56 protein-coding genes (2 of these 56 only partly in view) are annotated in these 54,974 nt (G+C 63.9%); 28 read left to right on the forward strand and 28 right to left on the reverse strand.

What is annotated here, in order from left to right; all coding sequences use genetic code 11:
- The 7 genes in view from flgA to B6V72_RS09775 are tightly spaced (at most 18 nt apart) and all read right to left on the reverse strand, a layout consistent with a single transcriptional unit that may run on beyond the window.
- Nucleotides 1-199 carry the 5' end (the start) of a flagellar basal body P-ring formation chaperone FlgA gene (gene flgA, locus B6V72_RS09745; protein WP_088735447.1) on the reverse strand. It extends 227 nt beyond the left edge of the window, so 199 of the gene's 426 nt are visible here — the first part of the coding sequence; its start codon is at nt 197-199; its stop codon lies beyond the left edge, outside the window.
- Complete coding sequence (gene flgG / locus B6V72_RS09750) at nt 199-984, reverse strand: flagellar basal-body rod protein FlgG (RefSeq protein WP_088735448.1); 786 nt, start codon at nt 982-984, stop codon at nt 199-201. The genes flgA and flgG overlap by 1 nt, the downstream gene beginning before the upstream one ends.
- A 14-nt stretch (nt 985-998) precedes the next feature.
- Complete coding sequence (locus B6V72_RS09755) at nt 999-1,715, reverse strand: flagellar hook-basal body complex protein (protein WP_088735449.1); 717 nt, start codon at nt 1,713-1,715, stop codon at nt 999-1,001.
- 1 nt (nt 1,716) lies between these two features.
- Nucleotides 1,717-1,983 carry a flagellar biosynthetic protein FliQ gene (locus tag B6V72_RS09760; protein WP_088719873.1) on the reverse strand — a complete coding sequence of 89 codons (267 nt, stop codon included), beginning with the start codon at nt 1,981-1,983 and terminating at the stop codon, nt 1,717-1,719.
- The gene (gene fliE, locus B6V72_RS09765) at nt 1,983-2,273 is read right to left on the reverse strand and encodes a flagellar hook-basal body complex protein FliE (protein WP_088735450.1); all 291 of its coding nucleotides are present in this window, start codon (nt 2,271-2,273) and stop codon (nt 1,983-1,985) included. The genes B6V72_RS09760 and fliE overlap by 1 nt, the downstream gene beginning before the upstream one ends.
- A gap of 18 nt (nt 2,274-2,291) precedes the next feature.
- Nucleotides 2,292-2,684 (reverse strand): flagellar basal body rod protein FlgC, encoded by a 393-nt coding sequence (gene flgC, locus B6V72_RS09770; protein WP_088727600.1) that lies wholly within the window; start codon nt 2,682-2,684, stop codon nt 2,292-2,294.
- Between the two features lie 2 nt (nt 2,685-2,686).
- Complete coding sequence (locus tag B6V72_RS09775) at nt 2,687-3,073, reverse strand: FlgB family protein (protein ID WP_088735451.1); 387 nt, start codon at nt 3,071-3,073, stop codon at nt 2,687-2,689.
- Nucleotides 3,074-3,153: 80 nt separating this feature from the next.
- Here B6V72_RS09775 and B6V72_RS09780 point away from each other — a divergent pair, with 80 nt between their 5' ends.
- Nucleotides 3,154-4,479, forward strand: coding sequence for a FliI/YscN family ATPase (locus tag B6V72_RS09780; protein WP_088735452.1), 1,326 nt, complete (start codon nt 3,154-3,156; stop codon nt 4,477-4,479).
- A 3-nt stretch (nt 4,480-4,482) separates the two neighbouring features.
- Here B6V72_RS09780 and B6V72_RS09785 read toward each other — a convergent pair whose 3' ends face one another.
- The gene (locus tag B6V72_RS09785) at nt 4,483-5,241 is read right to left on the reverse strand and encodes a TSUP family transporter (protein ID WP_075775250.1); all 759 of its coding nucleotides are present in this window, start codon (nt 5,239-5,241) and stop codon (nt 4,483-4,485) included.
- A gap of 168 nt (nt 5,242-5,409) precedes the next feature.
- Between B6V72_RS09785 and B6V72_RS09790 the strand changes: the two genes are divergently transcribed.
- The 4 genes from B6V72_RS09790 to B6V72_RS09805 all read left to right on the forward strand — a co-directional run bounded on the left by B6V72_RS09790 (nt 5,410) and on the right by B6V72_RS09805 (nt 9,791).
- Nucleotides 5,410-6,303 (forward strand): type II CAAX endopeptidase family protein, encoded by an 894-nt coding sequence (locus tag B6V72_RS09790; RefSeq protein ID WP_088735453.1) that lies wholly within the window; start codon nt 5,410-5,412, stop codon nt 6,301-6,303.
- A 66-nt stretch (nt 6,304-6,369) separates the two neighbouring features.
- Nucleotides 6,370-7,314 (forward strand): acetyl-CoA carboxylase, carboxyltransferase subunit beta, encoded by a 945-nt coding sequence (gene accD / locus B6V72_RS09795; protein ID WP_075775248.1) that lies wholly within the window; start codon nt 6,370-6,372, stop codon nt 7,312-7,314.
- Nucleotides 7,315-7,404: 90 nt separating this feature from the next.
- The gene (locus tag B6V72_RS09800; protein ID WP_088735454.1) at nt 7,405-8,676 is read left to right on the forward strand and encodes a folylpolyglutamate synthase/dihydrofolate synthase family protein; all 1,272 of its coding nucleotides are present in this window, start codon (nt 7,405-7,407) and stop codon (nt 8,674-8,676) included.
- 92 nt (nt 8,677-8,768) lie between these two features.
- Nucleotides 8,769-9,791 carry an LLM class flavin-dependent oxidoreductase gene (locus B6V72_RS09805; protein WP_088735455.1) on the forward strand — a complete coding sequence of 341 codons (1,023 nt, stop codon included), beginning with the start codon at nt 8,769-8,771 and terminating at the stop codon, nt 9,789-9,791.
- On the opposite strand, the gene zapE is transcribed toward B6V72_RS09805, so the two are convergent.
- Complete coding sequence (gene zapE, locus B6V72_RS09810; protein WP_075775459.1) at nt 9,788-10,879, reverse strand: cell division protein ZapE; 1,092 nt, start codon at nt 10,877-10,879, stop codon at nt 9,788-9,790. The two genes, B6V72_RS09805 and zapE, sit on opposite strands and share 4 nt — an antisense overlap.
- A 77-nt stretch (nt 10,880-10,956) precedes the next feature.
- Between zapE and B6V72_RS09815 the strand changes: the two genes are divergently transcribed.
- From B6V72_RS09815 to lpxK, 4 genes are all read left to right on the forward strand, one after another.
- Nucleotides 10,957-11,778, forward strand: a complete 822-nt coding sequence (locus B6V72_RS09815; RefSeq protein WP_088735456.1) for a sugar phosphate isomerase/epimerase family protein — start codon at nt 10,957-10,959, stop codon at nt 11,776-11,778.
- Between the two features lie 87 nt (nt 11,779-11,865).
- Complete coding sequence (locus B6V72_RS09820; protein WP_075775244.1) at nt 11,866-12,123, forward strand: DUF4170 domain-containing protein; 258 nt, start codon at nt 11,866-11,868, stop codon at nt 12,121-12,123.
- A 7-nt stretch (nt 12,124-12,130) separates the two neighbouring features.
- Nucleotides 12,131-13,369, forward strand: a complete 1,239-nt coding sequence (locus B6V72_RS09825) for a glycosyltransferase N-terminal domain-containing protein (protein WP_075775243.1) — start codon at nt 12,131-12,133, stop codon at nt 13,367-13,369.
- Nucleotides 13,369-14,358 carry a tetraacyldisaccharide 4'-kinase gene (gene lpxK / locus B6V72_RS09830; protein WP_088735457.1) on the forward strand — a complete coding sequence of 330 codons (990 nt, stop codon included), beginning with the start codon at nt 13,369-13,371 and terminating at the stop codon, nt 14,356-14,358. The genes B6V72_RS09825 and lpxK overlap by 1 nt, the downstream gene beginning before the upstream one ends.
- Before the next feature lie 48 nt (nt 14,359-14,406).
- Here lpxK and B6V72_RS09835 read toward each other — a convergent pair whose 3' ends face one another.
- Both B6V72_RS09835 and B6V72_RS09840 read right to left on the reverse strand, forming a co-directional pair.
- Nucleotides 14,407-15,084: a DsbA family protein gene (locus B6V72_RS09835; RefSeq protein ID WP_075775241.1), complete on the reverse strand. Its 678-nt coding sequence runs from the start codon at nt 15,082-15,084 to the stop codon at nt 14,407-14,409.
- Nucleotides 15,085-15,633 carry a DUF721 domain-containing protein gene (locus B6V72_RS09840; RefSeq protein WP_088735458.1) on the reverse strand — a complete coding sequence of 183 codons (549 nt, stop codon included), beginning with the start codon at nt 15,631-15,633 and terminating at the stop codon, nt 15,085-15,087. It lies immediately after the preceding gene.
- Nucleotides 15,634-15,716: 83 nt separating this feature from the next.
- Here B6V72_RS09840 and mutY point away from each other — a divergent pair, with 83 nt between their 5' ends.
- Together mutY and B6V72_RS09850 are read left to right on the forward strand one after the other, a co-directional pair.
- Complete coding sequence (gene mutY, locus B6V72_RS09845; RefSeq protein ID WP_088735459.1) at nt 15,717-16,769, forward strand: A/G-specific adenine glycosylase; 1,053 nt, start codon at nt 15,717-15,719, stop codon at nt 16,767-16,769.
- A 58-nt stretch (nt 16,770-16,827) separates the two neighbouring features.
- Nucleotides 16,828-17,970: an alkane 1-monooxygenase gene (locus B6V72_RS09850; protein WP_088735460.1), complete on the forward strand. Its 1,143-nt coding sequence runs from the start codon at nt 16,828-16,830 to the stop codon at nt 17,968-17,970.
- 66 nt (nt 17,971-18,036) lie between these two features.
- Here the strand turns inward: B6V72_RS09850 and B6V72_RS09855 are convergent, their stop codons facing one another.
- Nucleotides 18,037-18,672, reverse strand: a complete 636-nt coding sequence (locus B6V72_RS09855) for an alpha-ketoglutarate-dependent dioxygenase AlkB (RefSeq protein ID WP_075775237.1) — start codon at nt 18,670-18,672, stop codon at nt 18,037-18,039.
- A gap of 182 nt (nt 18,673-18,854) precedes the next feature.
- On the opposite strand from B6V72_RS09855, the gene dnaK reads away from it, so the two are divergent.
- The 3 genes from dnaK (at nt 18,855) to radC (ending at nt 22,866) form a co-directional block, all read left to right on the forward strand.
- Complete coding sequence (gene dnaK, locus B6V72_RS09860; RefSeq protein WP_088719886.1) at nt 18,855-20,771, forward strand: molecular chaperone DnaK; 1,917 nt, start codon at nt 18,855-18,857, stop codon at nt 20,769-20,771.
- Nucleotides 20,772-20,845: 74 nt separating this feature from the next.
- Nucleotides 20,846-22,009, forward strand: coding sequence for a molecular chaperone DnaJ (gene dnaJ, locus B6V72_RS09865; RefSeq protein ID WP_075775235.1), 1,164 nt, complete (start codon nt 20,846-20,848; stop codon nt 22,007-22,009).
- Nucleotides 22,010-22,104: 95 nt separating this feature from the next.
- Complete coding sequence (gene radC / locus B6V72_RS09870) at nt 22,105-22,866, forward strand: DNA repair protein RadC (RefSeq protein WP_088735580.1); 762 nt, start codon at nt 22,105-22,107, stop codon at nt 22,864-22,866.
- Here radC and B6V72_RS09875 read toward each other — a convergent pair.
- Entirely contained in the window at nt 22,857-23,846 is a 990-nt protein-coding gene (locus B6V72_RS09875; RefSeq protein ID WP_088735461.1) for a hypothetical protein, read from the reverse strand. The two genes, radC and B6V72_RS09875, sit on opposite strands and share 10 nt — an antisense overlap.
- A 205-nt stretch (nt 23,847-24,051) precedes the next feature.
- Nucleotides 24,052-26,754 (reverse strand): preprotein translocase subunit SecA, encoded by a 2,703-nt coding sequence (secA, locus tag B6V72_RS09880; RefSeq protein ID WP_088725240.1) that lies wholly within the window; start codon nt 26,752-26,754, stop codon nt 24,052-24,054.
- 181 nt (nt 26,755-26,935) lie between these two features.
- Between secA and B6V72_RS09885 the strand changes: the two genes are divergently transcribed.
- The 3 genes from B6V72_RS09885 to mutT are packed head-to-tail and all read left to right on the forward strand — an operon-like array spanning nt 26,936 to nt 29,645.
- On the forward strand, nt 26,936-27,850 hold the full coding sequence (locus B6V72_RS09885; RefSeq protein ID WP_075775232.1) for a peptidylprolyl isomerase: 915 nt from the start codon (nt 26,936-26,938) through the stop codon (nt 27,848-27,850).
- Nucleotides 27,851-27,870: 20 nt separating this feature from the next.
- Nucleotides 27,871-29,250, forward strand: a complete 1,380-nt coding sequence (gene argJ / locus B6V72_RS09890) for a bifunctional glutamate N-acetyltransferase/amino-acid acetyltransferase ArgJ (protein WP_088735462.1) — start codon at nt 27,871-27,873, stop codon at nt 29,248-29,250.
- On the forward strand, nt 29,247-29,645 hold the full coding sequence (mutT, locus tag B6V72_RS09895; protein ID WP_075775231.1) for an 8-oxo-dGTP diphosphatase MutT: 399 nt from the start codon (nt 29,247-29,249) through the stop codon (nt 29,643-29,645). Before argJ ends, mutT begins: the two co-directional genes overlap by 4 nt.
- Nucleotides 29,646-29,864: 219 nt before the next feature.
- Here the strand turns inward: mutT and infB are convergent, their stop codons facing one another.
- The 6 genes from infB to pip all read right to left on the reverse strand — a co-directional run bounded on the left by infB (nt 29,865) and on the right by pip (nt 36,859).
- Nucleotides 29,865-32,393: a translation initiation factor IF-2 gene (infB, locus tag B6V72_RS09900; RefSeq protein WP_075775230.1), complete on the reverse strand. Its 2,529-nt coding sequence runs from the start codon at nt 32,391-32,393 to the stop codon at nt 29,865-29,867.
- Entirely contained in the window at nt 32,390-33,019 is a 630-nt protein-coding gene (locus B6V72_RS09905) for an RNA-binding protein (RefSeq protein ID WP_088735463.1), read from the reverse strand. The genes infB and B6V72_RS09905 overlap by 4 nt, the downstream gene beginning before the upstream one ends.
- Nucleotides 33,020-33,048: 29 nt before the next feature.
- A complete protein-coding gene (gene nusA / locus B6V72_RS09910; RefSeq protein ID WP_075775228.1) occupies nt 33,049-34,668 on the reverse strand; it encodes a transcription termination factor NusA in 1,620 nt (539 codons plus the stop codon).
- A gap of 1 nt (nt 34,669) precedes the next feature.
- On the reverse strand, nt 34,670-35,251 hold the full coding sequence (gene rimP, locus B6V72_RS09915; protein ID WP_075775227.1) for a ribosome maturation factor RimP: 582 nt from the start codon (nt 35,249-35,251) through the stop codon (nt 34,670-34,672).
- Between the two features lie 139 nt (nt 35,252-35,390).
- A complete protein-coding gene (locus tag B6V72_RS09920) occupies nt 35,391-35,858 on the reverse strand; it encodes a TspO/MBR family protein (protein ID WP_088719891.1) in 468 nt (155 codons plus the stop codon).
- Between the two features lie 29 nt (nt 35,859-35,887).
- The gene (gene pip, locus B6V72_RS09925) at nt 35,888-36,859 is read right to left on the reverse strand and encodes a prolyl aminopeptidase (RefSeq protein WP_088735464.1); all 972 of its coding nucleotides are present in this window, start codon (nt 36,857-36,859) and stop codon (nt 35,888-35,890) included.
- Between the two features lie 67 nt (nt 36,860-36,926).
- Here pip and ubiG point away from each other — a divergent pair, with 67 nt between their 5' ends.
- Nucleotides 36,927-37,670, forward strand: a complete 744-nt coding sequence (gene ubiG / locus B6V72_RS09930) for a bifunctional 2-polyprenyl-6-hydroxyphenol methylase/3-demethylubiquinol 3-O-methyltransferase UbiG (RefSeq protein ID WP_075775224.1) — start codon at nt 36,927-36,929, stop codon at nt 37,668-37,670.
- A gap of 127 nt (nt 37,671-37,797) precedes the next feature.
- Here ubiG and mog read toward each other — a convergent pair whose 3' ends face one another.
- From mog to B6V72_RS09945, 3 genes are all read right to left on the reverse strand, one after another.
- Nucleotides 37,798-38,334 carry a molybdopterin adenylyltransferase gene (mog, locus tag B6V72_RS09935; protein WP_075775223.1) on the reverse strand — a complete coding sequence of 179 codons (537 nt, stop codon included), beginning with the start codon at nt 38,332-38,334 and terminating at the stop codon, nt 37,798-37,800.
- Nucleotides 38,331-39,560, reverse strand: a complete 1,230-nt coding sequence (locus B6V72_RS09940) for an argininosuccinate synthase (protein WP_088735465.1) — start codon at nt 39,558-39,560, stop codon at nt 38,331-38,333. Before B6V72_RS09940 ends, mog begins: the two co-directional genes overlap by 4 nt.
- Nucleotides 39,561-39,665: 105 nt before the next feature.
- Nucleotides 39,666-40,751 (reverse strand): hypothetical protein, encoded by a 1,086-nt coding sequence (locus tag B6V72_RS09945; protein ID WP_088735466.1) that lies wholly within the window; start codon nt 40,749-40,751, stop codon nt 39,666-39,668.
- 185 nt (nt 40,752-40,936) lie between these two features.
- Between B6V72_RS09945 and ilvA the strand changes: the two genes are divergently transcribed.
- Nucleotides 40,937-42,184, forward strand: coding sequence for a threonine ammonia-lyase IlvA (gene ilvA / locus B6V72_RS09950; RefSeq protein WP_075775456.1), 1,248 nt, complete (start codon nt 40,937-40,939; stop codon nt 42,182-42,184).
- A 205-nt stretch (nt 42,185-42,389) separates the two neighbouring features.
- Here the strand turns inward: ilvA and B6V72_RS09955 are convergent, their stop codons facing one another.
- A complete protein-coding gene (locus B6V72_RS09955) occupies nt 42,390-42,719 on the reverse strand; it encodes a histidine kinase (protein WP_075775220.1) in 330 nt (109 codons plus the stop codon).
- Between the two features lie 150 nt (nt 42,720-42,869).
- On the opposite strand from B6V72_RS09955, the gene B6V72_RS09960 reads away from it, so the two are divergent.
- Nucleotides 42,870-44,192 carry a fused response regulator/phosphatase gene (locus B6V72_RS09960; RefSeq protein ID WP_088735581.1) on the forward strand — a complete coding sequence of 441 codons (1,323 nt, stop codon included), beginning with the start codon at nt 42,870-42,872 and terminating at the stop codon, nt 44,190-44,192.
- A 44-nt stretch (nt 44,193-44,236) separates the two neighbouring features.
- Here B6V72_RS09960 and B6V72_RS09965 read toward each other — a convergent pair whose 3' ends face one another.
- Nucleotides 44,237-44,677 carry an NUDIX hydrolase gene (locus tag B6V72_RS09965; RefSeq protein ID WP_088735467.1) on the reverse strand — a complete coding sequence of 147 codons (441 nt, stop codon included), beginning with the start codon at nt 44,675-44,677 and terminating at the stop codon, nt 44,237-44,239.
- A gap of 97 nt (nt 44,678-44,774) precedes the next feature.
- Between B6V72_RS09965 and B6V72_RS09970 the strand changes: the two genes are divergently transcribed.
- From B6V72_RS09970 to B6V72_RS09995, 6 genes are all read left to right on the forward strand, one after another.
- Nucleotides 44,775-45,803 carry an Hsp33 family molecular chaperone HslO gene (locus tag B6V72_RS09970; protein ID WP_075775217.1) on the forward strand — a complete coding sequence of 343 codons (1,029 nt, stop codon included), beginning with the start codon at nt 44,775-44,777 and terminating at the stop codon, nt 45,801-45,803.
- Complete coding sequence (locus B6V72_RS09975; RefSeq protein ID WP_088723181.1) at nt 45,796-46,389, forward strand: CoA pyrophosphatase; 594 nt, start codon at nt 45,796-45,798, stop codon at nt 46,387-46,389. Before B6V72_RS09970 ends, B6V72_RS09975 begins: the two co-directional genes overlap by 8 nt.
- Complete coding sequence (locus B6V72_RS09980) at nt 46,386-47,525, forward strand: CCA tRNA nucleotidyltransferase (RefSeq protein WP_088735468.1); 1,140 nt, start codon at nt 46,386-46,388, stop codon at nt 47,523-47,525. Before B6V72_RS09975 ends, B6V72_RS09980 begins: the two co-directional genes overlap by 4 nt.
- 43 nt (nt 47,526-47,568) lie before the next feature.
- Nucleotides 47,569-49,395: an ABC transporter ATP-binding protein gene (locus B6V72_RS09985; protein WP_075775214.1), complete on the forward strand. Its 1,827-nt coding sequence runs from the start codon at nt 47,569-47,571 to the stop codon at nt 49,393-49,395.
- A 39-nt stretch (nt 49,396-49,434) separates the two neighbouring features.
- Entirely contained in the window at nt 49,435-50,655 is a 1,221-nt protein-coding gene (locus B6V72_RS09990) for a class I SAM-dependent RNA methyltransferase (RefSeq protein WP_088735469.1), read from the forward strand.
- Between the two features lie 62 nt (nt 50,656-50,717).
- Nucleotides 50,718-51,218, forward strand: a complete 501-nt coding sequence (locus B6V72_RS09995) for a L,D-transpeptidase family protein (protein WP_075775212.1) — start codon at nt 50,718-50,720, stop codon at nt 51,216-51,218.
- Between the two features lie 65 nt (nt 51,219-51,283).
- Here the strand turns inward: B6V72_RS09995 and B6V72_RS10000 are convergent, their stop codons facing one another.
- Nucleotides 51,284-51,799, reverse strand: a complete 516-nt coding sequence (locus B6V72_RS10000; protein WP_075775211.1) for a CAP domain-containing protein — start codon at nt 51,797-51,799, stop codon at nt 51,284-51,286.
- A gap of 168 nt (nt 51,800-51,967) precedes the next feature.
- Between B6V72_RS10000 and B6V72_RS10005 the strand changes: the two genes are divergently transcribed.
- Nucleotides 51,968-52,573, forward strand: coding sequence for a L,D-transpeptidase (locus tag B6V72_RS10005; RefSeq protein ID WP_088735470.1), 606 nt, complete (start codon nt 51,968-51,970; stop codon nt 52,571-52,573).
- Between the two features lie 73 nt (nt 52,574-52,646).
- Here B6V72_RS10005 and B6V72_RS10010 read toward each other — a convergent pair whose 3' ends face one another.
- The gene (locus B6V72_RS10010; RefSeq protein ID WP_088735471.1) at nt 52,647-52,940 is read right to left on the reverse strand and encodes a hypothetical protein; all 294 of its coding nucleotides are present in this window, start codon (nt 52,938-52,940) and stop codon (nt 52,647-52,649) included.
- Between the two features lie 148 nt (nt 52,941-53,088).
- Nucleotides 53,089-54,144, reverse strand: coding sequence for a ferrochelatase (hemH, locus tag B6V72_RS10015; RefSeq protein WP_075775208.1), 1,056 nt, complete (start codon nt 54,142-54,144; stop codon nt 53,089-53,091).
- A 113-nt stretch (nt 54,145-54,257) separates the two neighbouring features.
- Here hemH and otsB point away from each other — a divergent pair, with 113 nt between their 5' ends.
- Nucleotides 54,258-54,974 carry the 5' portion of a trehalose-phosphatase gene (gene otsB / locus B6V72_RS10020; protein WP_088735472.1) on the forward strand. It continues 33 nt past the right edge of the window, so only the first 717 of its 750 coding nucleotides appear in the window; it begins with the start codon at nt 54,258-54,260; its stop codon lies off the right edge, out of view.

Raw genomic sequence — 54,974 nt, forward strand, 5'->3', positions numbered from 1 at the left:
AGATCACCGTGCGCGTCTCGAGGCCGACGGCCTCCTCCGACCCGCTCAACGCCCCGACCACTTCGCCCGGCCGCAGCCCGACATCAGCCCGCGTGACGATCGTGCGCGCGCGCAAAGTGTGGAGCGCGACGAGCGTGTCCGCCGAAGCTTGGCCTGTCAAAAGGCTGGCTAGCGCAATCAGGATCGCCCGAAACAGCATCAGCGCACCTGCGTCGTTGCGCCGAGCATCTGGTCCGCGGCCGAAATCACCTTCGCGTTCAGCTCGTAGCCGCGCTGCGCCTTGATCAACTCCGTGATCTCGCGCACCGGATCGACCGAGCTTTCCTCCAGATAGCCCTGCCGCAGCGTGCCCAATTCGTCCGCGCCGGGCGTGTTCACGTTGGGTGGCCCCGAGGCCCCGGTTTCGAGAAACAGGTTCGAGCCCATCGCCTCGAGCCCTTTCTGGTTCGAGAAATTCGCGAGGGTGAACTGCCCCAATAGTTGCGGCGACACCTGATTGCTGAAATAGGCATAGACCTCGCCCTGAGCGTTGATGGCGATCGCCCGAGCATCGTTCGGGATCGTCATCTCGGGCACGACCGGGTAGCCGTCGGAGGTCACGATCTGGCCTGTGCCGTTGCGTTTCAGCCCACCATCGCGCGTATAGGCGGAGATGCCCGATGGCAGCATCACCTCCAGATATCCATTACCATCGATCGCGACGTCCAGATCGCCGCCCGTGGCGCTGAGCGAGCCCTGCGCGACATTGACCGTCACCGCGGTCGGGCGCACCCCGAGGCCGAGCTGAACGCCGGCGGGAATGGTCGTCCCGTCGGTCGCGTTGATCGTGCCAGGGCGGGTCGCCTGCTGATAGAAGAGATCGGCGAATTCGGCGCGGCGCGCATTGTAGCCGGTGGTCGACATGTTCGCGAGGTTGTTGGAAATCACCTCGACGCGCATCTGTTGCGCGCTCATGCCGGTGGCCGCGATCTGAAGCGCTCTCATGTCATGGTCTCCTGTTAGCGGGCGAGCGTCTGGATGACGCTGCGAATTCGTTCGTCTTCGCGTTCGAGAAAGGCCTGTCCCATCTCGTAGGCGCGCTGGACCTCGATCATGCGTGCGATCTCGGTGACCGGATCGACGTTGCTGTCTTCGAGAAAACCTTGCATCAGCACCGCGCCCTCGACGGGGTCGGCGCCCGCCTCGGCGGTGAACCGCGTGCCGCCGACGTGGCGCAATCCGTTGGGATCTGTGGGAAGATAGACGCCGACCTGCGCGATCGGCTGGCCATTGTTGGACAGCGTGCCATCGGCCGCGAGCGCGACCGAGCTCGCCCCGGACGGGATCGCCACCGGGGTGCCGCCGGAATCGAGGAGGCGATAGCCGTCGGGCGTCAACAACTCGCCCGCGGCGGAAGGAATGAAGCTTCCCGCCCGCGTCAGCTGATTGCCCTGCGGGGTCTCGATCATGAAGAACCCCTCGCCCTCGATCGCGAAGTCAAAGGCCCCCCCCGTCTGGGTCAGCCCCCCCTGGCTCCGGTCGATCATGCGGCCATGCGCGCGCGCCATCGACAGCGAAGGCTCGTTGCCCTCGAGCCCCGAAAGGTATTCGGAGAAGATCACCCCTTCGCGCCGGAAGCCCGTCGTCGAGACATTCGCGATGTTGTTGGCGACGGTGCGCATTTCGCGCATCAGGCCGGATTGCCGCGTCAGCGTGGCATAGATCGCGTTATCCATCTTAGCCCCCGGCGATGATCGGCAGGAGGGTGCGGGTGAAGAACTCCACCAGCTTTTCCGACATGAAACTCATCGACACCCAGAACACGACGAGCATCGCGCCCACTTTCGGCACGAATGTCAGCGTCATTTCCTGCACCGAGGTCAACGCTTGAAAGAGGCCGATCGTCACCCCGGCGACGAGGGCGACCGACAGCAGCGGCGCCGCGATCAGCACGGCGATCCATAGGCCCTGCCGAAGCGTGTCGAAGAAGATCGCGTCCTGCATCAGACCGGCATCCTGAGAATTTCCTGATAGGCCTCGACGACCTTGTTGCGGACGGTCACCGCGGTCTCGATCGCGAGTTCACTCTGCGCGAGGGCCTGCACCAGCGCGTGCGGATCGGCCTTGCCCGTCATTGCAGATTTGGCGGCGTCTTCGCCTGCCTTTGCCGCATCGACGAAAGAACTCGCCGCCTGTTCGAAAAAGGGGCCCGGCCCGGAACCACCCGTTTTCGGCGGGACAGCGGCCCGGGCCTGGGCGTAGCTTTGCGTTGCAAGGGAGGTGTTCAAATCCATTCTAGATCTCCTCGGTCCTTAGCGGCGAAGCAGTTCGAGCAGGGAGGCCGACATTTGCCGGGCCTGATCGAACATGCGCAAATTCGCCTCGTAGCTGCGCTGCGCTTCGCGCGCGTCAGCGATTTCGACCACCAGATCGACATTCGAGCCGTCGTAGTAGCCGTTCTCGTCGGCCATCGGATGGCCAGGATCGTAAATACGTGTGAGTTCCGTACGGTCGAGCCGGACCGGGCCGAGCGCAACCTCGCCGGTTCGTCCGCCCGCCTCGACGACCTCCTCGAAGGCCGCCATCTTGCGGCGATAGCCGGGGGTGTCGGCATTCGCGATATTTTCGGAACTGTGCCGAAGCCGCATCGCCTGCGCTTTCATGCCCGAGGCGGAGAGCGCCATGGATTGGGTGAAATCGGTCATCCTCATCCCCTCCCAAGCGAACTGCGCAAGATGTTGAGTGAGGAGCGGTAGATCGCGAGCGACAGGTCATGCTCGCGCTTCACCTCGACCGAGCGGACCATCTCCTCTTCCAGCGAAACGGCATTGCCATCGGGCGAGGTCACCCCGGGGGAGGCGAGCGGTTCCGGTCCGGTCGTGATCGTCGACGCGGCGCCGATATGGCCGGGCCGCGTCGCGCGCAGGTCGCCGCCGACCTCGCTACGATAGAGGTCTTCGAAAGGCGGCAGATCCCGCGCCGCGTAGCCGGGCGTGTCCGCATTGGCGATATTTTCCGCAACCGCGCTCTGACGGGCTGCTGCGTGTCGGGCCATCGCACTGGCCATTTTCATGATCTCAATCTTCTCGAACATCGGGGCTTCTCCTCCGAGCTATCAACCAAGCTTTAAGGGCGAATCGTTTAGAAAACCTTTCGAGAACATCGGAGACCAGAATGGCATTTGCGGGATTCGACCTGTTGCACGCCGAAATGCGCGCTATCGCCAGCGCCCACGCCGTCGGGCGCGTGCGCGAGGTGCGGCGCGGGATGATCGAGGTCAGCGGTCTCGACCGTTCGGCGGCCCTTGGCGACCGCGCGACGATTCGCTGCCAAAGCGGGCGCGAGATCGGCGCGGAAGTTCTGTCGCTGACGCGCGGGGCGGTCACCGTGCTGCCAGACGGAGCCGCCGATGGCGTGGCGATCGACGACGAGGTGGAGCTGCTCGGTCAGGGCGGGATCGCTCCGCATGACAGCTGGGTCGGGCGCATCATCGACCCGTTCGGAAAGCCGCTCGACGGGCAACCGCTGATCCACGGCGCGCGCGAGCGCGAATTGCGCGCAAGCCCTCCGCCTGCCGCCCAGCGCAAGCGGTTGGGCGGCCGGTTGGAGACGTCACTCGCCGCTTTCGACACGATGCTGCCATTGGTCCAAGGCCAAAGGGTCGGCCTTTTCGCGGGATCGGGCGTCGGAAAATCCTCGCTATTGGCGAGTTTCGCGCGCGGGGTGTCTGCCGATATCGTCGTCATCGCGCTGATCGGCGAACGCGGCCGGGAATTGCGGGAATTCGTCGAAAAGACCCTTGGCCCGGAGGGGATGGCCCGCGCGGTGATCGTCGCCGCAACCTCGGATCAATCGCCGCTGGTGCGCCGTCGCTGCGCCTGGGCCGCGATGGCCGTGGCCGAGCATTTCCGCGATGCGGGCCAGCACGTGCTTTTCCTCGCCGACTCGATCACGCGCTTTGCCGAAGCCCATCGTGAGGTCGCTTTGGCCGGGGGCGAGCCCGCATCGCTGCGCGGCTATCCGCCCTCGACCTCCTATCAGATCATGGCCTTGGGCGAGCGCGCGGGCCCCGGCGCCGAAAGTCAGGGCGACATCACCGGTATCTTCTCGGTCCTCGTGGCCGGTTCCGATATGGACGAGCCGATCGCCGATATCCTGCGCGGCGTGCTCGACGGGCATGTCGTGCTGGAGCGCGAGATTGCGGAGCGTGGGCGCTTCCCGGCGATCAATTTGCTGCGTTCGGTCTCGCGCTCGCTGCCCGACGCGGCGGGTCCCGAGGAAAACCGGCTGATCGGCAAGGCGCGCAGCCTGCTCGGCGCCTATGACCGGGCCGAGATGATGATTCAGGCGGGGCTATATGCGGAAGGCTCGGACAAACGCATCGACGCGGCGATCAAGGTCTGGCCCGAACTGGACGCCTTCATTGCCGAACCCGCCCCCGACGGCATCGCGGGCAGTTTCGCGCGGCTGCGCACGATCCTGTCGCAGGTGCCGGGATAGGGTCTACATCAGGTCCCAAAGCAGCTTCGCGGCCAGCAGCGTCGAGGTCGTCACCAGCAGCGGCTTGATCAGCCGCGCGCCCACCCGCATCGCAAGCCGCGAGCCCAGCCGCGCCCCGGCGATCTGCGCCAGCCCCATCGCGATGCCTAGCACCCAGAGCGGCGAGCCGACCAGCAGGAACCCCGTCAGCCCCCCGATATTTGACGAGAAGTTCAGCAGTTTCGTATGTGCCGTCGCCTTGAGCACGCCGTAACCCGCCAGCGTCACGAAACCGATCATGAAGAACGAGCCCGTCCCCGGCCCGATCAGCCCGTCGTAAAAGCCGATCACCGGCACGAAAGCGGCGGTGAACAGGCCGGGCCGAATACGCTGCACCCGGTCCGTGTCGTCCAAACCCGGCCGCAACGCGAAAAACGCGGCGATTGCGACGAGGATGAACGGCAGGGCGATCTCGATCTTGTCGGTCGGGATGCGCGACACGAGAAGCGCCCCCGCGAGCCCTCCGAGGAACCCGATCACGGCGGCCAACAGCTGTTTTCGCAGCACCACATGGCCCGAAGCCGCGTAGGAGATCGCCGCCGTCGCCGCGCCGAACGTGCCCTGAATCTTGTTCGTCGCGAGCGACTGCACCGGCGGCACGCCCGCCAGCAAAAGCGCCGGCACCGTGATCAGCCCGCCCCCGCCCGCGATGGAATCGACCACCCCCGCCGCGAAAGCCGCGCCGATCAGCATCACCACCAGATCGAGAGGAAGTTCAAACATTTGCACCCCGGTCAGAAGACAGCCGCCTCTTGTCCTGCCCGCGCCGCAAAAAGTAAAGCCGTTGCCTCAACGGGGCCGCAGCCGCTATCACCGACCCATAGCCTTGCGGAAGACCCAGATGACCCACTCGCGCTCCGAAACCGTCCCCCTCTCCGCGAAGGCCGCGTCGTGATCGCGCGGACCCACCGATATGCGCCGCTCGATGCTTTCGCGGCCCCTGCGAAACCCTATTCCCAGATCTGGCGCGGGATGCTCGGACTGGGCGTGATCGTCGCCTTCTACCTGCTCAGCGGCTGGGCGATGATCCTGTTCTTCTCCTCGATGCTCGACGATTTTTCGATGCTCAGGCTGTTTCAGGAAATCGCCCATGGTTCGACCCCGCGCGGCCTCGCCATCCTGCTTGCAACCTTCGCGCCGCTTCTGATCGCGACCTTCCTCGTCAGCCGCCACTTGCACCACCGCGCGGCGGCGACGTTGTTCGGAAAGCAGAGCCTCTCGACATTTGCGAGGGTGCTGCCGACGCTGTTGCTCTTTGCTTTTTTCTCCTTCGCGCTCACCCAGCTCAGCGAATCCACGGCCCGCTCCAATTCGCTGATGAACGTGCTGGGCTGGGCGCCGATCGCACTGCCGCTTCTGTTCGTCCAGATCGCCACCGAAGAGGTCCTGTTTCGCGGCTACCTGCTGCAGCAGCTCGCAGCGCGCTGGCGCAGCCCCCTGGTCTGGATGGTCCTGCCCTCGGCGCTCTTCGGGGCGCTGCACTATTCGCCCGGCACTTATGGCAGTAACGCGTTCTGGCCCGCGCTCTGGGCCTTCGGCTTCGGCTGCCTCGCGAGCGACCTGACCGCGCGCACCGGCAATCTCGGCGCCGCTCTCGCGCTGCATTTCGCCAATAACATCGGCTCGCTTTTCCTCGTGGGCTTCTACGGCCAGCTCGACGGGCTGGCGCTCTACACGATCGTGATCAATACGCGCGACTTTTGGGACCTCTTGCCGTGGCTCGTTCTCGACATGCTGCACCTGTTGATAGCGTGGCTGTTGATCCGCCTCACCCTGCGCGTCTGATTGCAATTCACGCAGGGGCGGCGTATTTCAAGCCAAACCGACCCGCCCCAGCGAGAGGCTCTTACGATGAACTGGATCACCAATTACGTCCGTCCTCGGATTAACTCGCTGTTTTCGCGCCGCGAAGTGCCCGAGAACCTTTGGACGAAATGTCCCGAATGCGGGACGATGCTGTTCCACCGGGAGCTGTCGGACAATCTGAACGTCTGCACCAATTGCGACCATCACCTCGCGATCACGCCCCGCGTGCGCTTCGAGGCGCTGTTCGACGGTGGCATCTTCTCCGAAGTGAAAGTGCCCGAACCGATCGCCGATCCGCTGCATTTCAAGGATCAGAAACGCTATCCGGACCGGATGAAGGCGGCACAGAAATCGACCGGCGAGAAAGAGGCGATGCTGGTGGCCGAGGGCGAGATCGGGCGCACGCCGATCGTCGCGGCCGCGCAAGACTTCACCTTCATGGGCGGCTCGATGGGCATGTATGTCGGCAACGCGATCATCGCGGCGGCCGAGCGTGCGGTGAAGCTCAAGCGTCCGCTGGTGCTGTTCTCGGCGGCTGGCGGCGCGCGGATGCAGGAAGGTATCCTGTCGCTGATGCAGATGCCGCGCACCACTGTCGCCGTGCAGATGCTCAAGGAAGCGGGCCTTCCCTATATCGTCGTGCTGACCCATCCGACGACCGGCGGCGTGACCGCCTCCTACGCGATGCTGGGCGACGTGCATATCGCCGAACCCAATGCGCTGATCTGCTTCGCGGGCCCCCGCGTGATCGAACAGACGATCCGCGAGAAGCTGCCCGAAGGCTTCCAGCGCGCCGAATATCTGCTCGATCACGGGATGCTCGACCGCGTGACGCATCGCATGAAGATGCGCGACGAGCTGATCACCATCCTGCGCATGCTGATGAACCTGCCGCCTGCGGTGAAGGGCGATCTGCCCGCGCCGGAGAAGGCCCCCGAGGTAGCGGTCGCCGAGGCGGCTCCCGAGGCCGAGGCGAAGCCCAAGACCTGATCTTCGTATTGGCTGAAATATCCCGGGGGGCGGCATCAGCCGCGGGGGCAGCGCCCCTCCCCGGTCCGCCATCTGAGGCCGGAGGGGCCAATGACGCAAAGCTCCGATGATATTCTCGACCGCCTGATGGCGCTGCATCCCAAGGTCATCGACCTGTCTCTCGACCGGATGGAGCGGCTGCTTGAGGATCTCGACCATCCCGAGCGCGACCTGCCGCCGGTAATCCATATCGCGGGCACCAATGGCAAGGGCTCGACCCAGGCGATGATCCGGGCCGGGCTGGAGGCTGCGGGCAAGCGCGTCCACGCCTATACCTCGCCGCATCTGGCACGCTTCCACGAACGCATCCGGATCGCCGGAGCGCTGATCTCAGAGGACGAACTGGCCGCGCTTCTCGATGAGGTCGAGGCGGCGAATGGCGGCAAGCCGATCACCTTCTTCGAGGTGACGACGGCGGCGGCTCTGTTGGCCTTTGCCCGGACGCCTGCGGACTACACGCTACTGGAAGTGGGTCTCGGCGGGCGGCTCGACGCGACCAATGTGATCGAGAAACCCGCGCTGAGCATCATCACGCCGGTCTCGATCGACCATCAGCAATTCCTTGGCGAGACGCTGGCCGAGATCGCGGGCGAGAAGGCCGGGATCCTCAAGCGCGGCGTGGCCTGCGTGGTCGGTCCCCAGCAGGAGGGGGCGCTCGACGTGATCGAGGCGCGGGCGGAAAAGCTCGGCGCGCCGCTTCTGGTGCATGGCCAGCATTGGCAGGTCTGGGAAGAGCGCGACCGGTTGATCTTCCAGGACGAGAACGGCTTGCTCGATCTGCCGCTGCCGAACCTGCCCGGCCCGCATCAGATCGCGAATGCCGGGGCAGCGCTCGCGGCGCTGCGGCACCTGGGCTTTGACGAAGCCGCCTGCGAGGCAGCCGTGACGAAGGCCGAATGGCCCGCGCGGATGCAACGGCTGCGCCACGGACCGTTGGTCGACGGCGCGCCCGAGGCCGAGGTCTGGCTCGATGGCGGCCATAACCCGGCGGCGGGCGACATGATCGCGAAGACGCTGGGCACGCTGCCGCAGCGCCCGACCCACCTGATCTGCGGCATGCTGAATACCAAGGACGTGACCGGGTATCTGCGTCCCCTGGCCCCTCACGCAGCGAGCCTTCTAGCCGTGTCCATCCCTGGCGAGGCGAACACCCTCTCGGCGGAAGACACCGCCGAAGCGGCGCGCGCGGTCGGCATCGAGGCACGCCCGGCGGCCTCGGTCGGCTCGGCCATCGCGGGGATCGTCGCGATCCATCCGCATGCCCGCATCCTGATCTGCGGCTCGCTCTATCTCGCGGGCCGGGTGCTGCGCGAGAACGGCTGAAGCTGCGGCCTTGCACGAGCTCTGTGCGAGTATGCCGGTGGCTGACCTGCGCCCGCGCCCCTATCTTCGCGTGAACAGGAAAGGAGACTACCATGCAGCTTGAGCTTGGGATCGACACGTTCGGCGATGTGACGCGCGGCGAGGACGGCCTGCTGCGCAGCCATGCCGAAGTGATCCGCGACACGCTGGCCGAAGGCGAGCTCGCCGATCAGGTCGGGCTCGATTACATTGGTCTGGGCGAACATCACCGCCCCGATTTCGCAATCTCCTCGACCGAGCCGATCCTCTCGGCGATCCTCGCGCGCACCGAAAAGATCAAGGCGGGCACCTCCGTGACGGTTCTGTCCTCGGACGATCCGATCCGCGTGTTCCAGCGCTTCGCCACTCTGAACGCGCTGGCGCCGGGGCGGGCCGAGATCACCATCGGGCGCGGCTCCTTTACCGAGAGCTTCCCGCTCTTCGGGCTCGACCTGAACGATTACGAGGCGCTGTTCACCGAGAAGTCGCAGATCCTGCACCTGCTCGCGACGCAGGAGAAGGTCAGCTTCGATGCGCAGATGCGCCCGCCGCTGAAGAACGTTACCGTCTATCCCCGTCCCGAGACGCCGCTGCGCATCTGGCGCGGGGTCGGGGGATCGCCGCAATCGGTGGTCGAGACCGCCGCGATGCAGATGGATCTGATGCTGGCGATCATCGGCGGGGATTCGACCCGGTTCAAACCGCATGTCGACCTCTATCGCCGCGCGCATGAGCAGCTGGGCACCAAGCCCGGCAAGATCGGTGTCCACTCTCCCGGCCATATCGCCGAGACCGACGAGAACGCGCAGGAAGAGTTCTACGAAGGCTACGCGCGGATGCATGACATGATCGGGCGCTCGCGCGGTTGGCCGCCATTCCGGCGCGAGGCCTACCTGTCGGAGATCGAGCATGGCTCGCTCTACGTCGGCAGCCCGGAAACCGTGGCGCGCAAGATCGCGCGGACGGTGAAAGCCTTGGGTCTGTCGCGATTCACGCTGAAATACAGCGGCGGGCCGCAGAACCCCGCGCATCTGCGCAAGACGATCGAGCTTTACGGCACCAAGGTGCGCCCGCTTCTGGCGGAGATGCTGGCTTAAGCCTCCGCCGCCCAGCCGTCTGCCTGCATCTCGCGCAGGCGGCTGGCGGTGCGCTCGAATTCGAACGTGCCTTCGCCTTCTACGTAAAGCCGCTCGGGCTCGTCCGCGGCCGAGCAGATCAGCCGGACCTTGGCCTCGTAGAGCGCGTCGATCAGCGTGACGAAGCGCTTCGCCTCGTTGAAGTTGGAGGCCGAGAGCAGCGGGATATCATCGAGCAACAGCACCTTCACCGCATCCGCGATGGCGAGGTAATCCGCAGGACCCAGCGGCTGCGCGCAGAGATCCCAGAAGCTCGCACGACCGACCCCGTTGTGGAAATGCGGGATTTCGACCGTGCGTCCTTTCACCGGGATATCGAGCTTGCCGTGATGATCGCCCCCGGTCAGCTCATCCCAAAGCGCATCCATCTTCGTGCGCGCCTCGCGGCCCGCAGGCGTGAAATAGACCTGTTGGCCTGCCAGACGGTTCTGTCGGTAATCGTTTTCGGAGGCCAACTCGTAGACGTCGAGCTTCTCGCGGATCAGCCCGATAAAGGGCAGGAATAGCTGCCGGTTGAGTCCGTTCTTGTAGAGGTCCTCGGGCACGCGGTTCGAGGTGGTGACGATAGTCACGCCACGCTCGAACAGAGCCTCGAAGAGACGCCCCACGATCATCGCATCGGCAATGTCCGTGATCTGCATCTCGTCGAAGCACAAGAGCCGCAGCGAGCCCGCCACCTCTTCGGCCACGGGGCGCATCGCATCCACGGTATTGGCGCGGCGCGCATCGTCGAGCTTGCCTTGGACTTCCTGCATGAAGGCGTGGAAATGCACCCGGCGTTTCGGCACGTCGGTCTGGCCGAAGAACAGGTCCATCAGCATGGATTTCCCGCGCCCGACACCGCCCCAGATATAGAGGCCGCGCACGCCTTCGACCGGCTTGATCTTGCGCTTGAAGAAGCCGCGTTTCACCGGCTCGGCGGCGGGGGCATTTTCCAGCGCGCGGCGCACGCGCTCCAGTTCGGGCAAAATGGAGCGTTGGGCGGGATCGGGGTTGAGGTCCCCGTTCTCCACCATGGACTCGTAAAACTCGGGCAGGCTGCGTTTCATGACGTTCCGATATAGCGCGCTCACGGGATTGAAAAGCCCCGCGGCTTGCGCGAGCATCCGATCCGGAGGAGGACCCCATGGCCAAGGAATTACCGCTGCTCGGCGCTGCGCTGAGCCTCGATATGCTCGCGCATCATCGCGACTGGATCGTCGCCGATCAGCGCGATCTGGAATTGCAGAGCTTCTGCTGGCCGAACGCGACGGATGCGGACCTGCGCAAGATGGTGGCACGCGCGAAAGACCTGCTCGACGGCTATACCGGACGGCTGGGGCTGCATGGGCCGTTCACCTCCTTCAACATCGACTGCGCCGACCCGGAGATCGTCGAGATCATTCGCGACCGGATGCTGCGTGTGCTGGAGATCACGGCGGAACTGGGCGGCGATCAGATGGTGATCCACTCGCCCTACACCCTCTGGAAGGAGGCCGATCTGGAGCAGAACCCCGCGAACGCGTTCATTCAGGTCGAACGCGTGCGCTATGTCCTCACCCCGGTGATCGAAAGGGCAGAGGAACTGGGCGTGACGCTGGTCATCGAGAATTGCGAGGACATCACGCCGAACCCGCGCGTCGAACTGGCCGCGAAGATGAAGAGCGAAGCGGTGAAGGTTTCGCTCGATACGGGCCATGCGCAGTTCATGCATCGCCGCTGCGGCGCGCCGCCGGTGGATGTGTTCGTCCATGCGGCGGGCGCGGCGCTGGAGCATGTCCACCTGCAGGATATCGACGGCTATGGCGACCGCCACTGGCACCCGGGCGAGGGCACGATCGCGTGGCATTCGGTGTTCAAGGCGCTTGGCAAGCTGCCCAAGATGCCTCGCCTGATCCTCGAAGTGAATGACGAGATTGGGGTGAGAAAAGGCGCGGAATATCTGGAGTCTCTGGGACTGGCGCGGTAACGGCTACGTGCGGCCCCGGCCCTCTCCTTGTGAAGGGTGAGGGCAAAGCGTAATCTCTGCGCCGCAGAAAAGCCGACAGGAGTTCACATGGCCAAAAAGACCCCGCAACGTCTTCACCTCGTCTTCGGCGGCGAGCTGGTGACCCCGAGCCGCACCGAATTCAAGAATGTCGACGATATCCATATCGTCGGGATGTATCCGAACTACGCTTCCGCCTATGCCGCGTGGAAGGCCGAGGCGCAGCGTACCGTCGACGACGCCCACACCCGCTACTTCATCGCGCACCTGCATCGCCTGCGCGACGAAGAGCTCGAGGTTTCGACCACCGAAGAGCTCGGCAGCTAAGGCTGGCATGGCGGGCTCTCTTCCTCTCTGGCTCAGACTGCGGCTCTCGGCCCTGCGTCCTGCGGGACCCAAGGCGAAAGCCGCGGTCGAGGCCGGTCAGGGGGAAGATCGCGCCGACGCCCCGCTACTGTGGATCTGGGCTGCGGGGACATGCGCGGAGGCCGCCGGGCTGGTCGCGCGCAGGGTCGCGGCGCGGATGCCCGATATCCGCATCGCGATGACGGTGCGCGGCTCGGAGAGCGCGCCGGATGGGCTGCCCGATCAGGTTTTCCTGCGCGCCGCCCCCGAGGATCGCCCGGCCTCCGTCCGTCTCGTGCTGGATGCGTGGCGCCCCGATCTCGTGCTCATCATGGACGAAACGCTGCCCGCCGCCCTGATCGCGGAGACGCAAACCCGCGGTATCGCCAGCGTGCTGGCCGACGCGAAATTCGGCGGGCAGGACGGGCTGCGGCTCGACGACGTCTCGCTGGCGCTGCTGGGCCGAATCGACCGCATTTACCTGCGAGACGAGGCGAGCCTAGAACGGGTGGACGACCGATTGAGCGGCCCGGTAATCGTGGTCAATGATGGCGCGCTCGGCGAGCCACCGCAGCCGCTTCACGGGTCCGAGGCCGAGCGCGCCTCGATGGCCGAGTCGATGGGCGCGCGTCCGGTCTGGCTGGCCGCAGCCGTGCCCGAGGCCGAAGTCGGCCCGGTGACGGCGGCGCATCGCTACGCTCAGCGCCACGCGCATCGGCTGCTGCTTCTGCTCGTGCCGGATGATGAATCCCAAGGCGAAACCCTTGCCGCGCAACTGACCGCCGAGGGCTGGTCGGTCGCGCGCCGCTCTCTCGAGGGCGAGCCGGAACTGACGACCGAGATTTTCATCGCGGACGACGCGCAGGAATACGGGCTGTGGTATAGGCTCGCCGCGCTCAGCTACATGGGCGGCACTTTGTCGGGGACCGCACAGTCGCCGCGCTCACCGGTCGAGGCGGCGGCACTTGGCTCGGCGATCCTGCATGGCCCGAAACTTGCGCCTTTCCGCGAGGATTACCTGCGGCTCGAGGCCGCGAAAGCCTGTCGCGGCGTCGTGGTGCCGGAGGATCTGCCCGAAGTGGTGGCCGACCTGATCGCGCCCGAACGCTCCGCCCAACTCGCCCATAACGCCTGGGCCGTGACGTCTGGCGGGGCCGGTGCGGTGGAGACCATCGCCCGCGATCTTGCCGAGATCCTGTCGGGCACTCAGCCCGCAAGGGTGGCGTGATGGGCGCGCCCGGTTTCTGGTTCAACGCCCCCGATGCGCCAGGCCTGCGGGCGCGGCTGCTGTCTCCGCTTGGGGCAATCTACGCAGCGATGACGAAGCGGCGCGTGGCGCAGTCGGGTCTGAGGCTCGACGTGCCGGTGATCTCGGTCGGCAATATCAACGCGGGCGGGACGGGCAAGACGCCGACGGTGATCTGGCTGGTGCAGCGGCTGGCGGCACGCGGAGTGACGGCGCATGTAGTCACACGCGGCTATGGCGGATCGCTCGAAGGGCCGGTGCGGGTCGACGAGCGCAGCCACCGCGCCGAAGAGACCGGAGACGAGCCGTTGCTGCTTTCCGCCTTCGCACCGGTCTGGGTCGCGCGAGACCGCGCTGCCGGGGCGAGCGCCGCGGTCGCCGCCGGGGCACAGGTGATCGTTCTGGACGACGCCCATCAGAACCCCACGCTGGAGAAAGACCTCTCCATCGTGGTGGTCGACGCCCATAAGGGTTTCGGCAACGGGCGGTGTCTGCCCGCCGGACCGCTGCGCGAGCCGATCGAGGCTGGGATGGCCCGCGCGGACTTCCTTCTGTCTATCGGACCGGAGACCGCACAGGCAGATTTCACGAATTTCTGGGGTTCCAGAATTTCGAAACCGCACTTGACGGGCCAACTCGCGCCGCTGCAGACCGGCATGGATTGGGAAGGGCTTCCCGTCCTCGCCTTCGCGGGCATCGGCCATCCCGAGAAATTCTTCGCCACGCTGCGCGGTCTCGGGGTTAACCTGCTGCGCGGCGAGGCGCTGGAAGATCACCAGCCTTTCACGACGCGCCTCTTGCAACGGATCGAGACGGAGGCCGACATGCTCGGAGCGCAGATGGTCACGACCGAGAAGGATGCGGTGCGCCTGCCCGACAGCTTCCGTCCGAAGGTTCTCGCGCTGCCCGTGCGGCTTGCGATCGACGACTCCGCAGAGCTCGACGCCGCGCTCGACCAACTCGGGATATGAGAAAGGCCGGCCCCGCGGGACCGGCCTTCGCTTGATCTGTACAAAAGCTCAGTTGGCTTGCTTCGCCAGCTCGTCGTCGAGAATCTTCTTGAAGTCGTCCCAAGCCATGTTGGAATGCTTCTCGCCATCGATGATGAAGGTCGGCGTCGCGTCGATCTTGTCGTCGCCCGCGTTCTTCTGGAAGGTCGCGACCATCTTCTCAGCGCGCTTCTCGTCGTTCATGCAGGCGGTGACCTGATCGTTGCTCAGCCCGGCCTGCAGGCCGATCTTGCGCAGATTGTCCGCGATGGTCTGCGGCTTGCCGTCGCCGATCCACTCCTTCTGCTTGTTATAGATCATGTCCGAGATCGCGTAATATTTCGGGTCGCCGCCGCACTGCGCGATCAGACCCGCCCAGACGCCGAACTTGTCGAAATAGACTTCGCGCTGGATGAACTTCACCTTGCCGGTATCGATGTAGTTCTTCTTCAGTTGCGGATACTCGACCTTGTGCCATTCCGCACAGTGCGGGCAGGTGAAGGAGGCGTATTCGATCACCGTGACCGGCGCATCTTCCTGACCGAGAACCACGTCGGGCAGAGTCTCGACATCTTTGCTCGCCGTGGCTTCCTGCGCTTGCGCCGCAGTGATCAGGCTCGCTTCGCTATGCTGGCTGGCGTACCAGCCGCCCGTAGCGAGGAGGCCCATAACGGCCGCGCCGCCGAGGATCGAAAGAGTTTTGCTCATTTATCTGCCTTTCTTCTGTCCAGCCCGCTCTGCGGACTTCGATAGAACGTTTCTTGCCAGTTCTTCCAGCGCCGATTTCAGACCGGCATCGCTACATTCCGCAACGCGCGCCTTCGCTTCTTCGATGATACGGAGATCGGGCGCCTTGGGTTCAGGTTTCGGTTTCGGTGCGAATTGCGCCTGACCATCGGCAAAGCCGGTCGGCGCCGTCTGCGTCAGCGAGATACGCGAGATCGCGTTATAGCCGTAGCAGGCATTCACCTTGTCACGGATTTGCGGCAGCTGCATCTGCAGCATCGGCGCCGCCGCCCCGGTGGTCAGCAAGGTAAGGGTCGCCCCGAAGCCGCCTTTCGTGTAGCCGATCTTCACCGGGCGGCATTGCGCGGCCGTCTCAGGACCCACGACTTCGGCCCAATGGGTCAGCAGACGCGACACCGCGAAACCCCGCGCTTCGCCCGCGGCTCGGATCCGGTTGCGCAGCAGCCCGCCCGCGGCTTCAAAGCCACGCATCCGCCGATCCGGCGTCTTTTGCGGGTCGCTTTTACTCATTCGGGGCGGTTCCTCTTGATCCATCCCATTCTAGGCAGCACATCGGGCCGGGCCAACCGGTCGGCAAGAGGGGAGCATAAACATTGCGTGACGGTAAAGGGGCAATCGGCGAAACCCTGCTCAACTGGTACGACACCCATGCCCGCGTCATGCCGTGGCGCGTATCGCCTGCGGATCGGGCAGAGGGCGAGCGACCCGACCCCTACCGCGTCTGGCTCTCCGAGGTGATGCTGCAGCAGACCACGGTCGCCGCCGTGCGCGACTATTTCCGCCGCTTCACCGAGCGCTGGCCCGATGTAGGTGAATTGGCGGCGGCCGAAGACGGCGACGTGATGGCAGAATGGGCGGGGCTCGGCTATTACGCCCGCGCCCGCAACCTGCTGAAATGCGCGCGTGTCGTGGCGGATGAGATGGACGGTCGCTTCCCCGAGAGCGCGGCGGAACTGCAAAAGCTGCCCGGCATCGGCCCCTATACCTCCGCAGCCGTCGCCGCAATCGCCTATGACGAGCCCGTCGCCGTGGTCGACGGCAATGTGGAGCGCGTGGTTTCGCGCCTCTTCTCCGTCGACACGCCCCTTCCCGGCGCGAAAGCGGAACTGACCGACCTGACCGCGCAGATCACGCCCGAGGACCGACCCGGAGATTTCGCTCAGGCGATGATGGATCTGGGCGCGACGATCTGCACGCCGCGCAACCCGGCCTGTGGCATCTGCCCGCTGATCGACAGTTGCACCGCGCGTGCCGCCGGTATTGCCGAGACGCTGCCGCGCAAAGCCCCAAAGAAAGAAAAGCCGACCCGTCGCGGCTTTGCCTATGTGGTGATGAACGCTGAAGGCGACGTGCTGCTGGAACGTCGCCCGGACAAGGGACTTCTGGGCGGCACGCTGGGCTTTCCCGGCTCGGACTGGTCCGACGCGCCGACACCCGCCCCGCCGGTGCAGGCCGACTGGATTCTCTCCCCCGTCGAGGTGCGCCACACCTTCACCCATTTCCATCTGATCCTTCAGGTCCATGTCGCCCGCAAGGAGACCGAGTCCATGACCTCGCGGACAGATTTCCGCCCGGGCGATCTACCCACCCTGATGCGCAAGGTCTGGGATGCCGCGCAGAGCGCCGATGGGTCGCAAGCTGAATGATTGTATCGGGTTAGCGTTCGGCTAGTATGACCGCGCCCGCATCGCTCACGAGGCCCCGATGTCCAGCCGCGACGAAATCCGCCGCCCCTCGCACGCCCTGCCCTTCTGGCTATCGCTCGGCACCGTGCCGCTGGCGGGGATCGAGGCGTGGGTCGGCGGCTGGACCCTGATCCTGCTGCCCGCCTATGCGTGGTGGCTGACGACGGTGCTCGACCAGCTGCTGGGGCATAACGAGGACCAGCCCGACACGGAAACGCCCGAGGACGACCTGTTCTGGTACCGCGCAATCACGTTGATCTGGTTCCCGATTCAGGCGGCAGTGATCTTCGGCACGATCTGGTGGGTGGCGCATACCGATCACCTGAACGGCTTCGAGATCGTCGCCCTGATGTTCGGCGTGGGCGTGATCTCGGGCACGATCGGCATAGTCTATGCGCATGAGCTGCTCCACCAGAAGTCCAGGCTGGAACGCTGGCTGGGCGACCTGCTGCTGGCCACAGTCCTTTATTCCCATTTCCGGACCGAGCATCTGCTGGTCCATCACCTCTGGGTCGGCACGCCGCGCGATGCGGTCTCGGCACGCTACAACGAAGGGTTTCACCGCTTCTTCTGGCGGGTGATCTTTGAATGCCCCCGCTCCGCCTGGAGAGCCGAGAAGCTGAAACTGAGCCGCGCGGGCCGCCCGGTCTGGCACTGCTCCAACCCGTTCTGGCGCTACGGCGCATTGCAGGTGCTGGCGCTGGTCGTGGCGGCGCTGCTCGGCGGATGGATGGGGCTCGGCCTGTTCCTGCTGCAGGCCTTTTTCGCGGTCTGGCAGCTGGAGTTGACCAACTATGTCGAGCATTACGGCCTGACCCGGCAATACAAGGGCGAGGGGCGTTACGAACATGTCCTCCCGCGCCATAGCTGGAACGCCGATCACACGGCCTCGAACTGGCTGCTGATCAACCTGCAGCGCCACTCAGATCACCATTACAAACCCGATCGCCGCTTCCCGCTGCTGCAGACCTACGATGCCGAGGAAGCCCCGCAGCTGCCCTTCGGCTATCCCGGTATGACGGCGCTCGCGATGATCCCGCCGCTCTGGCGCCGCCGGATGAACCCGCGCGTGCGGGCGTGGCGGCGGAAATACTACCCGGATGTCGAGGACTGGACGCCCTATAACACGGGCATGACGCCGTTGCCGCGCGGCTCTTTCTGACGCGCCCCTTCCTCTTGATGAAAATATCCCCGCCGGAGGCTCCCGCCGGCGCAGCCCGCACAGGCCTCAGGTCACGACGCGCATCGTCAGGTTGATCCGCCCGCCCTTCGGCATCAGCGGCGAGGTGCCGGGCTTCACGCGGTCGATTCCATGATAAAGGAGCCGCGCCTCGCCCCCCATCACCATCACGTCACCCGAACGCAGCCAGATGCTTTCGGTCTTTCCGCCGCGGGTACGGTTGCCGATGCGGAACAGCCCGTCATCGCCCAGCGAGACCGAGACGACGGGCTGGTCGAAATCCTGCTCGTCGCGATCTTGATGCATCCCCATCTTCGCACCTTCGCCGTAGAAGTTGATGAGGCAGCATTCGGGGGCGCGACTCGTGCCCGAGACCGCCTCCCAGATATCGAGGATCGGTTGCGGAATCGCGGGCCACGGCTGCCCGTCGGGATGAGTCTCGGAATATCGGTAGCCGCGTCGGTCGGAGATCCAGCCGAAGCGCCCGGCCGAGGTCATGCGCACCGACATCGGCTTGCCGTAAGGGGTCATCGGCGAGAAAAGCGGTGCCTGCGTCACGACGCTACGCAGCGTCTCGATCAGCGCCTTTTGCTCCTCGAGACCGAGCCAGCCGGGGTAATGCCGGAAGCCACGGATCTCCTGCGGGTCGGGGCGAGATATTGCGTGTTTCGGATTTTCTGTCATTTTCTCGCAATCTTCCTCGGGGGAGCCTTCTTGCAGGCCGATTTTCCCCTCCTTATATACGCTTCGAAGCCGATGGCGGACCACACCGCCAGATAGCAGAACATGAAACCGAAACCCAAGGGATAGGGGCCGGGGGCCTGAATGGACCCGTTCCCCGTCATATCGCCAAGAGAGGTAACATCATGGGTAAAGTCATTGGTATCGACCTCGGGACCACGAACTCCTGCGTCGCCATCATGGATGGCGCACAGCCCCGAGTGATCGAAAACTCCGAAGGGGCACGCACCACCCCCTCGATCGTCGCCTATACTGACGACGAACGTCTGGTCGGCCAGCCGGCGAAACGCCAGGCGGTCACCAACCCCTCGAACACCGTCTTCGCCGTGAAGCGCCTGATCGGTCGCCGCACCACGGACGCGGAAGTCGAGAAGGACAAGAAACTCGTTCCCTATTCCATCGTCGACGGCGGCAATGGCGACGCATGGGTCGAAGTGAAGGGCGAGAAATATTCCCCCGCACAGGTTTCGGCCGTGATCCTTCAGAAGATGAAGGAAACCGCCGAGAGCTATCTGGGCGAAGAAGTCACGCAGGCCGTCATTACCGTGCCCGCCTACTTCAACGACGCTCAGCGTCAGGCCACCAAAGATGCTGGCAAGATCGCCGGTCTCGAAGTGCTGCGCATCATCAACGAGCCGACCGCGGCTGCGCTGGCCTACGGCCTCGACAAGAAAGAATCGAAAACCATCGCGGTCTATGACCTTGGCGGGGGTACCTTCGACATCACCATCCTCGAGATCGACGACGGTCTCTTCGAAGTGAAATCGACCAACGGCGATACGTTCCTCGGCGGTGAAGACTTCGACATGCGCATCGTCAACTACCTCGCTGACGAGTTCAAAAAAGAGCATGGCGTTGACCTCACCAAGGACAAGATGGCGCTGCAGCGTCTGAAGGAAGCTGCCGAGAAAGCGAAGATCGAACTGTCGAGCTCGAGCCAGACCGAGATCAACCAGCCCTTCATCTCGATGGGCAAGGACGGCACTCCGCTGCACATGGTCATGAAACTGACCCGTGCGAAGCTGGAGAGCCTCGTGAGCGATCTCATCAAGGCCTCGCTGAAACCCTGCGCCGCCGCGCTGAAGGATGCCGGCGTCTCCAAGGACGAGATCGACGAAGTCGTGCTCGTCGGCGGTATGACCCGTATGCCGAAAGTCGTGCAGGAAGTGACCGGCTTCTTCGGCAAGGAGCCCCATAAGGGCGTGAACCCGGACGAGGTTGTGGCGCTCGGTGCGGCCATTCAGGCCGGCGTTCTGCAAGGTGACGTGAAAGACGTCGTCCTGCTCGACGTGACGCCGCTGTCGCTCGGCATCGAGACGCTGGGTGGCGTGTTCACCCGCCTGATCGATCGCAACACGACGATCCCGACGAAGAAGAGCCAGGTGTTCTCCACCGCGGAAGACAACCAGAACGCGGTGACGATCCGGGTCTTCCAGGGTGAGCGCGAGATGGCTGCCGACAACAAGATGCTCGGCATGTTCAACCTCGAGGACATCCCGCCGGCCCCGCGCGGTATGCCGCAGATCGAAGTGACCTTCGACATCGACGCGAACGGTATTGTCTCCGTTTCGGCGAAGGACAAGGGCACCGGCAAGGAGCAGAAGATCACGATCCAGGCGTCCGGCGGCCTGTCTGACGAAGAGATCGAAAAAATGGTTCAGGACGCCGAGGCGAACGCCGACGCGGACAAGTCCCGCAAGGAACTGGTCGAAACCAAGAACCAGGGCGAATCGCTGCTGCACTCGACCCGCAAGTCGCTTGAAGAGCATGGCGACAAGGTCGATGCCTCGACCGTCGAAGCGATCGAACTCGCGGCCAACGCGCTTGAGGAAGCCCTCAAGACCGATGAAGCCGGCAAGATCAAAGGCGCGATCCAGAACCTGACGGATGCGGCGATGAAACTCGGCGAGGCCATCTACAAGGCCGAGCAGGAGAAAGCCGGTCAGGGCGAGAGCTCCAACGACGAAGACAGCCCGCGCGATGTCGATGACGATATCGTCGACGCTGACTTCGAAGATCTGGGCGAGGACGAGCGCAAGTAATTGCGCATGGAATGTCGGGCGGGCCTGCCTTTTCCAAGGGCGGGCCCGCCTGCGTTCCGCCAAGGGGGTAACCAATGGCAAAACGCGACTATTACGACGTTCTGGGAACTGCCAAAGGCGCCTCGGCCGAAGAGATCAAGAAAGCCTATCGCAAGAAGGCGAAAGAGCTTCATCCCGATCGCAATTCCGACAATCCCGATGCCGAGGCCCAGTTCAAGGAAGTGAACGAGGCTTATGACGTCCTCAAGGACGCCGAGAAGAAGGCGGCTTACGACCGGTTCGGTCATGCGGCGTTCGAAGGCGGCATGGGCGGCGGGCGTCCGGGCGGCGGTTATGGCGGCGCGGGCGGTCAGGGCGACTTCGCCTCGGCCTTCTCCGACGTCTTCGAAGACCTGTTCGGCGACTTCATGGGCGGCGGCAGAGGCGGTCCCGGCGGTGGGCGTTCGCGCGCACAGCGAGGCTCCGACCTGCGCTACAACATGCGCGTCACGCTCGAAGAGGCGTATCGCGGCACCCACAAGACGATCAACGTGCCGAGCTCGGCCGCCTGTACGGCGTGTAACGGCTCCGGCGCGGAGGGCGGCTCCGAGCCTCAGACCTGTCCGACCTGTTCCGGTCTGGGCAAGGTGCGCGCGCAGAACGGCTTCTTCACGGTAGAGCGGACCTGCCCGACCTGCGGTGGTCAGGGTCAGGTGGTGAAGAACCCCTGCAAGGTCTGCCATGGCGCAGGCCGCGTGGAGGTCGATCGCCAGCTTCAGGTCAACATCCCTCCGGGGGTCGAGACCGGCACCCGCATCCGTCACGCCGGCGAAGGCGAGGCGGGGCTGCGTGGTGGTCCGTCAGGCGATCTCTACATCTTCATCGAGGTCCAGCCGCACGCGATCTTCGAACGCGAAGGCACCGATCTGCATTGCCGCGTGCCGGTCAGCATGGCGACCGCAGCCCTTGGGGGCGAGGTCGAGGTGCCGACGATAGACGGTGGCCGCAGCCGCGTTAAAATCCCGGCAGGCAGCCAATCGGGCCGCCAGATGCGCCTTCGCGGCAAGGGTATGCCCGCGCTGCGCGGCGGCGGATCCGGCGACATGTTCATCGAACTGGCCGTCGAAACCCCGGTGAACCTGACCGCACGGCAGAAGGAAATCCTCAAGGAGTTCCAGGGGATCGAAGCCGAGAACAACCCGGAAGGTGCGAGTTTCTTTAAGAAAGTCAAAAGCTTCTGGGATGGCATGACCCAGTGACAAACATAGGAAAGGCGCCTTCGGGCGCCTTTTTTCTTGGTCTGACCGAGGGCGATTAAGGCTTTCTTCAATCCGAATCGTTCATGGTCTGTTTCATGGACCAGACGCCCCATCATATGGAGGAGCCTCCGCTGCCGCTGTTTGCCAGCGGGACTGCGGTCCGTCCGCCGCCGCGTGCGTCCAAACCTTCCTATCTGCGCGACCACCGGAACCGGCTGCGCACGCGGTTCATGGAAGGCGGCGCGCAGGCCTTGCCCGATTACGAACTGCTCGAACTGGTGCTGTTTCGCGCCATTCCCCGGCAGGATGTGAAGCCCCTCGCCCGCCGCCTGATCCAGACCTTTGGCGATTTCGGGCGGGTGATCTCCGCCCCGCCGAACCGACTGCGACAGGTGACCGGCGTCGGGGAGGCTGTGGTGATCGAGTTGAAGCTGGTCGAGGCGTCAGCACAAAGGCTCGCGCGGTCGAAGGTAATGCATCGCCCCGTGCTCAGTTCGTGGCAGGCGCTTGTCGATTACTGCCACATGGCGATGTCCCATGCCGAGACGGAGCAATTCCGCCTGCTGCTGCTGGATCGGAAAAACGCGCTGATCGCGGATGAGGAACAGGGCCGCGGCACGGTCGATCACGTCCCGGTCTATCCGCGCGAGGTGATGAAGCGTGCGCTGGAGGCAAATGCCTCGGCGCTGATCCTCGTCCATAATCATCCCTCTGGCGATCCGACTCCGTCAGAGGCGGACATCGTCCTGACCCGACAGATCGACGAGGCAGCGAAGCTCTTCGGCATCGTGCTTCATGATCACCTGATCCTCGGAAAGGGTTGCGAGATCAGCCTACGCTCGGAGGGTTACTTTTGAGCGGTCAGGCCCTGAGATTCGAACCCGTCAAGCGGCAGAACCACCGTGCCGCCCTCGGAGGGGCAAGCGGGCAGATCGAGCGTGATCGGCATCGCGGCAGTCCCCGTGCCATGCATCCGCATCAGACGCCCGCCGACGGATTTACCGCAATCCTCGGGCAAAAAACTCGCCTCCAATTGCAGCCGGAGATCTGTAAGGGTCTTGGGCGCAGTATAGATTTCGATGCGCTTGCCATCGGCGGCGGTGAAGCTTTGCATATACCCGCCCAGCGACGTGTCCGGCGAACGCGGCTTCGTCGCGTCGAGGTGGCCAGCGTCGTCGAACTGCGCGCCGTTCTCATAGGCGTTGAGATGCAAAGGGCTCTCGGCCTTCGTCACCCAGATCGCCCGGTTGATCTTATCAAGGCCGGAGGCTCCGGCTTCCAGCTGCGCGATCATCGCACCGCCAGCAGTGACTTGCAGCGATGTCGTGGGCGCGAGAAGCGGCAGCACCGCCTCGAAAACCCCCGACGCATCCGTTTGTCCCGCGATCGAGAGCGATTCGTCACGGATCGCCAGATTCGTATCGGGATGGCACGGCGCGTTCAGTTCCAGCTTGGTCAAGCCGTCTCCGACTGGGCTCACCGACAGCACCGGGTTGTCGCAATCGGCGGCACCGGTTTTCAGCGGCATCGGTTGCGGCAGAGGCGCGTTGAACTGGTCGCCAGAGGTGCGCACAGTCGCCGGAACGATCCCGACGCCGGGATCGGCCGCAAAATGATAGACCGGAGGATTGCGCAGCACGGTTTTCGAAATCAGCCGGACCTTCGGCTCTTCGCGGGGCGGCGCGGCACGCTTTTCCCAGGACTCGCTTCCGACCGAGCTGGCGACCAAAGACGCACCGAGTTGCGGACGCGGGCCCACGCTTTGCATCACATGACCAGTCGCGGCGGCGAGCAGGAATGTCGCTCCGATCATGGAAATCTTGCGAATGGTGCGCATCGCCGCCTCGAACTCGGTCTTAGAAAACTGCTTAATTTTTTCCTAATGGCCGAAAGCGGCGAAGCTGGGGCGCGATTGGGGAAATCGTGCACCCATAGCTGGCTTTGGGTGGGGTCACCCTGCCAAGAGAGTCAACGACTCCAACAAGATATGGAAAAGGCGGCCGAAGCCGCCTCAACTTTGCCATATTCTCGTCAGAGTTGTGTCAAACGAGCTGCCCGTGGCAATGCTTGAACTTTTTGCCCGAGCCGCAGGGGCAGGGATCGTTCCGCGACGGCTCGCCCCAGGTTGCCGGATTGGTCTCGTCGAAGCCCGGCAGCGGCTCTCCCACCACCTCGACCTCGGGCGCAGCCTCGGCCGCCGGCGCCTCGGCGGGCGCGAGCTGCTGCTGTTGCGCTTGCATCATCTGCGCCTGCTCTTCTTCGGTTAGCGGGCGAATGCGGGCCAGCTGCTGGGTCACGTCCGAGCGCAAGCTGTCGAGCATGATCTCGAACAGCTGGAAGCCCTCGGTCTTGAATTCCGAAAGCGGATCGCGCTGCGCATAACCGCGGAAACCGATGGTCTGGCGCAGCTGATCGAGCGTAACCAGATGTTCGCGCCATTTCGCGTCGATGATCTGCAGCAGGACCTGCTTTTCGATCATCTGCATCGTGTCGGCACCGAAGGCTTCGGCTTTCTCGGCCATCAGCGTATCGGTCGCCTCTTCGAGACGCTCGGTGACGACCTCCTGATCGACGCCCTCTTCCTCGGCCCATTCCGCGATCGGAACGTCGAGGTTGAGCTGCTCGATCACCGCCTGATGCATCCCTTCGACATCCCATTGATCGGCATAGGATTTCGGCGGCATGTAGCGGTCCACGAGATCTTCGATCACTTGCACGCGCATGTCGCGGGTGATCTCGCCGACCTCTTCGGTTTCCATGATTTCGCGACGCTGCGAGAAGACCGCTTTCCGCTGGTCGTTCATCACGTCATCGAATTTCAGAAGCTGCTTGCGGATGTCGAAGTTGCGGCCTTCGACCTTCGCCTGCGCACGCTCGAGCGACTTGTTCACCCACGGGTGGACGATCGCTTCGCCCTCTTTCATGCCCAGCTTCGAGAGGACCGAATCGAGCTTGTCGGAGCCGAAGATCCGCATCAGGTCGTCTTCCAGCGACAGGAAGAACAGCGAGCGGCCCGGGTCACCCTGACGGCCCGAACGGCCGCGCAGCTGGTTGTCGATGCGGCGGCTTTCGTGGCGCTCGGTCGCGAGAACGAACAGGCCGCCCGCTTCCAGAACCTTCGCCTTTTCCTCGGCGGTCGCCGCGTCGATCCGCTTGCGGACCTCTTCGGGATCGGCGTCGGGATTCGCAGCGAGTTCGTCCTGAACGCGCATCTCGACATTACCGCCGAGCTGAATGTCAGTGCCGCGGCCAGCCATGTTGGTCGCAATGGTCACCGCACCCAGACGACCGGCCTCGGCGACGATGGTCGCTTCCTGCTCGTGCTGACGGGCGTTGAGGACGTTGTGCTTGATACCGGCCTTCTTGAGCATATCCGAGAGCATCTCGGATTTCTCGATCGAGGTGGTGCCGACCAGCATCGGCTGCCCCTTCTCGTGGGCCTTCTTGATCGCCTCAACGACAGCGTCGTATTTCTCCTGCGCCGTGCGGTAGACGCGGTCATGTTCGTCTTTCCGCGCGATCGGACGGTTGGTCGGAATCTCGACCACGCCCAGCGAGTAGATCTCGGCGAATTCCTCGGCCTCGGTGGCCGCGGTGCCGGTCATGCCGCCCAGCTTTTCGTAGAGACGGAAGTAGTTCTGGAAGGTGACCGAGGCGAGCGTCACGTTCTCGGGCTGAATATCGACGCCTTCCTTGGCTTCGATCGCCTGATGCAGCCCTTCCGAGAGGCGGCGCCCCTTCATCATGCGGCCAGTGAATTCGTCGATCAGCACGACCTCGCCCGATTGCACGACGTAGTTCTGATCCTTGAAGAACAGCTTGTGGGCGCGCAGGGCCTGGTTCACGTGGTGCACGATGGTCGTGCTTTCCGGATCGTAAAGCGACTGCCCCTCGGGCAGCACGCCTGCCTCCAGCAGGAGGTTTTCGAGGAAGTCGTTGCCCTCTTCGGTGAAGGTCGCTGTGCGGGCCTTCTCGTCGATGGTGTAATGATCTTCGGTCAGGCTCGGGATGAACTTGTCGAGCGTGATATACAGCTCCGAGCGGTCGTCGGACGGGCCCGAGATGATCAGCGGCGTGCGCGCCTCGTCGATGAGGATCGAGTCGACCTCGTCGATGATCGCGTAGAAATGGCCGCGCTGCATCATCTGGTCGACCGACGTCTTCATGTTGTCGCGCAGATAATCGAAGCCGAGCTCGTTATTCGTAGAATAGGTGATGTCGGCGGCGTAGGCCTGCTTCTTCTCGGGCTCGGCCTGGAAGGGCACGACGACGCCGGTGGTCAGACCCAGCGCACCGTAGACCTTGCTCATCCATTCCGCGTCGCGCCGCGCGAGATAGTCGTTCACGGTGACGACATGCACGCCCTTGCCCGCCAGCGCGTTCAGGTAGGCCGGGAAGGTCGCGACGAGGGTTTTCCCTTCGCCCGTCTTCATCTCGGCGATGTTGCCCTGATGCAGGAAGATGCCACCGATTAGCTGCACGTCGAAGGCCCGCAGGCCGAGTGCACGCTTCGCGGCTTCGCGGCAGTTGGCGAAGGCTTCGGGCAGGATCTTGTCGAGGCTCTCGCCCTCTTCCTGCACGCGGCGCTGAAAATCGCGCGTCTTTTCGATGATCTGTTCGTCGGAGAGGGCTGCGTATTCCTCCTCCAGCGCGTTGATCTTGGCCACCAGCGGGCGCACCGATTTCACCTTACGATCATTCGACGTGCCGAAGACCTTCTTCGCGAGTGTTCCGATGCCGAGCATGTAATCTCCGAGGGTAGCTGACCAGATCGTTATTCCCTGTGCCTTGCCGCATAGGGTTTGCTTGCCTAGAAGAGCTAGCGAAACAAGGCCGAAACGGCTCTTACAGACCCTTGGCGATGTAAGGGGCGACTGCCAGAGTGTCAACGCCGCCTAAAGACGCGGCAGAAAGGAAGTGGCAAGGATGCCGAATCTGACGAAACTGCTTGCGAGCGTAGCGATCTGCGCGATGACTGCCGGAATCGCACAGGCAGAGGACGCAAAAGCGCCTGCACCCGCTGGGGATACCGCGAAATCGGAAACCGCCGCCAAGCCGCGCACCGACCTGAGCGCCGACACTGTCGTGGCTACCGTCAATGGCCAGGACATCACGCTTGGCATGATGCAAACCGTGCGCGACGGCCTGCCCGCACAATACCAGCAGCTCCCCGACGACAAGCTGTTCGACGGCGTCCTGCAGCAGCTGATCCAGCAGACCGCGCTCGCACAGCTCGAGGAAAAGCGCATCACCCAGCGCGATAAGATCGCCCTCGAAGTGCAAAAGCGCGCTTACCTGTCGGGTGCGTTCCTCAACTACACCGCCGACAAGGCGGTGACCGACGAAGCCGTGCAGAAAGCCTATGACGCGAAATACGCCAAGGCCGAGCCGACCAAGGAATATCACGCCGCCCATATCATCGTGAAAACCAAGGAAGAGGCCGAGAAGATCAAGAAAGAGATCGATAACGGCGCCGACTTCGCGGAACTGGCGAAGAAGAACTCGACCGATGGCGCTGCGGCGAATGGCGGCGATCTGGGCTGGTTTAAGCTCGACGCGATGGTCAAGCCCTTCGCGGACGAGGTCGCGGGCATGAAGGAAGGCGAAGTCGCCGGTCCGATCCAGACCCAATACGGCTGGCACGTAGTGAAGCTGCTCGGCACCAAGATGGTCGATGCCCCGAAACTGGCCGATGTGCGCAAGAAGCTGGTGGGCGATATTCGCCAGGAGGCTGTGCAAAACCGCGTAAAGGCTGTTGTGGACGAAGCCAAAATCGACAAGATGACCGACGGGATTGATCCGAGCGTTCTGAAAGATCAGTCCATCCTGGGTAGCAACTGATCGATCAAAAGGCGGGCGCGATGGCGAAGAAAAAGTCGAAGGACACCAAGGAGCTGAAGGCCAAGGTCAAAAAGCTCCGCGCCAAGGTGAAGGCGCTGAAGTCCGACCTTTCCGACGCGCCCGCCCCTGCCGCGCCTGCGGCACAGACCAAGGCGAAATCGGTCACGATCTCGCCGCTCGCCCCCGCGAAATTTCCCGATCTTCCGGAAATCGCGGGGGTCGAATTCGCCTCCGCCGCGGCGGGGGTCAAATATGCCGGCCGCACCGACGTGATGCTGGCGCGGATTGCGCCGGGCGCTTCGATCGCGGGCGTGTTCACCACGTCCTCCACCCGCGCGGCCTGCGTTCTCGATTGTCAGGAAAAGCTTGCGATGCGCGCGCCGGACGACGCCGGTGCCGCGATCATAGTCAACTCCGGCAATGCCAACGCGTTCACCGGGAAACGCGGTCAGGAGAGCGTCGACAAGGTCACCGGAGCGGTGGCCGAAGCGCTCGACATGCCGATCAGCCGCGTGTTCTCCTCCTCCACCGGCGTCATTGGCGAGCCGCTTCCCCATGACAAGATCGTCGCGGTGATCGACAGCCTGACGCAGCGCCTCTCCCCTGCCGGGATCGAGGATGCCGCCCGCGCGATCATGACGACCGATACCTATCCCAAAGGCGCCTTTGCCGAAATTCAGGGCGAAGGCGGCAAGATCAAGATCGCCGGGATCGCGAAAGGCTCCGGGATGATCGCGCCGAACATGGCGACGATGCTGGTCTATATCTTCACCGATGCGAAAATCACGCCGGCGCGGCTGCAAAAGATGCTGTCGCGGCAGGTGGATGACACGTTCAACGCGATCACCGTGGACAGCGATACGTCAACCTCGGATGCGCTGATCGTCGCGGCGACCGGGAAATCCGACGCCGCCGAGATCGCCGATCTGCGCTCGGAGCCGGCGAAGGCGTTCGAGGCCGGTCTGCGCGGCGTGATGATGGATCTCGCGCATCAGGTCGTGAAAGACGGCGAAGGCGCCACCAAGTTCGTCGAGATCCGCGTGACGCGGGCGCGCTCGAACGAGGACGCGCATAAGATCGCGATGTCGATCGCGAATTCGCCGCTGGTGAAGACCGCAATCGCGGGCGAGGACGCGAACTGGGGCCGCGTCGTGGCGGCCGTCGGCAAGTCCGGGGCCGAGGCCGATCGCGACAAGCTCAAGATTTCCTTCGGGGACATGGTGGTGGCCGAGAAAGGCTGGCGCGTGCCGGATTACTCTGAGGAGACCGCGAGCGCCTATATGAAGAATGACGAGTTGGTGATTGGCGTCGATCTCGGGGTCGGTCGCGCATCGAAATCGGTCTGGACCTGCGATCTCACCCACCGCTACATCGACATTAACGCGGATTATCGTTCGTGAAGATGGTTCTGGTATCCGCCGTCGCCCTGATCGACGCCGACGGGCGCGTGCTTCTGGCACAGCGCCCCGAGGGCAAGTCGATGGCAGGTCTGTGGGAGTTTCCCGGTGGCAAGGTCGAGCCGGGCGAGACTCCCGAGGCCGCGCTGATCCGCGAGCTGGACGAAGAACTGGGCATCCAGACCCATCAGAGCTGCCTCGCGCCGCTGACCTTCGCCAGCCACGCCTATGACGACTTTCACCTGCTGATGCCGCTCTTTGCCTGCCGCAAGTGGCAGGGGATTGTCAGCCCCCGCGAGGGACAAACGCTCGCCTGGGCGCGGGCGCGCGATCTGCGCGATTACGAGATGCCGCCAGCGGATATCCCGCTGATCCCCATTCTGCGCGACTGGCTCTGAGCGGAGTCCGGACGCGATTAACCTTCGTGATCCTATCCGCAATCTCTCGCACCTGCCCAGCCTCGGTTCACTTATTTGTCGCGGATCCTCCAGAGCTTGCGCTTCTAGCGGGCGCGCAAAGTAAGAACCGCACGCCCAGAGCCCGCAAATCATAACCACAAATGCAAAACGGGGGCGCGAAGGCCCCCGTTTTCATATCTGTAGGATGGTCCCGAAGGATCAGAGCGTCCGCTCGACCTCTTCGCGCTCGAAAATCTCGATGACATCGCCGGGGCGGATATCGTCGTATTTCTCGAAGGCCATGCCGCATTCCTGACCGGAGGGCACTTCCTTGACCTCGTCCTTGAAGCGCTTGAGCGTCTTCAGCGTGCCTTCGTGGATCACCACGTTGTCACGCAGCAGGCGCACGCCAGCCGAACGACGGGCGACACCCTCGGTGACGCGGCAACCAGCAACCTTGCCGACGCCGGTGACCTTGAACACTTCGAGGATCTCGGCATAGCCGATGAAGTGTTCGCGAATCTCGGCCGACAGGAGGCCCGAAGCGGCAGCTTTGATGTCGTCCACCAGATCGTAGATGATCGAGTAGTAGCGGATCTCGACGCCCTTCTGGTTCGCGGCGTTGCGCGCAGGCGCATTGGCACGAACGTTGAACCCGATGACCGGCGCGTTGGACGCCTCGGCCAGCGTGATGTCGGATTCGGTGATTGCACCGACGCCCGAATGCAGCACACGGACGCGCACCTCTTCGTTGCCGACCTTCTCGAGCGCCTGAACGATCGCTTCCGCCGAGCCCTGCACGTCGGCCTTCACCAGCACGGGCAGTTCGGTGACGCTTTCGTCGGCCTTGGCTTTCGCCATCAGCTGTTCCAGCGTCGTCGCGGCACCGGCAGCGGCGCGTTTGTCCTTCGCAGCCTGCTCGCGGTATTCGGCGATCTCACGGGCCTGCGCCTCGGTCTCGACGACGTTGAGAACGTCGCCAGCCTCGGGCGTGCCGTTGATGCCGAGCACCTCGACCGGAACCGACGGACCGGCCTCATCGACGCGGTCGCCCTTGTCGTTGATCAGCGCGCGGACCTTACCCCACTGCTCGCCGACGACGAAGATGTCGCCTTTGCGCAGCGTGCCATTCTGCACCAGCACCGTCGCGACCGGACCACGGCCAACGTCGAGCTTCGCCTCGATCACCGCACCTTGCGCGGCGCGATCGGGATTCGCCTTCAGTTCGAGCAGTTCGGCCTGAAGCGCGATCGCTTCGAGCAGTTCGTCGAGACCCTTGCCAGTCTTCGCCGAAACTTCCACGTCCTGCACGTCACCCGACATCTCTTCGACGACGACTTCGTGCTGCAGAAGCTCGGTGCGGACCTTCTGGGCGTTCGCCTCGGGCTTGTCGCACTTGTTGATCGCGACGATCATCGGAACGCCAGCGGCCTTCGAGTGATTGATCGCTTCGATGGTCTGCGGCATCACCGAGTCATCGGCCGCCACCACGAGCACCACGATATCGGTGACATTCGCACCGCGTGCACGCATCGAGGTAAAGGCCGCGTGGCCGGGCGTATCCAGGAAGGACAGCGTCGCGCCGCTCTCGGTCTGCACCTGATAGGCGCCGATGTGCTGCGTGATCCCGCCTGCCTCACCCGAGACGACGTTCGCCTTGCGGATCGCGTCGAGCAGCGAGGTCTTGCCGTGGTCGACGTGACCCATGATCGTGACGATCGGCGGGCGCGGCTGCAGATCTTCTTCCTTGTCGTCGACCTGATCGATGACTTGCTCGACATCCGCATCCGACACGCGCACGGCCTTATGACCGAATTCCTCGATCACATATTCGGCGGTATCGGCGTCGAGCGTCTGGTTCGCGGTGACCATCATGCCCATCTTCATGAGCGTTTTGACCACATCCGCGGCGCGCTCCGCCATACGGTTGGCGAGCTCCGACACGATGATCGTCTCGGGGAGCTGCACTTCGCGGGACTGCTTTTCAGCACGCTGCGTACCGCCCATCGCCTTCTGGCGCGCTTTTTCCTGCTTGCGCTTCATCGCGGCAAGCGAACGCTGGCGGCCTTCGCCACCCGAAAGCGCATCGCTCAAGGAGAGCTTGCCCGAACGGCGGTTGCCGCGGTCGTTGCCCTTGTTGTTACGATCGTTGTTGCGATCGTTGCGCGTGTCACGCTCGCGATCCGTCTTGCGCGGACCCGAGGAGGAGACGCCCTTGGTCTCGGCGCGGGCAGCCGCTGCTTCGACCGCGGCCTGATCGACCGGCGCATCTTTCTTCGGTCCGCCCTTGCGGATCTCTTCTTTCTTCTTGTCGCGAAGTTCGGCCTCGCGCTTCTTGCGCTCGTCCTCTTCTTCCTTGGCCTTCAGGGCCGCTTCGCGTTCACGCTCCTCGCGCTCCTTGGCCTCAGCCTCGGCGCGACGACGCTCGCGCTCTTCTTCGCGGGCTTTTTCCTCGGCCTCGCGGGCGGCGGCCTCTTCGGCCTCGCGCGCCTTCGCGGCCTGAAGCGCCTTCAGGCGACGCTCCATCTCGGCGTCGGAAATCCCGGCGGGGCGCTTCGACGGATCGCCAAGGGAGGGTTTGTTGCCCCCGCCCTTACCAGCGCCTGCCGCCGGTTTGTTCAGCACCCGCTTCTTGCCTTTCGTCTCGACCACGACGTTCTTAGTGCGCCCGTGCGAGAAGCTTTGCTTCACCTGCCCGGGGCGCCCGCCGCCCAGTCCGAGAGTCTTTTTGCCGTCCGTATCGCTCATGCCGTCTTCGTATCCTTCATGGCGGTCTTGCCGCCGTCCTGCTTGCGTACGCCCGCAAGCCTCGATGCGTCTTCAATTACGCGCCGGGTGAGGCCACCGGCTGCAAGCGCGCCGTGTATCGCACGATCGCGGCCGAATGCCAAACCCAATTCCTGAGAGGTGAGGCAGCCGAACCAGCGCCCGCCTTCGGGCGTCCAAAGCTTGCCCTTGCCCCTGTCCGAGCCGTCGCTTGCCTGTAGCAGCACTTTCGCGCGCCCCTCGGCCAGCCAGCTCTTGACCTTCTCGAAGCCGACAATCGCTTTGCCGGCCTTTCGCTCCAGAGAAATAAGCTCCACAACGCGAGAGGCAAGGGCCTGTTCCACCAATTCCACCAGATTCTCAGGGGTTTTGACCGCCTGCTTGGCTGCACGGGGGAACAATCCCTTTTTCATCGCCGTCTCGATGATGCCGCGATCGGACGTCACCCAGATTCCGCGGCCGGGCAGCTTGCCCGCCACGTCCGGGTAGACCATCCCGTCGGGTCCGACCACGAAGCGGACAAGCCCCGCCTTCGGCTGAACATCGCCGGTGACGATGCAACGCCGTTCGGGCTCGTCGTGATTTTTCGGCTTTCCGCCGCGACTCATCTAAGCTCCTCTCCGGTCGGGACCGAGGCTTACGCCTCGGCCTCCTCCGCGGTTTCCTCTTCGCCTTCGTCTTCCGCGTCGCCTTCCAGCTCGGACGGGTCAACCCAGCCCAACTGAATACGCGCGGTCATGATCAGGTTCTGCGCCTCTTCGAGGCTCACGTCGAATTTCTCGAGCAGACCTTCATCCTTCACGCGCTGACCGTCGACCGTGGTCCAGCCACCGGCCAGTTCCCAGTCGGCGCAAGTCGCGAAATCTTCCAGCGTCTTGACGTCGTCTTTCGCGAGCGCCTCGATCATCTGCGGGGTCAGGCCTTCGAAGTCGAACAGCGACTGCTCGACGCCCATTTCCTTCGCCGCCTCCAGCGCCTTTCGGTTCTGCTCTTCGATCACGTCGCGGGCACGGGCCTGCAGTTCGCCTGCGGTGTCCTCGTCCACGCCTTCGATCGACAGCAGCTCGTCCATCTCGACATAGGCCACTTCCTCGAGCGAGGTGAAGCCCTCGGCCACGAGGAGCTGCGCGAAGAACTCGTCGAGGTCCAGCGCGTCGACGAACAGCTTGGTGCGCTCGGCGAATTCGGCCTGACGGCGTGCCGATTCCTCGGCCTCGGTCAGGATGTCGATGTCGAGACCGGTCAGCTGCGAGGCCAGACGCACGTTCTGACCGCGGCGGCCGATGGCGAGCGACAGTTGCTCGTCCGGCACCACGACTTCGATCTTCTGCGCTTCCTCGTCGATCACCACTTTCGACACTTCGGCCGGCTGCAGCGCGTTCACGAGGAAGGTCGCCTGATCTTCGTTCCACGGGATGATGTCGATCTTCTCGCCCTGAAGCTCGCCGACGACGGCCTGTACGCGCGAACCGCGCATACCGACACAGGCGCCGACCGGATCGATCGAGTTGTCATAGGAGATGACGCCGATCTTCGCGCGCGAACCCGGATCGCGGGCCACGGCCTTGATCTCGATGATGCCGTCGTAGATTTCCGGCACTTCCATCTTGAACAGTTCGGCCATGAATTCCGGCGCGGTGCGGCTGAGGAAGATCTGCGGGCCACGGGTCTCGCGGCGCACGTCTTTCACATAGGCACGGATACGGTCGTTCGGGCGATAGCTCTCGCGGCCGATCTTCTCGTTGCGGCGCAGAATCGCTTCGCCACGGCCCACATCGACGATGATGTTGCCGTATTCCTCGCGCTTGACGATGCCGTTGATGATCGTGCCGACGCGGTCCTTGAACTCTTCGTACTGGCGATCACGCTCGGCTTCGCGGACCTTCTGCAGGATGACCTGCTTGGCCGATTGCGCGGCGATGCGGCCCAGATCGACCGGCGGCACCTCGTCGACGATCTCATCGCCGACCGAGGGATTTTCGAGATACTGCTTCGCCTGCTCGACGGTCAGCTCGGCCTGATAGTTCTCCAGATCCTCGTCTTCGACGACGGTGCGGACACGGGTGAAGGTCGCCTTGCCGGTCTTGCGATCGATCGAGACGCGGATGTCCATCTCCGCGCCGTAACGCGACTTCGCCGCACGCGCGAGACTCTCTTCCATCGCCTGGATCACCAGATCCGGGTCGATCATCTTTTCGCGCGCCACCGCCTCGGCGGTCTGCAGAAGCTCAAGCTGGTTGGCTGCCGTGATGGCCATCTCAGTTCTCCTCCTCGGGGGAATCGTCAATCTCGTCAAATTCAGCTTCGTCGACGCCTTCGGTCGCCTTCTTCTGGCGCAGCATCTCGTCGATCAGCTCATCGGTCAGCACCAGCTTCGCATCTGCGAGCCAGTCGAACTGGAGGCCGATCACGACGTCTTCGCCGTTCTCGTCCAGCTCGATCAGGATTTCCGAGCCTTCGGTGCCGCGCAGGATACCCTTGAAGCGCTTGCGCCCGTCGATCTGCTCGGAAGTCTCAATCTTCGCCTCGTAGCCTTCCCAGATGTCGAAATCCTTGAAGCGCGTCAGCGGGCGATCGATGCCGGGCGACGACACTTCGAGCGTATATTTGTCCTCGATCGGGTCTTCCACGTCGAGGGCCGCGGACACGGCAGTCGAGATCGCGGCGCAATCGTCCACGACGATGCCGCCATCGGGGCGGTCTGCCATGATCTGAAGCGTGGCCGTCTTGCCGCCCTGCAGCCGCAGCCGCACGAGCTCGAAGCCCAGCCCCTCGATCACGGGGGTCACGATCTCGGCCAGACGCCGGTCGATGGCGGTCTTGGCGATCAGGTCGGTCATGTCTCTCTTTCCGATCCTACAAAAACAAAAAACGGGCCGTTGCGGCCCGTCACACGTTTCCGGTGGGCGTCAGGTTTGGACCCCGGCGCGCCGCTGTTGAAGGCGATATAGTCCTGTATCGCAGATTCCGCAAGTGGAATCAGGTTTGGGCACCCGCCCTCGGGTTGTCGCGCCAGACGCGGAAGTTCAGCGCGCCCGCCAATGTCAGCCAGACGAGATAGGGGAAGACCAGCAATCCGGCCAGCATATCGAGCTGCAGGAATGCCAGCATCATCGCCGCTACGGCGACCCACAGACAGATCAGGACGAGGAGCCCGAGCCACAACCGATGCGCCCCGAAGAACACCGGCGTCCAGAGCGTGTTCAGCGCGATCTGCACCGCAAACAGCGCAAGCGCGATCTGGCTTCCGGCCTCGGGGGCGATGCGCGCCGCAGCGTAGGCGACCGAGACATAGAGATAAGTCCAGGCCACGGGAAACACCCAGTTCGGCGGCGTGAAGCCCGGCTTCTTCAAGCCGACATACCATTCGCCCGGCTTGAAGATGATGCCGGTTGCAGCCGCAGCCGCAGAGGCCGCGAGAAACAGCAGGAAATAGGTGAGCGTCATGGCGGCCTCGATGGAAATCCGGTGTCAGATCAGGATCTAAGCTCATCCATCGCGCGGACAAGCCCGGCTGTGATCCCCGGCTCGGAAAGCGCATGTCCTGCCATCGGCACCAGCTGAAGCTTCGCCAGCGCCCAGCCCTGCGCCAGCCGATAGGCCGAAGTCGGCGGACAGATCATGTCGAGCCGCCCCTGCACGATCGTCGTCGGGATATGCTCGATCTTGTAGCGGTCGCGCAGGATCTGGCCGTCCTCTTCAAGGAAGGCCGCGTTCTGGAAATAGTGGTTCTCGAGCCGCGCGAAGGCACGCGCGTAATCGGGCGAGGCTTCGCCCGGCGGACCGTCATAGCGCACCGACGCCAGCGCGTTCTCCCACATCGCCCAGTGCCGCGCATAGCGCGCTTCGGCCATGTAGTCGCCCGAAAAGAGCCGCTTGTGATAGGCGCCGATCAGATCGTGCTGCTCGTCCTCCGGAATCGGACGCCGGAAATTCGCCCAGAGGTCGGGATAGAAATTCCCCGCGCCGCCGCCGTAGAACCAGTCGAGCTCCGCCCGCGTCGCAAGAAAGACGCCCCGAAGAATCAGGTTCGAGGCCCGGTCGGGATGCGCCTGCGCATAAAGCAACGCCAGTGTCGCCCCCCAACTGCCGCCGAAAACCATCCACCTGTCGATGCCGAGCGTCCGGCGGATCTGCTCCATATCCGCGATTAGATGCCATGTCGTGTTGTCGGCGACGCTGGCATGCGGGCGCGACAGGCCGCAGCCGCGCTGATCGAACAGGATGACCCGGTAATGCTGCGGATCGAAGAATCGCCGCATCGTCGGCGAGCAGCCGCCGCCCGGTCCGCCGTGGCAGACGACGACTGGCTGGCCCTCGGGATGGCCGGATTGCTCGACATAAAGAATATGGCCATCGCCCACGTCGATCCGGCGCTGATCGAAAGGCTCGATCGGCGGATAAAGATGGGCGCCCGATGCGCGCTTTTGCCCTGCAGTTCTGTCCATATCCGGACTATATAGAGCAAAAGGCGCGCCCGCCATGGGCTGCCCTAAAATCAATGCGAGGAGAGCAATGGCAGATCCGGCAAACAGCATCGACCCGTCCGAAGTCGCCAAATTCGAAGCGATGGCCGCCGAATGGTGGGATCCGAACGGCAAGTTCAAACCGCTGCATATGCTCAACCCCTGCCGTCTCGACTACATCACCACCCAGATCGCCACCCAGTTCGGTCGTGACCTGAAAGCGCCGCGCCCGTTCGAGGGGCTGCGCCTGCTGGATATCGGCTGCGGCGGCGGGCTTCTGTCCGAACCGATGGCGCGGCTCGGGGCCGAGGTCGTGGGGGCGGATGCCGCCGAGCGAAATATCCCCGTGGCGCGGCTGCATGCCGAACAGTCGGGGCTCGAAATCGATTACCGCCATTGCGCGGCGGAAGATCTGGCCGCGAAGGGTGAGCAATTCGATGTCGTCCTCGCGATGGAGATCATCGAACACGTCGCCGATCCGCAGGGCTTCGTGAACACTATCCAGAGCCTGATGAGGCCGGGCGGGCTGATGATCTGCTCGACGCTGAACCGCAATCCGAAAAGCTACATGGTCGCGATCATCGGCGCCGAGCGGGTGATGCGCTGGCTGCCGGTGGGCACGCATGAATGGTCGAAATTCGTCACGCCCGACGAGCTTTACGAGCTGTCGCGCAACGCAGGCCTCGACCCGGTCGACCGCCGCGGAATGGTGTTCAACCCGCTGGCGTGGACATGGTCACTCTCGGAGCGCGATCTTTCGGTGAATTACGCCATCGCAGCGGTGAAGCGGTAAGGGGCGCTGCCCCTCTGCCTTCGGCATTCACCCCGGGATATTTCGGCCAACACGAAGAGAGGTGATTTTCGCCCCGGGTCAAATATCCCGGGGGTCTCTCTGAAAGAGACGGGGGCAGCGCCCCCTCTTACTTCTTCTTCGGACGGAAGGCTTTGATCCGGGCAGGATCGGTCTCGATATAGCCCGCGCCGATCAGGTCGAGGCAATAGGGCACGGCGGCGAAGACCGCATCGAGGCAGGTCGCGATGGCCGAGGGTTTTCCCGGCACCATGATGATCAGCGATTTTCCCGCGATCCCTGCCGACTGGCGCGACAGAATGGCGGTCGGCACTTCGAGCAGCGAGGCGCGGCGCATTTCTTCGCCGAAGCCCGCGAGTTCCTTCTCGATCACGTCGAAGCAGCCCTCGGGCGTCTCGTCGCGCGGCGCGGGACCGGTGCCGCCGGTGATCAGGATCAGATCGGCTTCCGCCTCGACCAGCTCGCGCAGCTTTGCCGCAACGCTCTCGCGCCCATCGGGGATGATGTGACGCTCGATCTCCAGCGGCGAGGTGACCACGCCGCGGAGATAGTCCTCGCAACCCGGACCGCCCTTGTCCTCGTATTCGCCCCGGGACGCGCGGTCGGAGACGGTGACAATGGCGGCCTTGGGCTGCGAAAAACTCATTTCTTCACTCGCGCGTTGCGGGTTGCGATCAGCTTCAGGCGCAGCGCGTTGAGCTGGATGAAGCCCGCCGCGTCTTTCTGATCGTAGGCACCTGCGTCCTCCTCGAAGGTCACATGGGCCTCGGAATAGAGCGAATAATCCGACCAGCGCGCCACGGTCCGGGCCGCGCCCTTGAAGAGCATCAGCTTCACCGTGCCGGTGACATATTCCTGCGTCTTGTCGATCAGCGCCTGCAGCGCCTCACGCTCGGGCGAGAACCAGAAGCCGTTATAGATCAGCTCGGCATAGCGCGGCATGATCGAATCCTTCAGGTGGCCCGCGCCGCTGTCGAGCGTGATCTGCTCGATGCCGCGGTGGGCCTCCAGCAGGATCGTGCCGCCGGGAGTCTCGTAGACGCCGCGCGACTTCATGCCGACGAAGCGGTTCTCGACGAAATCGAGACGGCCGATGCCGTGCTTTTTGCCGTATTCGTTCAGCTTGGTGAGGATCGTCGCGGGCGACGTCGCCTCGCCGTTGATCGAGACCGCGTCACCCTTCTCGAAACCGATCTCGATATATTCGGGCTCGTTCGGAGCCTGCGTGATCGGATCGTCAGTGCGCTGGTAGACGTAATCGGGCGCCATATCTGCCGGGTCTTCCAGCACCTTCCCCTCGGACGAGGTGTGAAGCAGGTTCGCATCGACCGAGAAAGGCGCTTCGCCGCGCTTGTCCTTTGCGATCGGGATCTGGTTGGCCTCGGCGAATTCCAAGAGTTTGGTGCGCGAGGACAGATCCCATTCGCGCCACGGCGCGATCACCTTGATCGACGGGTCGAGCGCATAGGCCGACAGCTCGAAGCGGACCTGATCGTTGCCCTTGCCGGTCGCGCCATGCGCCACCGCATCGGCGCCGTGCTGATGCGCGATCTCGACGAGATGCTTGGAGATCAGCGGGCGCGCGATCGAGGTGCCCAGCAGATAGAGCCCCTCGTAGACCGCATTGGCGCGGAACATCGGGAAGACGAAATCGCGGACGAATTCCTCGCGCGCGTCTAGGATATGGATATTCTCGGGTTTGATGCCGAGCATCTCTGCCTTCTTGCGCGCCGGCTCGAGTTCCTCGCCTTGGCCGAGATCGGCGGTGTAGGTGATGACCTCGCAGCCGTATTCGGTCTGCAGCCATTTCAGGATGATCGAGGTATCGAGGCCGCCCGAATAGGCAAGCACGACTTTCTTGGGCGCGGACATACGGCATCTCCCGGTTTTCTTGTTCCGCGACGGAATAGAAGCTTTTTTTCCAATGAACAAGGGCCCCCCCGAAGGACGGCCCTTTCGCATCGGCTTTAAGCGAGATCAGCTCTCGGTGGCCGAATCCACGAGCGGATCGGTGGTTTCCCCGGTCGCGGCGAGATCGCCTTCGACGGTGCCGTCCCCGGTCGTGCCGTCGCCGGTCGCCACATCGCCATCGGCGGGCGGCTCTGCCGTCGCGGTCTCCGGCGGGGGCAGGTCAAGCAGTTGGTGCAGATAGGCGAGCGCCTCGGGCGAAAGCTCGCGACCGTTCGAGGCGGCGAGAAGCGCATCGTTTTCGTTCGTAGCGGAGTTCGCGATCTCGGTTTCCAGATCGGTGACCTTCTGCTGCGCAGCGGCCAGATCGGCCTCATAGGTCGTCGCTGCCGCCAGTTCTTCCTCCAGCGGCGCGAGCTGCGCATCATAGCCCTCCGCCTCGGGGTCAAGCGCGTCGATATCAGTTTGGATATCCTCCACGCTGCGGACATCCTGCGATTCAAGTGCCGCCAGCGCATCCTGCGCGTCAGTCAGGTCCTGCTCGGCCTCGGCCGCAGCCAGAACCGTGTCGCGATAGGCTGCAATCCGACCCACCTGGCTGTTCGGCGAGGCGTTGGCGAGCGCTGTCGCGCTGGCATGGGCGGCATTCAGGCCTTTCAGCTCGGAGGCCAGCGCACCGTGATTGCGCAGCTCATCCTCGCTCAGGCTCGGCTTGCCGTTCGGACGCGGCGACTCGTTGACCGCGTATTCGGTCGGGGTGGTCGAGCGTTTCTTCGTCGCGGTCGTACCGCGCGACGCCGTCTTCACGGTGGAACGGCTGGTGTGTTGCGACTTGTTGTTAAGTTTGCCGGAGAAGAGATCGTCGAGGAATTTCGCCGGGCCGCCGCCATGCGTGGCAGCTTTGCCGGAATTGCCCGGGCTCGTGGGACGCCCGGCCGATGCGGATTTACCCGCCGCGCCGGATTTGCCGCCCGCGTGGCCGTTGCCGTCCCCGTTGCCGCCGCCATGGCCACCGCCATTGCCGCCACCGTTCCCACCACCATTGCCGTTCTTGGCAAACGCGGCATCCGCGCCGGTGAAATGGCTGGTCGCCACCGGGGCGACGACGAAGCTCGCCGCGACAAGGGCGACGATCGAAGTTTTTCTCAGGCGCATGCGGCCCTCCTCTTTTTGTTGCTCGCGACACGTTTTCAGCACGAATACCGTCGAAAGTGGGCAAAAAAGCGGCGGCCTTTGCAAAATGCGCAAAGCTTCGCCCAAAGCGCCCCCGGGTTGCGCGTAGTCCCGCCGAACGGCCTTCCCCCTTGCAAGAGCGGTGCAGCTTCGTCATGGCTTTCCTTATGAGTGAGTTCGCCCTTTCCGCCCAAGCCGCCACCCGCGCGCTGCGTGCGCTCTTCGAGCCGACGCCGCTGCAACTCAATGCGCATTTGTCGAAACGCTTCGAGGCGGAGGTCTGGCTCAAGCGCGAGGACCTGACGCCGGTGCGCTCCTACAAGATTCGCGGCGCCTTCACCGCCATGCGGAAATTGCGCGAACGCGACCCCTCGGCGGCGCATTTCGTCTGCGCGAGCGCCGGAAACCATGCGCAGGGCGTGGCCTTCGCCTGTCGGCATTTCGGCGTGAAAGGCACGATCTTCATGCCGGTCACGACGCCGCAGCAGAAGATCGACAAGACCAAGACCTTTGGTGGCGATGCGGTCGAAATCGTTCTGACCGGCGACTATTTCGACGACACGCTCGCCTCGGCGCAGGAATTTTGCCGCGACGCCGGAGCGCATTTCCTCGCCCCGTTCGACGATCCGGATGTGATCGAGGGACAGGCCTCGGTCGGGGTGGAGATCCTCGACCAACTGGGCGGCGCGCCGGATATGGTAATCCTGCCCGTGGGCGGCGGGGGCTTGGCCGCGGGCGTCACCGGCTATCTTCGCGCGACCGCCCCCGGGACGGAATTCCGCTTCGTCGAGCCCTTGGGCGGTGCGAGCCTGACCGCAGCGGTCAAGGCGCATGAGCCCGTGACGATTTCGCAGGTGAACAGTTTTGTCGACGGTGCCGCAGTCGCCCGGATCGGCGCGCGCCCCTTTGCGGAGCTTGGCTGGGTCACGCCCGAGCAAGTCCATCTTGCGCCGGAGGATCGCATTTGCATCACGATGCTCGAGATGCTCAATGTCGAAGGCGTCGTATTGGAACCCGCCGGCGCGATGTCGGTCGATATTCTCCCGGAACTGGCCGATACGATCCGCGGCAAGCGCGTGGTCTGCGTGACCTCGGGCGGCAATTTCGATTTCGAGCGGCTGCCGGAAGTGCGCGAACGCGCCCAGCGCTATTCGGGCCTGAAGAAGTATTTCATCCTTCGCCTGCCGCAACGGCCCGGTGCCCTGAAGGATTTCCTTCAGATGCTTGGCCCCGACGACGACATCGCGCGCTTCGAATACCTGAAGAAGTCGGCGCGGAATTTCGGCTCGGTCCTGATCGGGATCGAGACCAAACGCGCCGAGAACTTCACAGAGCTCTTCGCTAAGCTCGACGCCGAGGGCTTCGTTTGGCGCGACATCACCGAAGACGAGACCTTGGCCGAGTTTCTTATTTAACGCCTCCTTTCCGATAAGCCGCCCATCATATGGGGGCGTTAGATTTTCGTTGTCCTTGCACTGCGCCGCATTGATGCGTCCGCCGTTCGATAGTTACGGCCCCGCTTCGGTAGCCGAACCAATCTTCGAACTCTGGCCGTAACCACGCTTGTGATCTTCCGTTCTGCGCAATGCAGCGCTTGGCGCGATCTACCTGGCACCTTACCTATGCGGCCGGGGTGAATTCCGATAGCCGCCCCATGAATTGCAGTTTGGACAAGCTGTAGGTCTCGCGGATCGCGCCCAGATCGACCTCCGCGGAGCGTCCGGCGGCCGCCATGCGCTCTCCTTTCTGACAGGCACCGCCGAAATCGCGAAAGCCGAGATTCCAGGCAGAGCCTTTCAGGAAGTGCAGATCTTCTTCGACCCGATCGGGGCGCCCGCCAAGCGCCATCACGACGGCCTCGACCTCGTCGAGAAATAGATCCACGACCTCGGAAAAGCCCTCTGCGCCTATTTCAGAGCGCAATTCCTGTACCCGTTCCCAATCAATCATCGCGCCCTCCAGGCCAATCGATCCGACACCACCCGACGCTGACCATAGGGCCGCACCCTTTCGATTTTCTTAACGCCTGAGCCGGCCGGTTTTCACCGAATCTTAGGGACTCTGCGGTTTCAATGGTTGCAGAGGTTTCGGATGATGCAGATGGCGCAAAGACACGAGGTTCCCGTTGGCGCGAGCCGACCACCCTTGGCGGGCACGGCGCGGCACGTTCTGGTCGTGGACGACAGCCGGATGCAGCGCCGCATTCTGTCGGCGCAATTGTCGCGCTCCGGCTATCAGGTGAGCGAGGCTGAAAGTGCGGAAGAGGCAATCGCGATCTGCGCCCAGTGCGAGCCGGATATCGTGATCTCGGACTGGATGATGTCGGGGATGAGCGGCCCCGAATTCTGCCGTATCTTCCGTGACTTGCCACGACGCAGCTACGGCTATTTCATCCTTCTGACCACCAAGGCCGAGAAGACGGACGTCACGCGCGGTTTGGAAAGCGGGGCCGACGATTTCCTCTCGAAACCAGTCAACGGAGAGGAGCTTCGCGCAAGGCTCAGCGCGGGAACCCGCATCCTCAAGATGCAAGAGGAACTGACCGAGAAGAACCGACTGCTGCACGCGGCGCAGGAGGTGATCGACCGCGACCTGCAGGAGGCACGCAAGCTACAGCAGAGCTTGGTGCGGGTACGTCACGCACAGTTCGAAGCGGCGGAGGTCTCGTTGCTCTTGCAACCGGCGGGCCATGTCGGCGGCGACCTCGTCGGGTACTTTCCGATCAACGAACGCCGGGTCGGCCTTTACGGCATCGACGTGTCGGGACATGGCATTACCTCGGCTCTGATGATGGCACGGATTGCGGGCTACTTCTCCGCCGCCACCCCCAGCCAGAACCTCGCAATCTACCGTAACGAACAGGGTGAATTGCGCGGCCGACGCCCGGCGGACCTTGCGCGACATCTCAACGAGCTCGTGCTGAGCGAGATGAACACCGAAACATATTTCACGCTAATCTATGCCGATATCGACCTGCGCACCGGCAAGGCGGAACTGGTGCAGGCCGGGCACCCCTATCCGGTCCTGCAACGGCGCAACGGTACGGTGGAGTTTCTCGGCGAGGGAGGACTACCGATTGGTCTGATCGAAGGCGCCACCTACGAAACCTTCACCGTTCAACTGACCCCGGGAGACAGGCTGGTTCTGGTTTCGGACGGAATCACCGAAGCCTGTGACCGAGACGGCGAGATGATCGATCAGACCCGACTGGCCCGGATGCTCCGCAAGTTTTCCGGGATGGCGGGCCCAGCGCTGCTGGATGCGATATATCGCGAAACCGAGCAGTTCGCCGAGGGCGAAATCGCGGACGATGTCTCGGCGGGCGTTCTGGAATTTCACGGCCCCGGCAGCACCGCGCGACGATCAGTGCTCGTTTCGGATAATGGCGACTGTGACCCGATTGCAGAAACGACAGGAGGATGAACCACCGCAACTAAGCTCCCACCGAATGAAACGACCCCTGCTTTTCAGCGGCGAAGCACCTGCCGGAAAAACGCGCGCTCGCCTTCATTCGCAAGCAAACCGAGCGCCTCCTCGGGATCGGCCCAATGCGCCGTATGAAACGGCTCCGGCGGGAGGCCGCGCTTCAAAACCGGGCGCGCCAGCCAGATCGAACACAGCTTCTCCGCCCAGAACTCGTATTCGGGCATGTAGGTGAAACGCCGATAGGCCCCAACGCGGCGCAACCCGGTGATCGCCCAACCGGTCTCTTCGAAGACCTCACGGTGCAGCGCTTCGATCGGCCCCTCGCCCGGATCGATCCCGCCGCCCGGCAATTGAAACTCCGGCACGGGATGGGACTGATGGGTCAGAAGCACCCTGCCGTCGCGGATCAGGATCGCGTAGGCACCGGGGCGCAAACGATACCGCTGACCGGATTTCACCCGCTCTCCGAACCTCGCGATCATGTGCTCTCCCTTGGGTCTGCGGTTGCCGCGCCTATATTGGGGCTGTATGGCAGGCTCCGCGCTGCCCGAAAACCCCTCTGAGCCTCTCAGGAGCACCATGTCCAAGTTATCCCAAATCGCATGGGACGATACAGTTCTGCCGTTTCAGCTCGACCGCTCTGACATCCGCGGCCGGGTTGCCCGCCTCGACGGCGTGCTAGACACCGTCCTGTCGCAACATGATTACCCCCGCGCGGTCGAAATGCTGGTGGCCGAAGCCGCCCTTCTGACCGCGCTGATCGGCCAGACTGTCAAACTGCGCTGGAAGCTGTCGCTGCAAATCCGCGGCAACGGCCCGATCCGCATCATCGCCACCGACTACTACGCCCCCGAGAAGGAGGGCGCGCCCGCCCGCATCCGCGCATGGGCGAGCTTCGATGACGAGAAGCTCGATCCCAAGGCCGACCCGTTCGAACAGATCGGGCAGGGCTATTTCGCGATCCTGATCGATCAGGGCAAAGGCACGACCCCCTATCAGGGTATCACGCCGCTGACCGAGGGCTCGCTGCGCGCCTGCGCCGAGGCGTATTTCGCGCAATCCGAGCAGCTGCCCACGCGGTTCTCGCTGTCCTTCGGGCGCTCGATCCTGCCCGGTCAGGGCGAAAGCTGGCGCGCGGGCGGCGTGATGCTGCAGCATATGCCCCCAGCCTCGCCCTTCGCCGCCCAGGAAGGCTCGGGCGATCAGGGCCTGCTGACCGCCGACGACATCCTCGATGGCGAGGAAGGCGAGAACTGGGCCCGCGCCAATATCCTGCTCGACACGGTCGAGGATATGGAGCTGATCGGCCCGACCGTGCAGCCGACCGAGTTGCTGGTGCGCCTGTTCCACGAAGAGCGGCCGCGCGTCTTTGATCCGCAGCGGGTGGAGTTCGGCTGCACCTGTTCGGCCGATCGCGTGCGTCAGTCGCTCTCGATCTACTCGGCGCGCGACATCGCGCATATGACCACCGATGAGGGTACGGTCACCGCGGACTGCCAGTTCTGCGGCGCACATTACATTTTCGATCCGCTGACGCTTGGCTTCGAGGCGCAGAAGAACCCCGACGGGTCGCTGCGCGAAGCGGGAGGCGAGGGAACGAATGAGTGATCCGCTCGCCCCGGTTCTGGACGCCTTGGCGCGACCGGGGCGGCCCTCTTCGGATTACGATCTGAACCCGGAAGTGATCCTGCCCGAGGGACGCAAGCTGCGGCCCGCGGGCGTTCTCGTCGCCTTCGATACGTTCGGGCCGGAGCCGCGTCTGCATCTGACGAAGCGCAGCTCGCATCTGCGCCACCATCCCGGCCAGATCGCCTTTCCCGGCGGCAAGGTGGATCCCGATGACGAAGGCCCGGTCGGCGCGGCGCTGCGCGAGGCGCAGGAAGAGATCGGCCTGCCTCTTGACCATGTCGAGGTGCTGGGCACGTTCGCTCCCCATGAGACGGTGACGTCCTTTCTGGTGACGCCGGTGCTCGCACGCATCCATACCCCGTTCGAGGTCATCCCCGAAGCGGGCGAAGTGGCCGAGGCGTTCACCGTGCCGCTGTCGCATATCACGCCCGAGAATTTCCGCGTCGAGTCGCGCCGGTGGCGCGGCACACGGCGCAGCTATTTCGTGGCGCCTTACGGGCCCTATTACATCTGGGGCGCCACCGCGCGTATATTGCGCTCATTGGCGGACCGGATGGCGGGATGAGACTGACCGGAGACTGGATCGAGGCAGAACCGACCCAACGTGTGCTGAAGATGCTCGAAGAGGGCGGGCATCAGGCGCTTCTGGTGGGCGGCTGCGTGCGCAACAGCGCCTTGGGCGCGCCGGTCAACGATATCGACATCGCCAGCGATGCGCGGCCCGAACGGGTGATCGAACTTGCGAAGGCGGCCGGGCTGAAGCCGGTGCCGACCGGGGTCGATCATGGCACGGTCACGGTGGTCGCCGACGGGCATCCGCATGAGGTCACCACCTTCCGCCGCGATGTGGAGACGCATGGGCGGCACGCCACGGTCGCGTTTTCCGACGACATCGCAGAGGACGCGGCGCGGCGCGATTTCACGATGAACGCGCTTTATGCGCGCTCAGACGGCACGGTTCTCGACCCGCTCGGCACGGGGCTGGAGGATCTGGCGGCGCGTCATGTGCGCTTCGTCGGCGAGGCCGAAGAACGTATCCGCGAGGATTACCTGCGTATCCTGCGCTTCTTCCGCTTTACCGCGTGGCATGGGCACGATCTCGACCCTGACGGGCTGGCCGCCTGTGCCGCGAATACCGCTGGAATAGAGACGCTTTCGCGCGAACGCCTTGGCGGCGAGATGCTCAAATTGCTGGCCGCATCCGATCCCGTTCACGCTGTGGCGGCGATGGCGCAATGCGGGGTTCTCACGGCCGTGCTGCCCGGCGCGGACGCGACCGCACTCGGGCCGCTCGTGCATCTCGAAGATCGCCCAGCGGATCCGATCCGCAGGCTGGCAGCGATTGGCGGCGAGGACGTGGCCGAGCGGCTGCGTCTGTCGAAGAAGGACACACGGCAGCTCGAGGCCCTGCGCGCCTCGCTGTCCGACAGCGACGACCCGGCTGTCCTCGGCTATCGGCTCGGCGCCCACACTGGGGCCGATGCGTTTTTGCTGCGCCAAGCGCTGATGGGGCAGGAAATGCCGGAGGGCTGGAAAAGCAGGGTCAATTTCGGCGCAAAACAGCAATTTCCGGTGCAAGCGCGGGATCTGATGCCCCGCTATGAGGGTAAGGCTTTGGGGGATACGCTGAAGACGCTCGAGGCGCGCTGGATCGACTCCGGTTTCACGCTGACGCGCGAGGATTTGCTCGCCGCGCTTTGAACCGCGCCGCAATCGACTATATCGGGAGAGGAAAGAGAGACCCATGTTCGATCCCTTCTCCCCCGCCGAAGGCGCCCCGCCGCGCCAGCTTGGCGCCTTCTTCCGCTGGTGCCTCAAGGGCAGCTGGGGCGCGATTGCCGTGGCCAGCTTCGGCACGACCATCGCCGGCGTGATGGAAGTCGTCTCGGCCTGGCTTCTGGGACAGGTGATCGACGCTGCACTGAACAGCGAACGGGCCGCAGTGATCGGGGCAAATGTCGGGCTTCTCGTTCTGTTCGTCGCGTTCTTCCTGCTGATCCGCCCTCTGACCTTCGGCATCAGTTCTGCCACCAACAACCTGCTGATCAGCCCCAACGTGATGCCGCTCGTGCTTTCGCGGCTGCATCGCTGGACGATGGGCCAGTCGGTCACCTTCTTCGACAACGACTTCGCCGGCCGCATCGCGCAAAAGCAGATGCAGACCGCCCGTGCGGTAACCGACACGGTCACCGAGATCATCAACACCGGCCTCTTCGCGCTGGCCTCGATCGTCGGCTCGCTGATCGTTCTGGCCCAGATCGACCGCTGGGGGGCCGTGGGCCTCGTATTCTGGACCTTCGGGCTCTACCTGATCATCCGCCTCTTCCTGCCGCATATCCGCGGACGCTCGCGTGAGCGGGCGTCCGCCCGGGCGATGGTGACGGGGCAGGTCGTCGACACGGTCACCAATATCAAGACGGTGAAGCTGTTCGCCCATGCCGAGCACGAGGATCGCGCGGCGCTAGAGGCAATGCAGAAGTTCCGCCAGAAAACCTATTCCTTCGGCATGGTTCAGAGCCTCTATCGCGTGGTGCAGATGGCCTATGCAGGGATCGTTCCGGTGATGCTGGTCGGCGGCGCGATCTGGCTCTGGTCGCAGGGCGAGGCGACTGCGGGGGCCATCGCGACCTCAGGCGCCATCGCGATCCGGCTGTCGCAGATGTCGGGCTGGGTGAGCCAGGCGTTGATGTCCGTCTGGACCCATATCGGCGAGGCCGAAGACGGGATGCGGACGCTTGCCCATATGCATGACCTGACCGACGCGCCCGATGCCCGGACGTTGCGCCATGTCGAAGGCGAGATCCAGTTCGAAAATGTCGACTTCGCCTACGGCCGTCGCAGCGGCGGGATCGCGGATATCAACCTGACCATCGCGGATGGCGAGCGGATCGGGATCGTCGGGGCCTCGGGTGCAGGGAAATCGACGCTCGTTGCGTTGCTGCTAAGGCTCTATGACGCTGAAAAAGGGTCTATTCGGATCGACGGGCAAGATATTCGCGAGGTCACGCAGGAAAGCCTGCGCCGCAATATCGCGATGGTCACGCAGGAAACCGCGATGTTCAATCGCTCGGCGCGGGAGAACATCCTTTACGGCAAGCCCGACGCGACCGAGGAGGAGATGATCGCCGCCGCGAAACAGGCCGAGGCGGATCACTTCATCCGCGGCCTCGCCGATCACGAAGGCAATCGTGGCTACGACGCCAAGCTGGGCGAGCGTGGGGTGAAGCTGTCGGGCGGGCAGCGCCAGCGGATCGCCCTTGCGCGCGCCTTCCTGAAGAACGCGCCGATCCTTGTGCTGGACGAGGCGACCTCGGCACTCGACTCGGAAGTCGAGGCGCAAATCCAAACCGCCCTTCACCGGGTCATGGCGGGCAAGACCGTTCTGGCGATCGCGCACCGCCTCAGCACCATCGCCGAGATGGACCGGATCGTCGTGCTGGAGGAAGGGCGGATCGTCGAACAGGGCAGCCATGACGAATTGCTGGCGATGAACGGCCTCTACGCGCGCTACTGGGCGCGTCAGTCCGGGGGCTTCCTGACCTGCGACGACGCGGAGGATGCGGCGGAATAGGGTCTTTTCTGACCGACGCCACGCCGCTAGAGAATGCGCATGACCTATGAAATCGAGCGACTGTCCCTGCATGCCGACGGCGTGACCCATGGCCCCGAGGGGACCGTGCATGTCGCCATGGCGCTTCCCGGCGAAGTGGTCGAGGGCGAGGTGATCGACGGCCGCATCGCTCAGCCGAAGATCGTGACGCCCTCGCCCGATCGCGTCAAAGCGCCCTGCCCGCATTACCGCTCCTGCGGGGCCTGCTCGATGCAGCACGCGTCGGAGGCGTTCACCGCAGAATGGAAAATGGACGTGGTACGTCAGGCGCTGACCGCGCGCGACCTGCCCGTGCCGGAGATGACCATCGCGACCTCGCCGCTGAATTCCCGCAGGCGGGCGACGCTGTCGGGGCGGCGCACCAAGAAAGGCACGCTGGTCGGCTTTCACGCCCGCGCCTCGGACACGGTCGTCGAGATTCCGAACTGCCTGATTCTGCGGCCCGAACTGCTGGCCGCGATACCGATGCTGCACGAGGCGACCGCGATCGCAGGCTCGCGCAAAGGCGAGATCGCTTTCACGCTGACTCTTTCGGAGGCAGGTCTGGAACTCGCGGCACAGGGCGGTAAAGACCCTGATACGGCCCAATTCGAGGATTTGTCGGGGCTGGCGCATCGCCACGATCTCGCACGGCTCAGCTGGAACGGGCAGATCATCGCGGGGCGGCGACCGGCGATCCAGCAATTCGGCAAAGCCAAGGTCGTGCCGCCGCCGGGTGCTTTCCTGCAAGCCACCCATCACGGCGAAGCGGTGCTGACCGCCTTCGCCAAGGCGGCGACTGGCGATGCGAAAAAGGTGGCCGATCTCTTCGCGGGCTGCGGGACGTTCTCTCTGCCGCTGGCCGAGCTTGCCGAAGTGCATGCGGTCGAAGGAGTCGCAGCGATGACCGAAGCGCTCGATCAGGGCTGGCGTCAGTCGCAGGGCCTGCACCGGGTCTCCACCGAGGCGCGCGACCTGTTCCGCCGACCGCTTCTGCCGGACGAACTGGCGAAGTTCGACGCGGTGTTGATCGATCCGCCGCGGGCGGGCGCGCAGGCCCAGATCGCCGAGATCGCGACCTCGAAGCTCAAGCGCCTCGTCCATGTCTCCTGCAATCCTGTGACCTTCGCGCGCGACGCCGAGACGCTGATCGCGGCGGGCTTCACGCTCGATAAACTACTGGTCGTGGATCAGTTCCGGTTTTCCGCTCATGTGGAGCTCGCGGCGCTTTTCACCCGCTAGATGCGAGGCCGAAAATCGGTTAGAAATGTGGCAAAACAGCAGCTTTCGAATACAGGCCGAACATGAATCGTCGAACCCTCCTCTTGGGCGGATGCGCCCTCGCAACGCTGGCCGCCTGCGGCGATTCCAGCAAATTCAAATCCTATAACGGCCCCGCCGTGACCCAGATCCAGCTCTTCAAGTCGCAGCGGATGATGTACCTGCTGCATGGCGACAAGGTGCTGGAAAGCTACAAGGTCGGCCTTGGCGGTGATCCTGTCGGACCGAAGCAATTCGAGGGTGACGGCAAGACGCCGGAAGGGCTCTATTACATCAACCGGCGCAATCCGAATTCTGCCTATTACCTGTCGATCGGCATCAGCTATCCGAACCCGCAGCAGGTGGCCTTCGCGGAGTCGCAGGGCAAGAAGCCGGGTGGCGACATCTTCATCCATGGCCGCGACGGCAAGAACAAGGGCAAGGGCCGAGACTGGACCGCTGGCTGCATTGCGGTGAAGGACAAGGAAATCCGCGACATCTACGCGATGGTCCGCGACGGAACGCCGATCTTCATCTTCCCCTGATTGCCCCCCGAAAATTACAAAGGGCCCCGCATGGGGCCCTTTTTTGCTTGCGGCGGGTCTTCGGCTCAGTTGCCGGTGACCATCGTCCACCAGATCTTGCCGGAGGGCTCCTGATACCACGAGAAGCCCATCTGGGTCGCCGCCGGGTTCAGGATCACGTCGCGCGTATCGGCGACCTTCATCCAAGCCGCGAGGGTCTCCATCTCGGTTTCGTAGGTCTCGGAGATATTCTCGCCCAGCACCTGCCCCGGATAGCCAGCACGCTGTGCCCGGGTCAGCGGCGAGGAGCCGTCTGAACCCCAGTGCCACGGGCGGTTCTGCGCGGCCATGTCCTTGGAATGCGCGAGTGCCGCCGTCGTCAGTGCGTCATTCAGCACCAGCGGCGCGGCCCCGCGCGCCGAGCGCAGGCTGTTCACAGATTCCAGCACACGCTGCGGGATCACCGAGCGGTCACTCGCGGTGATGTTGTAGACTTTCGGCAGCGGCAGGCCATCGGGGCCAAGCTTCGGCTGCGTGTCGGTCGGCTGGCAAGCTGCCAGAGCCACAGTCGCAGAGATCGCAAATACGGTAGCGCGCAACATCTTTGGTCAGTCCCTCGTTAAACCGTCAATCCGCATTACACGCTTGTACTCAGCCGCGCAAACCCCTCTGTCGATTTGCGGGCCGATCCCCGCCAGTTTGATTTGCCGCGGCCGTGCGATCACATTATATTTATCGCAATCATCCCCGTCGCGAACCCGGAGCCTGAGATGTCCCACACGCGCAAGCCCTTCGACCGCCGCGCCTTTCTCGGCGCCGCCGCCTGCCTTGGTGCGGGGCTCGCGCTGCCCGCCGGGGCGCAGACGCCCGATGCCGGGCAGGAGCAGTTTGAGACCACGGCCTTCACCAACCAGCGGCGCAATATCTCGAGCTTCCAGAACCGCAACTGGCAGTCCTATTTCTCGAATTTGCGCAACGGCGCGATCCTCGTCGACACCCATTCGCGGGCGCTGCATTACTGGTCGGAGGATCGCTCGATCTACCGGCTCTACCCGACCTCGGTGCCGGTCTCCGAGGAACTCACCCGGCGCGGCCGCACCGAGGTGATCCGCAAGGTGAAGGGGCCGAGCTGGGCGCCGACGCCTTCGATGAAGAAGCGCAATCCGGAATGGCCCGATTACGTGCCACCGGGTCCGGACAATCCGCTGGGCACCCACGCGCTTTACCTATCGTGGCGCTATTACCGCATCCACGGCACCCATGACACGCGCAAGATCGGCCGGAAAAGCTCGAACGGCTGCATCGGGCTTTACAACGAACATATCCAGGAGCTGTTCGGCTTCGCGAAGATCGGAACGCAGGTGCTGCTGATCTGAGGCGCGCCGCTCGACCGACACGGAAAACCCCCGGCTCCGCGTAGGACCGGGGGCTATTCAATCTGCGTAGCGGTCAGTCGTGTCCACCCTCGGCGTGGGCGTGGTCGGACGCGCCGCCCGAGCCATCGCCCGAAGCATCGCTGGCTCCCGAACCGCCCGACAAGCCGTCGAGCTTGCCACGGGCGCTTTGCACCATGACGCCCAGCATCTCGTCTTCGCCGGGAGTGTCGACCGATTGCACGAGGTTTTCCTCGTGATTTTGGGAGTAAATCACGTCGTCTTCCGTCGCCCACGGATTTGCATGGCCGGCCCAGGACGCGCCAGCATGGAGAGCCGCCAGAGCGGCCAGTCCGATAGTCTTGATCATTCTCGTTCCTTTCTGCTCTGCGCGTCCCGATCGTTGCCGGTCCGCAGGATGCGCCTTCACGGCGATCCCTTTCCCCTACGTCAGGAATATATAGGAAGAGAGCCCCACTAATCTGTGAGACAGGTCGTCGCAGATTGCGAAAGTCGTATCAGTCCAGCCAACCGGCGAGGTTTTCCTGCACGACGTCCATCAGCGCCTTGATGTGCAGATCGTCGTCGTTGAGGCAGGGGACATAGGTGAATTTCTCGCCGCCTGCATGCTCGAACGCCTCGCGGATTTCGCCGTTGATCTCCTCGAGCGTCTCGATGCAATCCGCGCTGAAGGCGGGCGAGATCACCGCGATATTCTTCTTCCCGGCCTTCGCCAGTTCCGCCACATGCTCGACGGTGTAGGGCTTGAGCCATTCCTCGGGACCGAAGACCGACTGGAAGGTGGTGTCGATTCCGTCCTTGTCCCAGCCGAGCCGTTCGCGCAGCAGGCGCGAGGTCTTTTGGCACTGACAGTGGTAGGGGTCGCCCTCCATCAGGTAGCGCTTGGGCATCCCGTGATAGGACGCGACCAGCACGTCGGGCTTTTCGTCCAGCGTCGCATAGACCCGCTCCACCGATTGCGCGAGAGCGTCGATATAGGAGGGTCTGTCGAAATATTCAGGCGCGACGCGGGCGGCGGGCTGGCGCTTCTGTTTCATCAGCGCGCGGAAGAACTGGTCGTTCGCGGTGGCCGAGGTTGCCCCTGCATATTGCGGATAAAGCGGCAGGAACAGGATCTTCTCGCAGCCTTGCTCGACCATCTTGTCGACCACCGACTGGGTCGAGGGGTTGCCGTAGCGCATGCAGTAATCGACGACGACTTCCTGCCCGTAGCGCGCCGAGACCGCATCGCGCAGCTTTGCGACCTGCTGCTTGGTAATCGTCATCAGCGGGCTTTCGTCGGCCTCGTTGTTCCAGATCGTTTTGTAGTTCGCGCCGGAGGTGAAAGGCCGCCGCGACAGGATGATCAGCTGCAGCAGCGGCTGCCACTTCCATGCCGGATAATCGATCACACGCCGGTCCGAGAGGAACTCGTTCAGGTAGCGGCGCATCGACCAGTAATCGGTATTGTCCGGGGTTCCGAGGTTGGCGACGAGCAGACCGATCTTCGCTTCCTTGACGGGCGGATGATCGGCGGGGGCGTGGGCAAGGCGCGGATTTGCGGCGTTGGTCATCGTGTCACTGTCCTGTCGTCAATTATCGCGGAACTTCCACCCGACTTAACGGGTTTCCCGATCTGTGCCAATGCGGCCTATTCAACCGGGACAGGATCACTTACGGTCTTCACATGGCAATGGATGACATGACCGGGAAAAAACCGGCACCGCCCGCGCTCGACCCGTCACGGGACGCGCTGTTCCTCGATTTCGACGGATGTCTCGTGGATATCGCGCCGCGCCCGGACGCGGTGATCGTGCCGAGCGATCTGCCCGGCATCCTGACCGAGCTGTCAGAGGCGCTCGACGGCGCGCTCGCGGTCGTCTCGGGGCGGTCGCTGCACGAACTGGAACGGTTTCTCGAGGGCTTCGAAGGCCTGATGGTCGGATCGCACGGCTCGGAGGCGCGCGGGATGGAGCCGCCGATGGCCGAGGCGCCGCAGCATCTGGGCGCGGTGAAAGAGGATCTGGCGGGCTTCGCGCAGGAGCATGATCTCATCTTCGAGGACAAGAGCCACGGCGCCGCGATCCATTTCCGCTTCAACCCCGCCAAGCAGGGTCAGGTCGAAGCCTTCACCGAGGCGCTGACCGAGCGCTATGACGGCTTCATGATCCAGCCCGCGAAGATGGCCGTCGAAATCCGCCCCCAGGGGTTTTCGAAGGACGGCGCCTTGGCGATCCTGTCCGACCTCGCGCAGTTCGACGGGCGCAAGCCGGTCTATGCGGGCGACGACACGACGGACGAGCCCGCACTGGCCTGGGCCGAGGAACATGGCGGCTTCGGAATCAAGGTCGGCGACGGAGAGAGCGTCGCACGCTATCACCTCGCCGCACCGACGAATGTGCGC

The sequence above is a fragment of the Thioclava sp. F34-6 genome (genome assembly GCF_002213235.1).
In the GTDB taxonomy this organism is placed as follows: domain Bacteria; phylum Pseudomonadota; class Alphaproteobacteria; order Rhodobacterales; family Rhodobacteraceae; genus Thioclava; species Thioclava nitratireducens.

Excerpts from the sequence above, each read along its gene's own strand:
- rimP (WP_075775227.1), bottom strand. The coding sequence starts at position 35,251 with ATGACCGACCTGATCGCCAAGACCGCCATCGACCGGCGTCTGGCCGAG.
- argJ (WP_088735462.1), top strand. The coding sequence starts at position 27,871 with ATGGCGAAGAAAAAGTCGAAGGACACCAAGGAGCTGAAGGCCAAGGTC.
- B6V72_RS09840 (WP_088735458.1), bottom strand. The coding sequence starts at position 15,633 with ATGAGTAAAAGCGACCCGCAAAAGACGCCGGATCGGCGGATGCGTGGC.
- secA (WP_088725240.1), bottom strand. The coding sequence starts at position 26,754 with ATGCTCGGCATCGGAACACTCGCGAAGAAGGTCTTCGGCACGTCGAAT.
- B6V72_RS09760 (WP_088719873.1), bottom strand. The coding sequence starts at position 1,983 with ATGCAGGACGCGATCTTCTTCGACACGCTTCGGCAGGGCCTATGGATC.
- B6V72_RS09850 (WP_088735460.1), top strand. The coding sequence starts at position 16,828 with ATGTCCAGCCGCGACGAAATCCGCCGCCCCTCGCACGCCCTGCCCTTC.
- B6V72_RS09975 (WP_088723181.1), top strand. The coding sequence starts at position 45,796 with ATGAGTGATCCGCTCGCCCCGGTTCTGGACGCCTTGGCGCGACCGGGG.
- B6V72_RS10010 (WP_088735471.1), bottom strand. The coding sequence starts at position 52,940 with ATGATCAAGACTATCGGACTGGCCGCTCTGGCGGCTCTCCATGCTGGC.
- B6V72_RS09805 (WP_088735455.1), top strand. The coding sequence starts at position 8,769 with ATGCAGCTTGAGCTTGGGATCGACACGTTCGGCGATGTGACGCGCGGC.
- accD (WP_075775248.1), top strand. The coding sequence starts at position 6,370 with ATGAACTGGATCACCAATTACGTCCGTCCTCGGATTAACTCGCTGTTT.
- ilvA (WP_075775456.1), top strand. The coding sequence starts at position 40,937 with ATGAGTGAGTTCGCCCTTTCCGCCCAAGCCGCCACCCGCGCGCTGCGT.
- ubiG (WP_075775224.1), top strand. The coding sequence starts at position 36,927 with ATGGCAGATCCGGCAAACAGCATCGACCCGTCCGAAGTCGCCAAATTC.
- B6V72_RS09815 (WP_088735456.1), top strand. The coding sequence starts at position 10,957 with ATGGCCAAGGAATTACCGCTGCTCGGCGCTGCGCTGAGCCTCGATATG.
- dnaK (WP_088719886.1), top strand. The coding sequence starts at position 18,855 with ATGGGTAAAGTCATTGGTATCGACCTCGGGACCACGAACTCCTGCGTC.
- B6V72_RS09985 (WP_075775214.1), top strand. The coding sequence starts at position 47,569 with ATGTTCGATCCCTTCTCCCCCGCCGAAGGCGCCCCGCCGCGCCAGCTT.
- B6V72_RS09800 (WP_088735454.1), top strand. The coding sequence starts at position 7,405 with ATGACGCAAAGCTCCGATGATATTCTCGACCGCCTGATGGCGCTGCAT.
- pip (WP_088735464.1), bottom strand. The coding sequence starts at position 36,859 with ATGGACAGAACTGCAGGGCAAAAGCGCGCATCGGGCGCCCATCTTTAT.
- B6V72_RS09960 (WP_088735581.1), top strand. The coding sequence starts at position 42,870 with ATGGCGCAAAGACACGAGGTTCCCGTTGGCGCGAGCCGACCACCCTTG.
- B6V72_RS09990 (WP_088735469.1), top strand. The coding sequence starts at position 49,435 with ATGACCTATGAAATCGAGCGACTGTCCCTGCATGCCGACGGCGTGACC.
- infB (WP_075775230.1), bottom strand. The coding sequence starts at position 32,393 with ATGAGCGATACGGACGGCAAAAAGACTCTCGGACTGGGCGGCGGGCGC.
- B6V72_RS09965 (WP_088735467.1), bottom strand. The coding sequence starts at position 44,677 with ATGATCGCGAGGTTCGGAGAGCGGGTGAAATCCGGTCAGCGGTATCGT.
- B6V72_RS10000 (WP_075775211.1), bottom strand. The coding sequence starts at position 51,799 with ATGTTGCGCGCTACCGTATTTGCGATCTCTGCGACTGTGGCTCTGGCA.
- flgG (WP_088735448.1), bottom strand. The coding sequence starts at position 984 with ATGAGAGCGCTTCAGATCGCGGCCACCGGCATGAGCGCGCAACAGATG.
- B6V72_RS09825 (WP_075775243.1), top strand. The coding sequence starts at position 12,131 with ATGGCGGGCTCTCTTCCTCTCTGGCTCAGACTGCGGCTCTCGGCCCTG.
- dnaJ (WP_075775235.1), top strand. The coding sequence starts at position 20,846 with ATGGCAAAACGCGACTATTACGACGTTCTGGGAACTGCCAAAGGCGCC.
- radC (WP_088735580.1), top strand. The coding sequence starts at position 22,105 with ATGGACCAGACGCCCCATCATATGGAGGAGCCTCCGCTGCCGCTGTTT.
- B6V72_RS09755 (WP_088735449.1), bottom strand. The coding sequence starts at position 1,715 with ATGGATAACGCGATCTATGCCACGCTGACGCGGCAATCCGGCCTGATG.
- B6V72_RS09970 (WP_075775217.1), top strand. The coding sequence starts at position 44,775 with ATGTCCAAGTTATCCCAAATCGCATGGGACGATACAGTTCTGCCGTTT.
- zapE (WP_075775459.1), bottom strand. The coding sequence starts at position 10,879 with ATGAAACGCAGCCTGCCCGAGTTTTACGAGTCCATGGTGGAGAACGGG.
- B6V72_RS09820 (WP_075775244.1), top strand. The coding sequence starts at position 11,866 with ATGGCCAAAAAGACCCCGCAACGTCTTCACCTCGTCTTCGGCGGCGAG.
- lpxK (WP_088735457.1), top strand. The coding sequence starts at position 13,369 with ATGGGCGCGCCCGGTTTCTGGTTCAACGCCCCCGATGCGCCAGGCCTG.
- B6V72_RS09905 (WP_088735463.1), bottom strand. The coding sequence starts at position 33,019 with ATGAGTCGCGGCGGAAAGCCGAAAAATCACGACGAGCCCGAACGGCGT.
- nusA (WP_075775228.1), bottom strand. The coding sequence starts at position 34,668 with ATGGCCATCACGGCAGCCAACCAGCTTGAGCTTCTGCAGACCGCCGAG.
- B6V72_RS09835 (WP_075775241.1), bottom strand. The coding sequence starts at position 15,084 with ATGAGCAAAACTCTTTCGATCCTCGGCGGCGCGGCCGTTATGGGCCTC.
- B6V72_RS09875 (WP_088735461.1), bottom strand. The coding sequence starts at position 23,846 with ATGCGCACCATTCGCAAGATTTCCATGATCGGAGCGACATTCCTGCTC.
- B6V72_RS09955 (WP_075775220.1), bottom strand. The coding sequence starts at position 42,719 with ATGATTGATTGGGAACGGGTACAGGAATTGCGCTCTGAAATAGGCGCA.
- B6V72_RS09920 (WP_088719891.1), bottom strand. The coding sequence starts at position 35,858 with ATGACGCTCACCTATTTCCTGCTGTTTCTCGCGGCCTCTGCGGCTGCG.
- B6V72_RS09995 (WP_075775212.1), top strand. The coding sequence starts at position 50,718 with ATGAATCGTCGAACCCTCCTCTTGGGCGGATGCGCCCTCGCAACGCTG.
- B6V72_RS09980 (WP_088735468.1), top strand. The coding sequence starts at position 46,386 with ATGAGACTGACCGGAGACTGGATCGAGGCAGAACCGACCCAACGTGTG.
- B6V72_RS09855 (WP_075775237.1), bottom strand. The coding sequence starts at position 18,672 with ATGACAGAAAATCCGAAACACGCAATATCTCGCCCCGACCCGCAGGAG.
- hemH (WP_075775208.1), bottom strand. The coding sequence starts at position 54,144 with ATGACCAACGCCGCAAATCCGCGCCTTGCCCACGCCCCCGCCGATCAT.
- B6V72_RS09785 (WP_075775250.1), bottom strand. The coding sequence starts at position 5,241 with ATGTTTGAACTTCCTCTCGATCTGGTGGTGATGCTGATCGGCGCGGCT.
- flgC (WP_088727600.1), bottom strand. The coding sequence starts at position 2,684 with ATGACCGATTTCACCCAATCCATGGCGCTCTCCGCCTCGGGCATGAAA.
- mog (WP_075775223.1), bottom strand. The coding sequence starts at position 38,334 with ATGAGTTTTTCGCAGCCCAAGGCCGCCATTGTCACCGTCTCCGACCGC.
- B6V72_RS09775 (WP_088735451.1), bottom strand. The coding sequence starts at position 3,073 with ATGTTCGAGAAGATTGAGATCATGAAAATGGCCAGTGCGATGGCCCGA.
- B6V72_RS09780 (WP_088735452.1), top strand. The coding sequence starts at position 3,154 with ATGGCATTTGCGGGATTCGACCTGTTGCACGCCGAAATGCGCGCTATC.
- B6V72_RS09885 (WP_075775232.1), top strand. The coding sequence starts at position 26,936 with ATGCCGAATCTGACGAAACTGCTTGCGAGCGTAGCGATCTGCGCGATG.
- B6V72_RS10005 (WP_088735470.1), top strand. The coding sequence starts at position 51,968 with ATGTCCCACACGCGCAAGCCCTTCGACCGCCGCGCCTTTCTCGGCGCC.
- B6V72_RS09945 (WP_088735466.1), bottom strand. The coding sequence starts at position 40,751 with ATGCGCCTGAGAAAAACTTCGATCGTCGCCCTTGTCGCGGCGAGCTTC.
- fliE (WP_088735450.1), bottom strand. The coding sequence starts at position 2,273 with ATGGATTTGAACACCTCCCTTGCAACGCAAAGCTACGCCCAGGCCCGG.
- B6V72_RS09940 (WP_088735465.1), bottom strand. The coding sequence starts at position 39,560 with ATGTCCGCGCCCAAGAAAGTCGTGCTTGCCTATTCGGGCGGCCTCGAT.